Origin of the sequence: Paenibacillus timonensis, assembly GCF_022427145.1 — a bacterium.
GTDB lineage: Bacteria > Bacillota > Bacilli > Paenibacillales > Paenibacillaceae > Fontibacillus > Fontibacillus timonensis.
The window spans coordinates 1-57671 of the sequence record NZ_JAKSXN010000005.1; the positions used below are offsets into that span (position 1 = coordinate 1).

Sequence of the window (57671 nt, forward strand, 5' to 3'; positions counted from 1 at the left end):
CGTGACCGATACATTAACCTCAACTAGCGGCTCGAACAACGCATCAGACGCCACCAGCACTTCGTCATCGGGTGATAGTACCTCCACCAATGGAGATAATACCTCCACCACAAGTAGTGGTCCTGCGGCCAACTCATCGGATACGGACGCCACCAGCAGCTCAGGTGATAGCACATCAACGAATGGTGATAATACGTCAACCACAACAAGTGGTCCTGCAACAAACTCATCGGATACAGATGCTACATCGAGTGCAGGTGACAGTTCCTCAACCACTGGCGATAATTCATCCACAACCAGTGCCACTGCCACCACAGGTGATAACACCTCTACGCCTACAGCAACAGCGTCGACAGGCGATAATACTACCACCAATACCTCCAATGCTGACAACTCTTCAACGAACGACAACGCAAGCACCGCCAACAGCACGTTAAACTCCACCAGCTGCGCCACCAACGAATCCACGAATACCAGTGAATCCAACAACACCTTTGACTACAACAGCGCCTTAGTGAGCACGGCAAACGGGTTAGCGAGCTCGGCAAACAACTCGGCAAACACCGTCTCCAATGGCAACAACTTCACCGTTGGCAATCAAATTCAAATTAGCGACAATTCCGTGCTTTTAGCCTTATTGCTTTTGTTTTGCAAATGCCGTACCTGCTGTAACTGTCAGCCTTCTAGCGGATCAACAAGCGGCTGTACCTGCGGCACGTCGGGGACGACGAATTTGGAAGGGATTATTTCCAAACTGCTCGATGATGAAAAAAATAAACAACAGCGCATTTTTGATATGTTAAACCAAAATAATTCAATCGCTTAAGGAGGCGTTTACCCATGCTTGAAAACAGTTCAAAAACCACGTTCACGATGTCTCGCAAAAACGGAGAAACCACACTTTCGGTGGCGATCAACAATGGCAGCGACGAAGAAAAAAATATTAACATGGTCGTCAAAGACAGTGCAAACGGCAATGTATTGCCAAGTGTGATCGATGGCACAGCCATCGACAACGGGGTGACGCTGGAACCTAAAGCAATCAAAAACATGGTGATTGATACCACAAACGCCATCGGGCAAATTCTCGTGGAAATGGCAGGTGCAGGGAGGATGACAATGCGTCAAAAAAGTTCGTCATCCGGTGGCAAAACAAGCAACATCATCGAATTGATATTAAAATAAAAAATATGCTTCGTGAAGTATCGCGCAGAAACGATTCCTATAGCGCGATTCGTTGCCGATTCATTTGCTGCACGAGTGTTTCCTCGGTTGCGCAAATCGTCTCTACGAACCATCATGAAGGAATGATCTCCTAATATTAAATGACCGCTAATTAAGATTAGCGGTCATTTGGTGTTTTCAAAGCATACACTTGATGTCCGCTAATGTTTCGGTTAAAATAAGAATATCATGTCCGCTAATGTAAGACAAGATTTGGAGGCTTTGCTAATGAGAGAAACACCGGGGATTTCGGAACAGGGCGATCAGACGATTCAGGACTTCATTCACGCTCTCACCACCCACGAAGATTTGAATCCCAAAACACTAAAAGAGTATGCAAGCGACCTAAAACATTTCATCGGCTGGTTTGAGACCGCCTACCACCAAGAGGAAGAGATTATATTTCGAATTGAAGATGTGGCTACTCCAACATTAACGCGATATAGGGAAGCAGCACAAAAAATAATGGAATTGAAACCGGCGACCATTAACCGGCGGCTTATTACCCTGAAACGTTTTTTTGAATGGGCCGTGTCAGAATCCAGGATTCGCCGCGACCCTTCGAAGCCGGTTAAATTGGTTCCGGAAGAAAAGGTAAGCCCCAGACAGATGACAGACAAAGAAGAAGCTGCTTTGGTTGCTGCGGCCGAGCATGGCGGTTCTCTTCGGGATCAGACGATTCTAATCGTGATGTTTCACACGGGCTTACGAAGCATGGAAGTGTGTGACTTGGCTCCCGGAGATATTCAAATCGGTAAACGTAGTGGTCAGCTTACGGTCCGATCCGGAAAACGAAATAAACAGAGGGAAGTTCCTTTGAACGCCACGTGTAGAGTTGCTTTAGAAAAATATCTGGCAGAACTCCCTCCGCACAGTCCTTTTCTGTTTCCATCTGAAAAGACCGGCGATCGATTAACCGAACGTGCTTTACGTCATTTAATTCAAAAATATATGAAAGCAGCCCGGCTCGAAGGATTGAGCGCCCACGATCTACGGCACCGGTTCGGCTATGTGATGGCAGAAAACACGCCGTTGCACCGCTTGGCGCAAATTATGGGACACGATAGTCTGGACACAACGATGATTTACGTCAAGGCAACCCGTGCGGATCTGCAAGCGGAAGTCGAAAAAATAGCTTGGCAATAGGGGGATGAAGTACGATGTACGCGAGAGTAAGGGAACTGCTAACTCCGGAGGAACGGCTGCATTATTTGCAGATACCGCCTGATCTTGGCGAATGGGAATTGGGCACTTATTTCACATTTACACAGCATGACCTTGAAATCATACAGCAGCGGCGAAGAGATTATAATCGACTCGGCTTTGCCGTGCAGCTGTGCGTACTTCGTTATCTCGGCTGGACACTTTCTGATACAAAAGAAGTGCCGGTTCAAATTCTTCGTCATATTGCAAAGCAAATCAATGCCGATGTGGAGTCTTTTGCATCTTACGGCGACCGAGAAGCAACGAAGTACGAGCATCTGGATGAGATCCGGAAAGAATATGGCTACCAGACATTCACCTTGAGCGAATATCGTTCTTTGTGCAAGCATCTATTTAGCCATGCAATGGCAAACGGCAATCCCTTACACCTGATTCAACTCGCACTCGAAGATTTACGTAAGCGTAAAATCATTCTCCCTTCAATGGCTACAATTGAAAGAGCCGTTTGGGAAACGCGCAAACGAACAGAAGAAAAAATATTCAAGCTGCTCAGCAGTTCACTGACAGAATTACAAATTGCTAAGCTGGATCGCGTCTTAACCACCATGCCGGAAAGTAGCAAAACCTACTTAGCATGGTTAAGGGAAATTCCAGGTACTAGCTCTCCGGATTCTTTTTTGAAGGTGATTGAAAAACTCGAATACTTACGCGACTTGCAGCTGCAAGTCGATACGAAAGGCATCCATCCGAACCGTCTACGTCAACTTTCTAAAATCGGTTCGCGTTACGAACCTCATTCTTTCAGACGTTTTAATGATCCGAAAAAGTACGCGATTTTAGTAGCGTACCTATTGGAACTAATTCAGGATTTGACAGACCTGGCTTTCGAGATTCATGACCGGCAGATTATGATACTGCTTTCCAAAGGGAGAAAGGCCCAAGAGGAACTTCAAAAGCAAAACGGTAAATCGATCAACGAAAAGGTTGTTCACTTTGCCGATCTTGGAGCCGCTCTTATTAAGGCCCGAAGCGAAGGCATTGATCCGTTTGTTGCTCTTGATGCCGTCATGCCGTGGGATCAGGTCGTCGCATCCGTGGAGGAAGCTAAACGGCTGGCGCGACCAGTTGATTACGACTACTTGGACTTGTTAGAAAAGAAATTCTATGCGCTCCGAAAATACACGCCAACGCTGCTAAAATCGTTGGAATTTCGGTCAACTAAGTCCGCAGAGCCGCTAATGAAGGCGGTCGATATCATCCGGGATATGAATGAAACCGGGAAGCGGAAGGTTCCGGAAGGCGCGCCGCTGAACTTCGTTTCGAACCGCTGGCAAAAGCACGTTTACGACGATGACGGAACGATCAACCGGCATTACTACGAAATGGCTGTCCTGACAGAGTTGCGGAATTACGTTCGTTCCGGGGACGTGTCCATAGTCGGAAGCCGTCAGCATAAGGATTTCGAGGAATACCTTGTTCCGAAAGCCGATTGGAATGGCATTGATCCTAACGCTACAAAGCTTGCCGTCAGTTTGTCCGCAAAGGAATATCTTGAAGAACGGATTGAAGCACTTCTTCAAAGATTAAATTGGGTTTCGGATCACATCGATGAGCTGGACGGAGTAAATTTGGAGAACGGGAAATTGCACATTGAGCGATTGGAGAAAGATGTTCCCGATGAATCCCGAAATTTCAGTCTTTCCCTCTATGAGCTGCTACCACGAATTAAGCTTACGGATCTGCTCATGGAAGTAGCCAACTGGACGAATTTTCATGAGCAGTTTATTCACGCTTCCAGTAACCGCGCTCCGAACGAGGAAGAAACAACAATCCTTATGGCTACCCTTATGGCAATGGGAACGAACATCGGGCTTACGAAGATGGCTGAAGCCACGCCGAGCATTTCATATCGGCAAATGGCCAATACAGCTCAATGGCGGCTGTACGAAGACGCGATGAATAAAGCGCAAGCTGTTCTTGTCAATTTTCATCATAAGCTGGCGCTGCCTTCATATTGGGGGAATGGCACTACCTCCTCATCTGATGGAATGCGCGTCCAGATCGGTGTATCGTCTCTTCACGCAGATGCGAATCCTCACTACGGGACCGGAAAAGGAGCAACGATATATCGCTTCGTGAGCGACCAGTTTTCCACGTTCTATACGAAAGTCATCAATACGAACGCTCGGGATGCCGTACACGTCATCGACGGTTTGCTCCACCACGAAACGGACTTGTCCATTGAGGAGCATTATACGGATACGGCCGGTTACACCGATCAAGTCTTTGGTTTAACGCATTTGCTTGGATTTCGCTTTGCGCCGCGCTTACGCGACTTGGCTGATTCCAAGCTCTACGCTATCGGAAAACCGTCCATTTTCCCTAAATTGGAGAAGCTGCTTCGCGGACAGATTAATACAAAGATCATTCAAGAGAACTACGACGATGTACTCCGGCTGGCTCACTCCATCCGGGAAGGAACCGTTTCAGCATCACTCATTATGGGGAAAATCGGTTCCTATGCAAGACAAAACAGCTTGGCTACCGCGCTGAGAGAAATGGGGCGTATCGAGAAAACGATCTTCATTCTGGATTACCTTTCGAGCGAGGCGCTGCGGAGAAAAATCCATCGGGGGTTGAACAAAGGAGAAGCCATGAACGCATTGGCCAGAGCGATCTTCTTCGGCAAACATGGCGAACTGCGGGAACGTGCGCTACAAGATCAGCTCCAACGGGCAAGTGCGTTGAACATTATCATCAATGCAATTAGCGTTTGGAATACCGTCTATCTCCAGCAGGCAACTGAACACCGCAAAAAGCAAGGTAAGCTTCAGGAAGAACTGCTAAATCACATTTCCCCCCTTGGATGGGAGCACATCAATTTTCTAGGTGAATACAAATTCAACTTCAAGCAGAATACGTCTCTCAACTCATTACGACCGCTGAAACAACAGGAAGGTGAGTGATCGGTAGTCCGGGCGGTGTAGCCCGGACTATTGGGCTTAGAGTAAGAAAAAACGCTAAGCCAGGTACATCCGAAGGCTTAGCGTATATTATCGTTAAAATGTTGGCGGTACCCCTTTTTAAATAATCCGGCGCATTGATCGAAGCGTCTCCCGCAGGAAGGATCCCAACGACAGTTGCCCTCTTCACCGAAGAAACCACGGCGTTGCGCAGCGGCAGATTCGGCAAAGTAACGCCTTTTTCCCCGCGGTTGGCTTTCATCGCCCACCGTTCTTGCAGCACTTTGGAGAGGGGCCAGACGTGATGCTGAGCCATCACTAAGTTCTCTCCATCGCCGATCCGTACCAAGGAAAACGGCTTCCGGTTCTCGATAGCGTCTTCGATTCTCTTAAGCAAGTCTTGAGTTTCTAAATAGATTTGTTGCATCGAACGGTTCATTCCTTTCGCGTGCTTGATCATTCCAGTCTATGTTCGCGAAATCTATTTGAATTGTGTGCTTGTACCGCAGAACAAAAGAGGCGTGTTCACTTGACTATATCCCCCGAGGTATATGGAATGCGTCCTGTCCTTCTCCTGTCGTCTAGCATATAGTGAAAGATCGGTAGCTCCGTTTCCCGTGAAAATAGGCAAGCAGGGGGCTATTATGACTAGGAGGGATGTGCATGTCCAAAAAAGTGGTGATCGAGAGCAATTTCAATACGTTTGGTTTTGACCCAGAGCGGCTTACCCGGCCGTGGCTGGAGAAACGGATCGCTATCTTTCGCAACTTTACCTTGAAATCGTTGAAAGCCCAAACGAATCAGAACTTTCTGGCGGTGTTGAAGATCGCCGAAGGAACCGAAGCGATCGTAGCTGATCTTTTGTCAAAACAACCGCCGCTTCCAAGCAATATCTGGTTTGGGACGAACCGCGCCAGCATCGACCGGATCAAAGCTTTTGCCGGAAAAAGCGTTGATTTGTATGTCGCACGATTGGATTCCGACGACCTGTATCATAAAACCTATGTGCAGCAGCTATATGATTACCGCCCGAAGTCCGAAACGGTCGCCTTAATCAACCAAAACGGCTATTTGTGGGATAGCGTCCATGGAGAAATGGCGCCGACCTTCCATCGTTCTCCGCAATTTTACGTATACTTGTACAAGACGGCAGAGTATCTGTCAGGCTACCGAGTTAAGCTTCCAGGACGGGGCACGCACGGCAACGTCATTGATTTGCCGCATGAACTGCTCGCTCCCCGCAACTACGTCAACGTGATCCATCAAGATAATACCTCCGCCAAAAGAGTGCCGCCTCGCGACCGATTGAACCCTACAGAAATCCGCACCGTGTTGAAAAATTTTATGGGTTAGCCTCGGCTTCCCCCTCGATTGAAGGAGGTGAGTGTGCATGGTCAACCATGATCGTGTGAACGAACGTTACTACGGGATGGTGAACACGGTTAAATCTCAGGAAGCAACTCGTGCCAGAATTCATTGGATTTGCCGGCACGTGTCCGGCAATCGGATGCTTGACGCCGGTTGCAGCCAAGGGATCACTTCGATCCTTTTGGGCCGGGAAGGACGAAAGGTCGTTGGGGTAGATGTGGAAGAGGATGCCATCCGATATGCGCAAAAGGAGTTGTCCCGGGAGTCCGGACCCGTCCGGTCCAAGGTCCAGTTCAAAGTAGCCGACGTTACGGAACTCCAGGTTCATCAGTTGTTCGATACGGTCATTCTTGGACAAATTCTAGAGCACTTCGCCAATCCCGGGCTTTTGATAAGCCATGCCTATCGATTGCTGAGAGACGGAGGCTCGCTGATCGTGACGGTGCCTTACGGATACCATCCCTTCCACGATCATAAGCAAACCTTCTATGCGGGGAGCTTTGGCGTTTGCCTGGATCCCTGGTTCGAGATCAAGAAATTGGAAACGCAGCATAACTATTTATGCTGCGTTGCCGTGAAGCGAAAAGAGATTCGGAACCAAACGCTGCCGGACGCATCCATGATGAAAAGTTGGGTGGATTTTGACAGCGAGCGGTTTGTGGAGATCGAACGCCAGCATCTGCAAGCCATGGAACAGCGTAAAAAGGCGCTGGAGCAAGCCTACGAGCAACTGAAAGAGCTGCGCAAAACGAAACTGAAATAAGCACGACCCACGAACACACCCAACTACGGGTGTGTTTTATTGACCGTTTAAATTCAGTTTAACTAACTCGGTTAACCTCCTAACTGTAGAACCCATTGGATGAAAGATAGGAGGACGAAACCAATGAATACGATAACTTCCGCCCTGACGGGAGGCAGTTCTAAACCGGCGATTGAAGCTGAGGGACTCGTGAAAATATTCGGAACGAACCGCGCGGTGGACGGAGTGAACCTGCGGGTGGGGAGCGGCATGATTTACGGCGTCCTAGGACCGAACGGAGCCGGGAAAACGACGACGATCCGCATGCTGGCCACTTTGCTGCGTCCGGATGCGGGATCCGCCCGCATTTTCGGCCATGACGTCGTGAAGGAGCAGCATATCGTCCGCCAACTGATCGGCGTGACCGGGCAGTCGCGTCGGTGGATGAAACGCTGAGCGCTACGGAAAACCTCGTCATTTTCTCTAGGCTATTAGGCTTGGGACGCAGCGAGGCCCGCCGAAAAGCGGAGGAGCTGCTGGAGGAATTCGGCTTGTCCGATGCAGCCAAACGCCCGCTGAAGCATTTTTCCGGCGGGATGCGGCGTCGCCTGGACTTGGCGGCTAGCTTGATTGCCCAACCGCCGCTCATCTTCCTCGACGAACCGACGACGGGTCTGGATCCTCGGACGCGGACGCAGATGTGGGATACGATCCGCCGCCTGGTGGCTTCAGGCTCGACGGTGCTGTTAACGACGCAATACCTGGACGAAGCCGATCAACTGGCGGACCGGATCGCCGTGATCGATCGCGGACAGGTCATCGCCGAAGGAACCGTCGACGAATTGAAAGCTTCGGTCGGCGCCTCGTCGCTGCAGCTGAGATTAAACAATCCGATGGATTTGGCGGAGACTCGCCGAATTGTGGAGCAAGTGCTGAAGGTGCCTTCAAGCGTCTCGGCTGAAGTCGGCAAGATTACCGCCCCGATGGCGGAGGCCGATAAAGTCACGGACCTGTTGATTGCCTTGCGCGAATCCGGCGTTGCTTTGCTGGAGTTAAGCGTCCAGAAGCCAACGCTGGACGAAGTCTTTTTGACGTTGACCGGGCATGGCGTCGAAGCAGATACCGCAGGTACGGACGTGTACGTTCTCAAACAGAAAGGGGTCATTGCATGAACACCACGGCTGCCTCTTCCAAGGCTGCTCGGCCTTTAAAGAATCACACCAGTTTCCGTCAATCGCTACGCCATTCTTTGACCATGGCGTACCGGGGTTTGCTCAAAATCAAGCGAACACCGGAACAACTTTTCGACGTGACGATCCAGCCGATCATTTTCACGCTGATGTTCACCTATATTTTCGGCGGGGCGATCTCGGGGGATGTACTGAGTTACTTGCCGGTCATTATTCCGGGCATTCTGGTGCAAACCGTCATTTCGACGTCCATCGTTACCGGGGTCCAGCTGCGCGAGGATATGGAGAAGGGCGTCTTCGACCGCTTTAAATCGCTGCCGATCGCGCGAATCGCTCCGCTGGCCGGCGCTTTGCTTGCCGACACGGTCCGCTATACGATCGCTACGGTCTTGACGTTTGCGATGGGCTATCTCATGGGCTTCCGGCCTGAAGGAGGCCTCGGCTATGTTGCGCTTGCTTCGTTACTCGTCATCGTCTGCTCCTGGGCGATCAGCTGGATTTTCGCTTTCTTTGGCGTGATCGCCCGAACGGCTTCCAGCGTGCAGGGGATTTCAATGATCGTGTTGTTTCCGCTGACATTCCTGTCCAATGCGTTCGTTCCGGTCGATACCATGCCGAAATGGCTGGAATGGTTTGCGAACGTGAATCCGATTTCGCATTTGGTTACCGCGGTTCGGGAACTGGTCAATACGGGGACGGCTGGCGGAGATTTAGTGACCTCCCTCGTTGGAGCCGCCGTTATCGTGGCGGTTTTTGCACCGATAACGGTTCGCGCCTATATGCGACGCACCTAAACAAACAAAGCCGGAAGACGATTCGTCTATCCGGCTTTGCCATGTTGTTCGGGTAGGAATGATCTACGTAGTGCGTGCGGTGACCGCTGCGCAAAAGCGCTCCAGGGCCTCCTGCAATAACGAGCGCGGACACGCCAGGTTGATCCGCAGGAACCCTTCGCCGTTCTGGCCATAGATGGAGCCCTCCGTAAAGGCGATTTTGGCCTCCTTGTACATCGTTTGCTTCATCTGGGCTTTGCTCCATCCCAGCGCCCGGCAATCCACCCATAATAAGTAGGTGCCTTCAGAGAGGACAGGGGCCGCCGCAGGCAAGCGCTCCGCGAGAGTCGCCACCGCAAAGTCGCGGTTGTCGCGGATGTAGTCTAAGACGGCATCAAGCCAATCCTCGCTTTGGGTATAGGCGGCGATGGTGGCGGAAGGGCCGAAATAGTTCAGCGAACCGATGGCCAACGCTTTGATCCGTTCCGCGAACCGCTTGCGGATCGCTACGTTCGGAATGATCGTATAAGCCGTGGCGAGCCCGGGGATGTTGAACGTCTTGGAGGGTGCCGCGCAGGTGACCGTGATGCCGGCATGGGCCTCGGAGAGCGAGGCAAACGGCAAATGGCGATGTTCCTTGAATACGAGGTCGCCATGAATTTCGTCCGAGACGACCTTCACACCGTATTTCAAGCAAAGTTCGCCGAGCCGTTCCAACTCGTCCCGGGTCCAAACCCGCCCGCCGGGATTATGGGGGCTGCATAGCAGCAGCAGTTTGGCACCGTTCTGCATCAGCGACTCCAGTTGTCCGTAATCCATCCGGTAACGACCCTCGTCAAGAATCAGCGGATTTTCGGCGACCTCGCGTCCGTTGCTGCGGATCACGTCATAGAACGGATTATATACCGGGGATTGCAGGATCACTTGATCCCCCGGCTCGGTTAACACCTGAACGGCCACGCCGAGCGCAGGCACGACGCCTGGGGTGTCGGTCAACCAGGACGCGTCGACGCTCCAACCATGCCGGCGCTCCAGCCAGCCGGTGATGGCGTCCAGGTATTCTTTGGGCCGGGCGGTGTAGCCGTAAATTCCCAGCTTGGCCCGTTCCGTGACGGCTTCGACAATGGCCGGAGCGCAGCGGAAATCCATATCGGCGACCCACAAGGGCAGTACGTCCGGATCGCCGAACAGCTCCCGTCCAAGATCCCATTTCTCGGAGAAAGTCCCTCTCCGCGGCATACGTTCGTCGAAATGATACGTCATCTAGTTGCTCCATCCTTTCTCCATCTGGCGGGTTCGACCCATCCTAAGCGGGATTATTTCTGCAGTTGCTGATATCCGTCGATCACAAGCTCCAGCTCGCCCGTCGTGGAATCGATCAACATCCCGTGAACGGGAATGTCGGCAGGGAGAAGAGGATGCTTCTTGACGATATTTACCGTCTGGATGACGCCTTCCTTCTCGTTATCGAAGCCGCGCAGCCATTTATTCAGCTTGATGCCGGAGTTCTCCAGCGTGCTCAGCGTATCGTCGCTGATTCCCCGCTCCCGCATGGATCCGATCATCCGGTCCGAATTCAGCGCGGCCATCCCGCAGCCGGTGTGACCGACGATGAACACCTCTTGCGCATGCAGCTCGTAGATCGCCACCAGCAGACTGCGCATGACGCTCCCGAAGGGCTGGGAAATTACCGCGCCGGCGTTCTTGATGAGCTTCACATCGCCGTTGCGCAAATTCATCGCTTTAGGTAGAAGCTCCGTTAGCCGAGTATCCATGCAGGTAACAATCGCCATTTTCTTCTCGGGAAATTTATCCGTTACATATTTCTCGTATTCCTTATCTTCGACAAATTTACGGTTATACTCCAGAATCGTTTGCAGTTGAGTCATTTTACCTGCCTCCTTAGTTTTGGGGTAGCGGATCCCGGCGTTTTACCGGTGGTCAACCAAGCGGATATTGGATTTGTAAAATTGCGACGGCCCATCCAAACGGAAGGTGCCGGTGTTTTCTTCCCCCTTCAGGGTAAGCTCTTCTTCAAAAAATACCGCCTGCAGCTTATCGATCCAAAACGGATAAACCTCGTTCTCCACCGGAATGTCGTAAGCGCCGGGTTCGGACACGATGGTTAGTCCCGGAACGCCGCTCATTCCGCAGCCGCAGTTTTCCGTATCGTACACGAGGCGGAGGAGGCCTGGCTTAGCGCCCAGCTTGTCGGCGATCAGTTTTTCGGCCGTCGGGTTTAAAGATATTTTCATAAGATGAAGACAGCTCCTTTACATGAAAATGAAATATTTCAAAAAAAGGTGATTTCGCCCGCTTAAAATTTGATTATACGGTTTGTTAAAAGTATCATCAAGAGTAGCAGTAAATTTCACCAGTAAAGGCGGGAGTTGTCATGAAGCAGGAAACGGTTGAAAAATGGGAGCTCTTTCGAGAGCTTCTGCAAAAGATTCACGGCTACGGGGAAGCCGTCGCTCTGATGAATTGGGATTTGCGCACGGGCGCGCCGCGGAAAGGCGCAGAGACCCGGGCAGCCACCATCGGCTTATTGTCCACGGAGGCATTTAAGCTGCAAACGTCGGCGGAAATGGGCGAGTATCTTGCCTATTTGAATCAGCCTTCCGTACTGGATGAATTGGATGACGTCAAACGCCGGATGGTGCTTGACGTGCAGGAGGAGTACGACCGGAGCGTCAAGATTCCTCCGCAGAAATTCCGCGAATATACCGAACTCACGGCCCATTCCGAGACGATGTGGGAGGATTTTAAGGAAAACAGCGATTTCGCCGGCTTTGAACCTTATTTAACGCAAATCGTGGAAAAAACGCAGGAGTTTATCGATTATTGGGGTCCGAAAGCCACTCGTTATGATACGTTGTTACATATGTATGAACCGGATCTGACGGTCGAGAAGCTCGATCAGGTATTCGGGCAGTTGCGCGACCGCCTGGTACCGCTGGTCGAGGCAGTGGCTGCGGCGAAGAACAAGCCGGAGGCGCCTTTCCTGGATCAGCTGTTCGATGCGGGACAGCAGGCGAAGTTCAGCCGTTTCCTCCTTGAACAAATCGGTTACGACTTCGAGGCCGGGCGGATCGACGAAACGGTACACCCGTTCCAAACGACGCTAAATCATGGCGATGTGCGGATCACGACCAACTACAAGCAGGATGATGTCGCCAGCGCCATTTTCAGCTCCCTCCACGAAGGCGGGCATGCCCTTTATGAGCAGAACGTTTCTCCGGAGCTTGCCGGATCGCCGCTGGGCCAAGGCACGTCGATGGGGATCCACGAATCCCAATCCCGTTTCTGGGAGAACTTCGTCGGGCGCAGCCTGCCATTCTGGCAGCGGTATTTCGGGGAACTCCAACAGCACTTCCCGGATCAATTTAAGGATGTTACGCCGGAGGCGTTCTTCCTCGGCATCAACCGCGTGGAGAACTCGTTAATCCGAATCGAAGCGGATGAGCTGACTTATAATTTGCATATCATTATCCGTTACGAGATCGAGAAGATGCTGTTTAATGAAGCTTTGCCGGTAAGCGAGCTGCCTATAGTATGGAACGAGAAATACCGCGACTATCTCGGCTTGACGCCGCCGAACGACGGGCTCGGCGTGCTGCAGGACGTTCACTGGTCGGGCGGCCTGTTCGGCTACTTCCCATCCTATGCATTAGGCAACATGTATGCGGCCCAGATCGCAAACACGCTTCGCAAGGAGCTTCCGCAGTTCGAAGGCTTTATCGCGGACGGCAATTTCCAACCGATCAAGGAATGGCTGACCGAGAAAATCTACAAATACGGCAAGAGCCGCAAACCGTCCGAAATTATCTTCGCGGTCACCGGGGAAGAGCTGAATCCGGATTATCTCGCTGACTATCTCGAGGAGAAATTCAAGAGCATTTACGGCATTTAGTCGTCAATCCCAACAAAGGCTGTCCATGAGCGGAATGATCCGCCCAGGGGCGGCTTTTTTGCGTTCTCCAAACATGCCCGCCCTTCCCTTACAACCTGGGACGGGATCCTCTCACCGTCTACGCTTAACCTTTTGCTGGGCCATCGCATACTATTTAGTATGTTCTAGCCAACCGCTAGCAATCGATTGGCTATGAAACTCCATAAAGAAGGAGAGGTGAACGGCATGAACAACGTTAGAAAGGGGTTATGGCTCGCGCTCATCGTTCTCCTGACGGCAGCCCTTAGCGGTTGCGGAGGAAGCGGCCAAGCACAAAAGGTGAAAATCGGGGAAGTTACCCGTTCCGTTTTTTATGCCCCTCAATATGTCGCTTTGGAAAAAGGCTTTTTCAAAGAGGAAGGATTGGACGTAGAGCTGCAAACGACGGCAGGGGGCGATAAGACGATGACCGCGCTGTTGTCGGGGGCGATCGATGTGGCGCTGGTCGGCGCTGAAACGTCGATTTACGTGTATCAGCAAGGCTCGGAGGATCCCGTGATCAACTTTGCCCAGTTGACGCAAACGGACGGCACGTTCCTGGTCGCCCGGGAAGACCCCGGGGAGTTCGATTGGGAGAAGCTGAAGGGGAGCGTCTTTCTTGGCCAGCGGAAAGGGGGCATGCCGCAAATGGCCGGCGAGTTCACCCTGCGCAAGCACGGGATCGATCCGCAACAGGATCTGGAGCTGATCCAGAATGTGGACTTCGCCAACATCACGGCGGCGTTCGCGTCGGGAACGGGACAGTTCGTCCAGCTGTTTGAACCGCAAGCTTCCATTATTGAGAAGGAAGGGAAGGGCTTTGTCGTCGCTTCCTTTGGTACGGAGAGCGGAAAGCTGCCCTACACGGTGTTCATGACCAAGCAAAGCTACATGAAAGACCGCCCGGAAGTCGTTCAGAAGTTTACGAACGCGGTCTATAAGGCACAGCGCTGGGTCCAGTCGCACACGCCGGAGGAAATTGCCGAGACCGTTGCTCCTTACTTTAAGGACACGGACATGGATATTTTGGTCAGCTCGATCAAGCGTTATCAGGAGCAGGGGACGTATGCGGAGACACCGGCGTTGGCGGAAGACGCATGGAACAATCTGCTTGACGTGATGGAAAGCGCCGGGGAATTAAACGAACGGGTCGCCCCCGAGAAGCTGGTCGACAACAGCTTTGCCGATCAAGCGGTAAACTCGGTGAAATAAGCATAAAACAAACGGAAAAGGAGCGTGAGTGCTTTTGCCTTCTGTCGTGGAACTGAAAAACCTGGATCTGGTCTACGTGACGGACCGGGAGGCCGTCCTCGCTTTGCAAGGGATGAATTTGACGGTGGAGCCGGGCGAGTTCATCAGTTTGGTCGGTCCCAGCGGTTGCGGAAAGACCACGCTTCTCTCCGTCATGGCAGGTCTGCTCACTCCATCTCGGGGGGAGATGCTGCTGCACGGCAAACCGGTGACGGGGCCAACCCCGCAGGTCGGTTATATGCTACAGCAGGATTATTTGTTCCCGTGGCGGACGATTCTGAGCAATAGCGTGTTGGGTCTCGAGCTAACGGGGCGGTTGACGCCGGAAAGCACGGAAAATGCCCGTTCGCTGCTAGCTGAAATGGGCCTCGGCGATACGGAGAACCTGTATCCGCATCAACTGTCGGGCGGAATGCGCCAGCGGGTTGCCCTCGTTCGTACCCTGGCGACCGATCCGGAGCTGCTGCTTCTGGATGAGCCGTTCTCGGCGCTCGATTACCAAACGAAACTGCAGCTGGAGGATTTGGTGTGGGGAACCTTGAAGCAGCGAAAGAAAACCGGCGTGCTGGTGACCCACGATTTGTCCGAAGCGATCGCGGTCAGCGATAGGGTGATCGTGTTGGCCCCAAGACCCGGCCGGATTCGCAGCATGTACGAAATACCGGAGAAGATCCGCAATGCGCAGCCGTTTTACGCCCGGGAAGCCGAAGGCTTCAACGAGCTGTTCCATGAAATCTGGCGGGATTTGGAAACGTCGGAAAGGGAGGAGGGATAGCCCTTGGCACAGCCTGTAACCAAACCGGATGCCAATCAGGAAGCCTGGCTGCGGGAGAAATGGCTCCTATACCGCAGACGCAAACGCCGGATGAGCAATTATGTGGTGAGCGTGCAGGCACTGATTCTCGTGTTATTCATCGGATGTTGGGAGCTCGCGGGCCGGATGCGCTGGATCGATGTGCTGATCTTCAGTTACCCGTCCAAGGTAGGACGGCAAATTGTCAAAGATGCCGTCAGCGGCGAGTTGTGGCCGCACCTTGCCATGACGGTTGGCGAAACGGCGGTGGGTTTCCTGCTCGGTACGTTGATCGGGACCTTATTGGCCGTACTGATCTGGTGGTCGCCGTTCCTGTCCCGCGTTCTCGACCCCTACATGGTCGTGTTCAACAGCATGCCGAAGGTGGCGCTTGGCCCGATATTTATCGTGTTGTTCGGCGCCGGATTTACCGCCATCGTGGTCACAACGCTGTCGATTACGGTGATTGTCACCACGTTGGTCGTCTTCAACAGCTTTAATGAAGTGGATGCCAACCTGGTCAAGGTTATCCGCACGTTTGGCGGGTCGCGGCGCGACGTGTTTGTGAAGGCGATCCTGCCGGCCTCGTTCCCAACCATCGTATCCACGCTCAAGGTGAACGTGGGCATGGCCTGGGTCGGCGTCATCGTCGGCGAATTCCTCGTCGCCAAAATCGGGCTCGGGTACCTGATCGTCTACGGGTTTCAGGTGTTTAACTTCACCCTGGTGCTGTCGAGTCTGGTCATCATCGCGGTGGTGGCGACGGCGATGTACCAGCTGGTTGTATATATCGAACGGAAGCTGGTGCGGGAGCGGTAACGCTGCCGCACCAGGTTTACCCATTATGAGGAAATCAAAGAGTGAACCCAATTTTCAGGTTGAAACAAGATTTGAGATAGAAAACAAAATCATTACGAAACTCAAAAATGAAAAAAATGTAACCATCACGACTGGTTAATCTTGTATGCTATTTACACAAATTGTTTATAAAAATCAATTTATTTAGAAGGTATACAAGTCTATGAAGAAAATAAAGGTAACCGCTGTTTTGATCGTCTTGGTTATGTTATCTCTTGCCTTAGTGGCACCTGCGGCTGAAAATGTTGCTCCGGTATCCGCTCAATCTGTGGTGTCATTGTCAGCTACGGAAGAAGTATCAAGCAATAAAGTTACAACTATTGAAGACAACATGTTTTATCCAATGGATGTGCTTCTGATTAATCATGTCACTCATACAGGTTCCTCGGCATATACAGGAGAATTTACAACCGCTCCAGAAAATGGTTTCTATTTGAATGTTTGGGTTAAAAACAATGTATCTTCATCTGTCTTTATTAATATCAGCCGCAATGGTCTACACATTACAGATGGTTATGAATTAAAGGGGAAAAGTCAAAAAACAATAAGCTTTGAAGATAAGCAAGCTAATGGATTATCTGGAGATTGGGAAGTTTATATTTATAATAAGACTGGGGATAAATACAATCTTAATATCAATGCAAGACAGTTTTGATTATTTAAGAAAACAGGAAGATCGCCCTATCCGGCCAGCTTGGTCAGGTCGTTGGCGATCTTCTTTGCTGTCCTGCCAGACACGTGACATGCTTACGATTGTTGTCATCAGCCTTGAGGTGGGGGATCGGTGATCGGTGAACAACACGGCCTGCTGCGACTATTCGAATGGGGATATCACGGAACATCATTGCGTAAGGCCGCTTTGCAGCATGATCCCGTTCGATCAGATCAGGAGAAATGGGGGAACCCTTACCCAAAGGGATAATCGTACAAAGCTCCCTTTTCCCATGACAGCAAAGGTTGAAGGTGAAAGTGGGATTGTTTGGATTCCGAAAATCAAGTAGGATATTTCCATAGATCGTTTTCGACAAAAAAGGTGGGTATTTATGGGCTTTCGGGTGATCAAAACGGCCATCGCCACGTTAATGGCTATTTTTATTGCGGATTTTGCCGGGGTGGCAGGCGCCAATTCCGCGGGACTGCTCGCGATTCTCGGGGTAGATGTCACCCGCAAGCGCAGCCTGGCTTCGATATCAGCGCGGTTTTTCGCTTCAATTCTAGGTTTGTTGCTGGCATTCGGCGTTTTTTACTTTCTCGGTTTTCATATATGGGTCCTGGCGATTTACATCCTCATCGCTTTTCCTTTGATCGCCCGCGCGGGCTTCAAGGAAGGGATCGTGACCAGCTCCGTCGTCGTGTTCCGCGTATTCGGCGGCGCGGAGATCTCATGGCATGTCCTGTTCACCCAGGTGGAGCTGCTGATCATCGGGCTCGGCTCGGCTATGGTCGTTAATTTTCTGTACATGCCCAAAACGGAAGACAAGCTGCTGGACACTCGGCACGAGGTGGATGCTTTGTTTTCGCGCATTTTCCAGGAGATTGCCGCTTCGCTGCGTGATCCGTATCGCCTATGGGATGGCAAAGAGCTGACCGATGCGGCCCGGCTGGTCGAGGAGGGGCACTCGATTGCCAAACGGGCCGCTGAGAACCAAATGATCTCGCCCAACGAGGCCTGGACGGCGTATTTCATCATGCGCAAAGAGCAGTTAAGCCGCATCGAAGGCATGCTGGAGCTGATTTCGCAAGTGTACCAACGCATGCCGCAAGGGGAATTTGCCGCGGTGTTGTTTGACCGCCTTAGCGTGGATGTCAATCAGGAGGAATACACCGGCATTACCGAACAAATGCTGGCCGAACTGGAGGAGGATTTCAAAAAAATGGAGTTGCCCTCCACCCGCGAGGAGTTTGAAATCCGTTCGGCCATTCTTCAGCTGTGCCGGGAACTTTCCTTGTATTTAGCCGTTTCCAAAAAAAATAAAGCCCCCATACCTCGAATGGCGGCGAATCGGGCGCGGAAACGAAATCAGGCGCCGATAAAATAGTTGTCACCCTAGACGAATGTCCTGCATACACTTTTAGTGAATGATGTATGGAGGAGGTTCTAACATGTCATTGAAATATCAAAGTAGAGAGATCATCACGAAAGCGATCTGCGGCAAAGGTCGTAAGTTCTCTACCGTAACACATACCGTGACTCCCCCTCATAAACCGTCGAGCATCCTGGGGGCCTGGATCATCAACCACCAGTACGAAGCGGTCGCTGCGGGAGACGGAATTGAAGTTATTGGTACTTACGATATTAACATCTGGTATTCGTACGACAAGAACTCGCAGACCGAGGTCGCTAAGGAAACGGTATCTTACGTCGAGAATGTTCCGCTCAGCTATTTGGATTCCAGACACCGTTCGTCGACGGTGGAAGTATCCGCAGAAGCGACGCAGGAACCCAGCACCGTCGAAGCCACCGTCTCGGGAGACGGCCGCGTATCCATTCGGGTGGAACGCGAATTTGCGGTGGAACTGGTTGCCGAAACGAAGTTGAACGTCCTTGTGGTGCCGAGCAGCGGCATCGAAGACAAGGATTATGATTTCGGCTCCGAGCTCGGCGATTATGAAGATTTGGATCCGGATCTCCTCGACGACGAACTGTGATTCGTGTTGGAAGCAAACCGGCAGATCGGTAAGCACCGAATGTTTCAGGCTACAGTGTAGCATATGCGGCAGGGGCGTCGTCGAAGAGGGCGGCTGCCCTCTTTTTGTTTTTATTTTTCGCTGAACCTCTAAATTAGACAGGGGATGAACTCGGTGGTGAAGGATGAGCACCTCGTGTTGAAAATCCGCCCGGGCTCCGCTGCGTTCAAAGGACGCCTGTTGCAGGCGCTGGGACGCTTGGGCGGCCCATATCGGGTGTTGAAAGGACCAGACCTGACCGGTGAGGCGTCGGCGGACTCCAATTATGGAAGAAGGCTTGCCAAACCCGCTCCGGACGCTTCGGATTGGATTTATTATGGACCGGAAGAGGCCTATTGGGGGGGACGGGTGCAGGAGATTTTACTGGGCCGGCCCAACGCATCGCTGGAGGACTGGCGGCGGCGACTCGAAGCGGCCGGCCTATTGACAACGCCTTCGGAAAGGCCTATCCCGTCAGCCAGAAGCACTCCTGCCTCCTACAAGCGCCGTTTTGCCGTTACCGTATTCCACTTACGGGCACGGGAGATCCGGCCGCTGGGCAAAGCCGGGCAAGCGCTCCCGCTCCTGGGCGAAACGCCGACACTGGACACGCCGCTTTATAAACGCCTGACAAGCACGGCCGTTCGTGCGTTATATGCCGTCGGGCTCGATTTCGGCGAAGTGGTGATCTCGGCCGGGGAGGAAGGGCGGTTTACGGTGGATTCGGTAACCCCTGCCTCAGAATCCGGCAGCACCGTTGCCGCCGGATTTGCCCGTGCCATGCGAGAAACCTTGGCGGAACTGGAGAAGCTGCGGGAATCGCCGGCCGAGCGGCTGATCGGGATGGACCCGGAGTTCTTGCTGTTCGATCCGAACCACGGCAAAGTCGTTCCGGCCTCCCGGTACTTGCCATTCCACGGGGAAGCGGGATGCGACGTGCTGCGTTACCGCGGGCAGCGCTTGTTCCCGCTGGCCGAGCTGCGGCCTCGGCCCGGCAAGGAGCCTCGCGATGTCGTCGTCCATCTGCTGCACGCGTTCCGCGAAGCCCGCGGCTCCATCGAAGACCAGGGGCTGATTTGGCAGGCAGGAGCCATGCCGCAGCGCGGCTTTCCGCTGGGGGGGCACCTGCATTTCAGCGGGGTCGCGTTGACGCCCGAGCTGTTGCGGACGCTCGACAACTACTTGGCGCTGCCGCTAGCGGTGCTGGAGGATCCCCGAAGCGCGCCCCGCCGGCCGAAATACGGGTTCCTCGGCGACTTCCGGATTAAAGAATACGGCGGCTTTGAATATCGCACTTTACCCAGCTTCCTGATCTCTCCGCTCGTCACTAAAGGGGTTGTGGCGTTAGCGTGCTTAATCCTCGAAAACGCGGAACGGCTTAGCTCGAGGCCGCTGGAGAAGGACGCGGTGTGGGCGGCATTTTACGCCGGCCGAAAAAAAACGCTGCGCGAGGCGTTGCCCCGCTTGTTAGCCGATATCCAAGGCGTTCCCGACTATGCCCGCTACCAGGGTTATGTCGCTCCGCTGCTCGAAGCCGTTCAGTCCGGCCGCGCCTGGGACGAAACCGCGGATATCCGCCCCGCCTGGAAAATCCAAAATCCTTCATAACCGCGCTGCCCTTTTCTGGTATAATAGGATTCTATGAAAGACCTGATTGCGCAGGGTTAAATGGAGGGGAATCATGGCTACCTACACGCCGATGATTGAGCAATATTTACGAATTAAGGCGGAAGCGCAGGACGCGTTTCTGTTTTTCCGGCTGGGAGACTTCTATGAAATGTTCTTCGAGGATGCGATCCTGGCCGCGAAGGAGCTTGAAATAACGCTGACCGGACGGGACGGGGGCGCCGAGGAGAAAATTCCGATGTGCGGTGTTCCCTACCATTCAGCAGACAATTATATTCACCGGCTGATCGAAAAAGGATACAAAGTCGCGATCTGCGAGCAGATGGAAGACCCTTCGCAAACCAAAGGGATGGTCCGGCGCGAAATCGTCCGGGTCATTACCCCGGGGACGATCATGGAAGGAAAGACGATCGGCGAGCGGACGAATAACTATATCGTATCGGTCACCGAGCGGCAGGGCCTGATGGCCCTAACGGCCTGCGACCTGTCTACCGGGGAGCTGTACGCGACGTCAGCCCCGTCAAACAAAGAGTGGCTGCGCGACGAAATCGGCTTGTACGATCCGGCGGAGATCATCGGGGATCCGGAGTTATTGGAATGGATTGCCGGACAAGCTGCACCGCTCGGCAAGCCGGTGGTATATACGCCATGGGCCAAGGCGAAGGAAGAGACGGGGCGTTCGCTGTTCGGCGAAGCGGAATGGATCCGCCTGGAGCCGGAACGGCGCGACAATATCGCGCTGCTTGTCGGCTATTTGAGCGAAACGCAGAAACGTTCGCTTAGCCAGCTGACGAAAATATCGGCTTACGAGCCCGAGCATTTTATGATTTTGGACCCGTTTACGCGGCGTAATTTGGAATTGGTCGAAACGGTCCGGGAGCGTTCGAAGAAAGGTTCGCTCCTGTGGCTGCTTGACCGCACGGAAACCTCGATGGGTTCCAGACTGCTGCGGCGCTGGATCGACAAGCCGCTGCTGCAAAAATCGCGGATCGAGGAACGCCTGGAGGCGGTCGAGCATCTGCACGGCGCATTTATCCTGCGCGAGGACCTGCGCGGAGCGCTGCAAGATATTTACGACCTGGAGCGGCTGGTAGGCCGGGTCGCCTTCGGCAATGCGAACGGACGGGATTTGGTCGCCTTGAAGACATCGCTGCTCCAGGTGCCGGCCATCAAGGATTTATGCGGTGGCTCGGCATCGTCGACGCTGCGGCGGATCGCCTCGGCAATGGACGAGTGCGCCGATCTGGCTGGGATGATCGATGCGGCGATTGCCGACGACCCACCGGTTTCGGTACGGGATGGAGGCATCATCAAAACCGGGTTCCATGAACGGCTGGACGAGCTGCGCGAGGCCGGGGTGAACGGCAAACGCTGGATCGCCGAGCTGGAAGCGGCCGAACGCCAGGCGACAGGGATCAAATCGCTGAAGATCGGCTACAACAAGGTATTCGGATATTATATTGAAGTCACGCGGGCCAATCTAGGCGCACTGCCGGAAGGCCGGTATGAACGGAAGCAGACGCTGGCGAACGCCGAGCGTTTCGTTACGCCGGAGTTGAAAGAGAAAGAAGCGCTGATTCTCGAAGCCGAGGAGAAAATGGTCGACCTGGAGTACGCGTTGTTCAACGAACTGCGTGAACGGATCGCTGCCGATATTCCACGCTTGCAGAAGCTGGCCGAGCAAATCGCCGAAATCGACGTATTGCGCTCGCTGGCGGCGGTGGCGTCGGACAATGGCTTCGTGAAGCCGAAGCTCACCGACGGCTACGACCTTGTCGTGGAGCAAGGCCGGCATCCGGTGGTGGAATCCGTGATGAAGGATACGGCGTTTATCGCCAACGGCACGGCTTTACGCAAGGATGAGGCCAGCATCCTGCTGATCACGGGACCGAATATGGCCGGGAAAAGCACGTACATGCGGCAGGTCGCACTCATTTCGATCCTGGCGCAAATCGGCAGCTTCGTGCCGGCGGGCAAAGCGGAGATCCCGTTGGTTGACCGCATTTTCACGCGGATCGGGGCGGCGGATGATCTGATCGGCGGGCAAAGCACCTTTATGGTGGAGATGGCCGATATTCAGATCATGACGGAAAAAGCAACCCCCCGCAGCTTGATCATCATTGACGAGTTGGGCCGGGGCACGTCGACCAGCGAAGGGATGGCGATCGCGCAAGCCGTGATCGAATACGTCCACGACCGGATCGGCTGCAAGGCGCTGGTCTCGACCCATTTCCACGAGCTCGCCCATCTGGAGCATAGCCTGCGCGGGCTGAGCAATTACAGCATGGCGGTGCAGGAAAGCGGCGACAAGGTGCATTTCCTGCGCAAGCTGATCCCTGGCGCGGCCGACACCAGCTACGGTATCTACTGCGCGCGGCTGGCCGGCTTGCCGGAGGAGATCATCGGCCGGGCCTATGGGCTGCTGAAAGGACTGGAGGACAAAAACCCGTTGCCTACTGCTGGCGACGTTGTCGTGTCAGCGGGGGCTTCGCGGGCGGCTCAGCCGATGGTGAGCGAGGAAGTCGTTGCGACTGTGCGAGAAACGGCGGCGGCAACGACTGAGGCTGCGGCTACGATGGAAACTGCGGCGAAGCCGCTTGCCGGTGAAGGTGGGCCGGTGGTGCAGCTTTCGATATTTGGCGATGAGGAACCTCCGGTTCAAGCGAAACCGGTCGTCCAAGCGCCAGAAGATCCGGGAACGCGGACGATCATCAATCTGATCAAAAACGCCGATTTGATGAACATGACGCCGCTGCAGGCCATGCAATTGGTGAATGATCTGAAGATGAAGGCGAAGGATTTGTAGGGAAAGCGGGCAGGCTGGCCTAGCTCCAGCCATCGCCCAGGGGAGAGCGGCTAGGTTAGGGCCAAAGCCTTCCTCGACCTCTAACGCTTGGAAGAAGGCTTAAATCGGCCTAAATCGCCGTGTTGTCATTTTAACGCTGACCACGATGCTTATTAGCCCGTTTGATGAGCGAAATCCGGTGTTTTGATGAAAATAGCGTTGCTCAGCGTTGTTAGAAGTTATACGCGTCGGATTTTGTCTGAATAGCATTTCACATCAGCGTTAGAGCAACAGGCAGGCGCGTAGGGATTTTAAAGTAATCAAAGCGTAGGGTCTACAGCTACGGGAGTACGGGAGGGAAGAGCAATGGCAAAAATCGCAATATTGGACGAGCATATTGCCAACCAGATTGCTGCCGGGGAAGTGGTGGAGCGTCCGGCGTCGGTGGTCAAGGAGTTGGTGGAGAACGCGATTGACGCAGGATCAACCAAAATCGAAGTCGCCGTCGAAGAGGGGGGTCTGCAGCTAATCCGCGTCACCGATAACGGCTCCGGCATTGAACCGGAGGACTGCGAAACGGCCTTCTACCGTCATGCGACCAGCAAAATCACCTCCGGCCGCGACTTGTTCCAGATCCGCAGTCTCGGATTCCGGGGCGAAGCCTTACCCAGTATCGCAGCCGTCGCCAAAGTCCGGCTCGTGTCCTCAAGCGACGATACGGGGCTCGGGCGGGTGATCGAAATCGAAGGCGGTTCGCTCAAGCTGAACGAAGATATCGCCGCTCCGCAAGGGACGGATATTTCGGTGAAGGAATTATTTTACAATACGCCGGCAAGGCTGAAATATATGAAGACCATCCAGACCGAACTGGGCCATATCTCCGATGTGATGTACCGGCAGGCGCTGGCGCATCCCGAAATCGCCTTTACGCTTCGGCATAACGGGAATACGCTGCTGCAAAGTCCGGGAGGCGGCGATCTGTTACAGGTCATCGCGGCCATCTATGGCGTGAATGCCTCCAAAGGGATGGTGCCGATCGAAGCGGAGGACCTCGACTACCGGATCACCGGGTTTATCGGTCGTCCCGATTTAGCCCGGTCGAACCGCGGTGGCATGTCGACGATCGTCAACGGGCGTTACATCCGCAATCCTGGGCTGCATCAAGCCATTTTGCGCGCGTATCACACGCTGCTGCCGATCAATCGCTATCCCCTGGTGGTGTTAATGCTGGAGATGCATCCGTCCCTGGTCGACGTGAACGTGCACCCGGCCAAGCTGGAGGTGCGCTTCAGCAAGGAGCCGGAGCTGAACGGCTTCGTGGAGAACAGCGTACGCGCCGTGTTGTCCGGCCAGGTGCTGATCCCGCAAGTCGTGCGCCAGACGATCGGGAAGGGCCCGAACCGCTCCGTGATCCAGGAGCAGTTCCACTTCCCCGCGCCGCCTTTAGGCGCGGAGGAGGGCCCATCCGCCGCCGGCCAGACGGCTGCGGCGGCGGAAAGCACGCTCCGACCGTCGGGGAACGGCGGCGCGGAGCGCGACCCGGGCGCGCGGTCGGCTGTGCCCGACCGCGGCTGGGGCGGGGCGCCTGCTGGCGGCGCCCCGATGGGCGGCGCGCCGCAGCGCAGCGCCGCCGCCTTTGACGCTCCCGCAGCGGCCGAAGGCCTGACGCTGCGGGAGCGGGGCGCAGCCGGCGCCGGCACGTACGGTGCCGCGCCTAGTCCGGCCAAGCCGCAAGGCGGGCTTGGCCAAACCGGCGCCGCCGCCTACGGGGGCGGCGCTGCGGAGCGGCAGCCGCTGCCGGCCGCGCGGCTGCAGGAGATGCCGGAAGCGTTGTACGGCTCGCCAGAGGCGGCACCGGAGCTTCCGGCGTTTCCCGAGCTGTCCTTGATCGGACAGCATCACGGCACCTACCTGATCGCCCAGAACGATCAGGGGTTGTATCTGATTGACCAGCATGCCGCGCACGAGCGCGTGAATTACGAATATTATTATGAGAAGTTCGGCCGCCCGGCCGATGCATCGCAGGAGCTGTTGATTCCAATCACGTTGGAATTCACGCCTTCGGACAGCGCCAAGCTGCAAGAGCGGCTTCACTGGTTCGAACAGGTCGGGGTCGTGCTCGAACATTTCGGCGGCGGTACGTTCCGCGTGGTGGCGCATCCGTATTGGTTCCCGCAAGGGGAAGAAGCGGGCATCATCGGGGAAATGGCCGAATGGGTGCTTAGCGAGCGGGCCATCGACCTGGCCAAGCTGCGGGAGGCTTCGTCCACGATGGTGTCGTGCAAGGCGTCCATCAAGGCGAATCAAAAGCTGACGCCGGAAGAAGCGAACACGCTGATCCGCCGGCTGGCCGCCTGCAAACAGCCTTACACCTGCCCGCACGGGCGTCCGATCATCGTCTCATTTTCCACCTATGATCTGGAAAAGCTGTTCAAGCGGGTCATGTAACGTCAGCAAACGGAGGAATTCATCATGTTAATTACTACGGGAGACCATGAAACGTCTGCCGCCGTCCGTCGGGCGAAGGAACTGGCCGGCTTGGCCGGCGTTCCTTACGTCTCGCGCAGTCGGACATCCCTAGCGCGTTTAGCCGAGCGTCATGGCGACGGCGACATCCTGGTGGTTTTGGAGAAAGGGGCCCGGCTGCATCGGACCGGCCGCGAACCGATGACGTTTCACCCCAGCATGGCATTCGTCCGGGCGAAGCGGTTATTTAAGGGGGAGAACGACGCGATGCTGGACGCCGCGCGGGTCGTTCCCGGCGACGTCATCATCGACGGCACGGCGGGTCTAGGTTCCGACGCGATGGTCTTTTCGATTGCCGCGGGGGCTGAGGGGCAGGTGCTGGCGCTGGAGGACTCCCTGCCGCTTTGGGCTTTGCTTACCGAAGGGCTGAAGTTCTATGTCTCCGGCCTGCCGGCCTTTGACGAAGCGTTGCGGCGGATCGAACCAATACATACGAACCATTTGGACGCGTTGCGGGCGATGCCCGACAAGAGCGCGGATATCGTCTACTTCGACCCGATGTTCCGCGATCCCATCGCGGAATCGTCTTCCATTTCGCCGCTGCGGACATTCGCCAATCCGAACCGTCTGGATCCGGAGGCGGTGAAGGAGGCTTGCCGGGTCGCTCGCAAAACGGTCGTCCTGAAAGAGCAGCGCGGGAGCGGGGAATTCGATCGGCTGGGGTTCGCCGCGAGCAGCCGATCCCATACTAAAATTGCCTATGGAGTGATTTCGCTTGACCCGAAACGATAAACCGAAACTGCTCGTGCTGCTTGGCCCGACGGCGGTCGGCAAAACAAAGCTCAGCATTGAACTGGCCCGCGCGTTGTCCTGCGAAATCATTTCCGGCGATTCCATGCAGGTGTACCGGGGGATGGACGTCGGGACCGCCAAGATCACCGAGGAAGAGATGGGCGGCGTTCCGCACCATTTGATCGATGTGCTGGAACCCGATCAGCCTTTTTCCGTCGCCATGTTCCAGGAATGGTGCCGCAAGCTGATCCCGGAAATCACCGGCCGCGGTCGGTTGCCTTTTATCGTAGGCGGGACGGGGCTGTACATCGAATCCGTTTGCTATGAGTTCCAGTTTACGGAGGCGGGGGCTGATGAGGATTTCCGGGCTCGGGAGCAGGCGTTTGCCGAAACCCATGGCGCTGAAGCGCTTCACGCCAAATTGGCGGAGTTGGACCCCAATTCCGCGGCGCGTCTGCATCCCAACGATGTGCGTCGGGTGATACGGGCGCTGGAGATTGTCCACCTAACCGGGGAGACGTTATCTTCACAGCTTGAGAAGCAGCAGAAGCAATCGCCTTATGAGCTTTGCTTGATCGGTTTGACAATGGACCGTCAAATGCTTTATAACCGTATTGAACGGCGAATTGACGATATGCTGAGACTTGGCCTTGTCGATGAAGTCCGCGGACTGCTCCGCAAAGGCTACCGCCGCGATGCGGTCTCCATGCAAGGGCTGGGGTATAAAGAAATCGTCGAACATCTGGTTGACGGCATCCCGCTGGATGTTGCGGTGGAGAAGTTGAAAAGGGATACGCGCCGGTTTGCCAAGAGACAGCTTTCCTGGTTCCGCCATATGAAGGATATCGTCTGGATCGATGTGGGCGACGGTGAAAATTTTTCCGGGATTTTGGCGGCGGCCCATGCTATAATAGCAGGAAAGTTTCCCGCTGATCTTGAATATAATTCAAAACACTAATTGATTCCTATTGGGGGTACGGCTATGAATAAGACCATTAACATCCAGGATACATTTTTGAACCAATTACGGAAAGAGAGCATCCCGGTCACCGTATTTTTGACGAACGGCTTTCAGATCAGAGGGACGATTAAGGCATTCGACAATTTCACGATCGTCATTGACAGCGACGGCCGCCAGCAAATGGTGTACAAGCACGCGATCTCGACGTTCCAGCCGCAGCGGAATGTATCGCTCATGCAGGAATCGCAAAACGAGGATTAAATCAGGCTGAAACTTTTTGAATTTCAATACGTTAAGAGTATAGGATAAGGACGGAGCAACCTGAACCAGGTTGTTCTTTTCTTTCCGGGCACTTTTAAGCCAGGAGCTTAATCAAATGAATTCATTCAGGCAAGGAAATGTTCAAAAAATCACTCTCTCGTCATCGAATCCGTCATCGAACCCGCGCTCATGCGGTGATATGATATTATTAAGCGCATGAAATCATGATTCGACGCCGAATCAAGTCGGGATAAGAAAAACAGTCAATTTTTGAACGTCCTTGCAAAAGCAGACTGGCAGGAAGGGAGTCAGAACAAACCATGTCTAGCAAGAGCCCGTCAAGGCTGCAAAGAAGCGGCAAGCCGGACAAAAAAGAAAAAGCGCCGAAAGCGCACAAAAAGAGAAAGCTGACGGCCAAACGCGTGTTGTGGACTTCATTTTTTACGATTGCTTTTGCGGTATTTTGCGCGATAGCAGGCTATATGTACATTACGGTCAGCGGCGAGAAGATCCTCTTGCAGAACGAGGACAAGCTGACGGTGTATGAAACGACGAAGGTATATGACCGCACCGGGGTGTTGATGGGTGAACTGTCCATCGATAAAAGCGAACCGGTGGAATCGGATCAGATTCCGGAACTGCTCAAGAAAGCTTTCGTGGCGACGGAGGACAAACGGTTCCTCGAGCATAACGGGGTTGATTTGTGGTCGATCGGCCGGGCGGCCGTCAAGGATATCGTGGCCCGCTCCCTGGTTGAAGGCGGTAGTACGATTACGCAGCAGCTCGCCAAAAACATTTTTCTGAGCGCGGATAAAACGTTCTTCCGTAAAGCAACCGAAATGTCGATCGCCATGGCGCTCGAACGCCACAAGACGAAGGATGAAATCCTGACGTTGTACTTGAACCGGATTCCTTTCGGCGGTACGGTTTACGGCATCAAGGCGGCATCGATCCGCTATTTCGGGAAGAGCGATCTGAATAAACTCGACGTGTGGGAGATCGCGACGCTGGCGGCCATGCCGAAGGCGCCGTCCCGATACAATCCGTTGAAGAACCCTGAGCTGTCCAAAGAACGGCGCGCGGTGGTGCTCGACCTGATGTATCAGGAGGGTTATATCACGGCGGAGCAAAGGGACGAAGCGAAGGCGGTGGATTACGATTACGAGCCGCCGGTGAAAAACCAAAGCTATCTTGCCTTCAAGGACTATGTCGTGGAAGAAGCCGAGGAGAAATTCGGGTTAACCGAAGACGAATTGAACCGCGGGGGCTACAAAATTTACACGACGATGGATGCAAAAGCGCAGAAAGCGCTGGAGAAAGCGTTCGAAAACGATGATTTCTTCGAAAAGAGCAAGGACGACCAGCAGGTTCAGGCCTCCATGGTCATTATGAACCACGAAAACGGCAGCCTGATCGCTTTGCTCGGCGGCCGGGACTACGAGCGCAAAGGTTTCAGCCGGCTGGACAGCCGCCGTCAACCGGGCTCGGCGTTCAAACCGATCGTATCGTATGCACCTGCTCTAGAATCCGGCAAATTTTCGCCGAACTCGCAGATCAGCAACGAGAAGCAGTGTTTTGGCGACTACTGTCCGACGAATCTGCATGGGTACTCCAAAACGATCAACCTGACCGATGCCTTGACGAAATCGGAGAATATCCCGGCCGTCTGGCTGTTGAATGAGGTTGGGGTGAGTACCGGTGTTAAATATGCCGAAGCCATGGGCATTAAAATGGATAAAAATGACCGCAACCTGGCTATTGCGCTGGGCGGTCTGACTTACGGCACGAACACGCTGGAGATGGCCGGAGCGTTCAGCGTATTCGCCAATGGCGGTTCGTATAACCCGCCGTACTCGATCAAATCGATCGTTGACCACGATGGCGTGGAAAAATACAAATACAATGCACCGAAGCCAAAACGGGTCATCAGCGAACAAACGGCCTATTACATGACGACGATGATGCAAAACGTCGTCAATGACGGAACCGGGAAACGGGCGAAACTGGACCGTCCGGTTGCCGGCAAAACGGGGACGACGCAACACGGGATCCCCGGGCTGAGAAGCAGTAAAAACCGCGATGTCTGGTTTGTCGGTTATACGCCGGAATGGACCGGCGCCGTCTGGATGGGGTACGATAACCCCGACAAGAACCATTTGCTGAACGGCAGCAGCGGGCAAACGGCGGCTTTGTTCGCCGCCGTCATGAAGGAAGCTTTGAAAGGCGAGCCGGCAAAATCGTTCCCGGTTCCGGAGAACTTGCAGCAGGAAGAGCCCGAGGACCAAACGGAAACGGCCGCGCCGACGGGATTATCCGCCGCTTACAATCCGGACACCGGAGCGGTATCGCTCAGTTGGACCGGCGTTGAAACCGCCGATGCAGTGTACCATATCTACCGTCGCGAGGCGTCCGAATCGGCGTTCACGCACATCATGGATTCGGTATCGACGGAGGCGGAGGATATCAGCATTACCCCAGGAACCGGATACGTTTATTACGTAACGACCTACGATCCGGTTAATGCGGTGGAGAGCGAGCCGTCCAACAATGCCCAGGTGTTGATTGACAGTGTGGAGCCGCCTCCAGGCGATGAAACTCCGGGATCGGATACCGGTACGCCGGTCGATCCTAACCTTCCGGGCAATGGCGATGGCAACCAGGGCGTTCCGCCAGGCAATGGCCAAGGAAACGGTAACGGTAACGGTCAAAACAATGGCAACGGCAATGGTAATGGAAACGGCAACGGCAACGGTAACGGTCAAGGCAATGGGGGAAATGGCAGCGGAAATGACACGGAGCTCCCCCCCATGGATGATGACGGAGGCGTCATCGTTCCGCCGGACACCGGCGGGGACGGAACCGGCGCCGATGTCCCGGCGGGCACTACGGATGGATCCACGGGAGTCGGCAGATAGGCGAAACTTCCGAGGCCCGATACCTGAAAGTAACCCTCAGCCCAGCGCGAAAAGCGTGGCTGGGGGTTGTTTTTTTCGTGTGAAAATGGTTTTTGTGACTCTCTTTCAAATATGGTAAGCTGATAGTACATTGTGTTGAAAGGGAACTTATTTATGAAGCGAAAATTCGGAGACCGCGCGAATTGGCGCCGTGTAACCCATCGTCAATTCAAATCCAAGTTTGTGGAGAGCGATGAGTTTACGGGATATGTTACGCTGTACAGCATTTATGCCCTGCGTGATCCATTATGGAAAACCTACGGGGGTCACACCTTCCGGATCGCCGACAAGGGTTACACGTGGCTGCAGTACTATCCCAAAGGAGCTCATTTCGTCGTTACGGCCATGTTTGATGATCATGGCGAGATCGTGGAATGGTACATCGATATTTGCAAAACGCAAGGCGTCACCGACCAGGGCGTGCCTTGGTTTGATGATTTGTATCTGGATATCGTCGTGCTGAAAAATCGTGAAGTGTTTTTATTGGATGAAGACGAACTTGACGAAGCTTTAACGAAAGGCCTCATATCGGTAAAAGATTATGATCTGGCAACGGAGACGGCCCAGCAATTACTTCACGACATAAAGGAACGGCGTTTCCCCTATTTCCGCCTATCCCTGGACCATTACCAGAGCGGGTTTATGACTTCGGAGCCGAATCAACCAGGGGGATAAACCATGCGTTATGCCAAACCTAGCGAGAACGTCGGTTTAGGTAAAGCTCGGAATTCGGTCCGTGTGAGGAAGCGGATACTACGATGGGGACTTGCTTTCATTTTGCTCGGGATGGGATGGGTGTTGTTCGTGTTGGCCCAAATCGGCAGCGTGGAGCGAAATCCGGCAGCCAACGCGACTCTAAGCGAGCCGGCGGAGGTCGGAATCGTCCTCGGAGCGGCCATGTGGGGGGACGAGCCAAGTCCGGGACTCCGGGAGCGCCTAGAACAAAGTCTCAAGGACTACGAAGCGGGGAAATTTAAATGGTTTCTGTTGACCGGGGGGCTGGATACGCCAACTTCGAGATATACCGAAGCGGAGGGGATGGCGAATTATCTGGAGCAGCACGGAGTTCCGCGGGACAAAATGCTCCTGGAAAACAAGGCGACTAGCACCTACGAGAACCTGAAATTCAGTCAGGAGATGATGGAAGAGCGGGGACTTACTTCGGCGTTGATCATAACGCACACCTATCACGGGAACCGCGCGCTGGAAATCGCCAGAGCATTGGACTACAAGGAGCCTAAACTTTCGTTAACCGAAACGAAGGTGCTGAAACCGTTCCCGAACACGTTCCGGGAAATCTTGGCGTATTCGAAATGGAAGCTCGATCAATTGGGACTGGCCCTCGGCATGATAGGATGACAAAACTTCTAATAACGGACAGGGAGAGAGAATACATTTAGATGTGTGTTCAACAAGATGGCTTAGTGTATTTCCTCTCAGCCCTACCTTTATAAAGAGGTGATTTCCTATGTCTGGGCGTGTCATGGCCAGAAACGGCTCTTCCGATGAGAGACCGTCGCGTCAGATCAACGTGATCCTCCGCAGCACCGAACCGCCTGTCGTCTCGCAGGCGATAGCCGACAGCGAACCTCAGGCGTCGGCCAAGGGTTTGCCGCAGCAGGGGCTTTTTGCCGAAATCCAAAAAGAATTGGATCACCTGATCGGTTTGGATCATATTAAAGAGTTAATGTACGAGATATATGCGCTCTTGCAAATCGCCTCGATGCGCTCGGAAGCGGGACTGCTATCCGGGGCTCAGGTCTACCACATGGTGTTCAAAGGCAATCCGGGCACCGGAAAAACGACGGTAGCGCGAATCGTCGCCAAAATGTTTCAACGTATGGGGGTGCTCAACAAAGGGCACTTGATCGAAGTTGAGCGTGCCGATCTGGTCGGCGAATACATCGGCCATACGGCGCAGAAAACGCGCGACTTGGTCAAAAAAGCGCTCGGCGGCATTTTATTCATCGATGAGGCCTACAGTTTGGCGCGCGGCGGTGAGAAGGACTTCGGCAAGGAAGCGATCGATACGCTGGTCAAAGCGATGGAGGATCATAAAAATCAATTTATCCTCATTTTGGCCGGGTACTCGGATGAAATGGACTTTTTCCTATCGACCAACCCGGGGCTGCCCTCGCGCTTTCCGATTCAGATGGATTTTCCGGACTATTCGATCGACCAGCTGATTCAAATAGCTGAGGGGATGGCGAAAGAACGCGATTATATCTTGATGCCGCAGGCGATACTCAAGTTAAAGCAGCATTTGCTCCGGGAGAAATGCGAAAGCGAGCAGGTGTTCAGCAATGCCCGTTATGTCCGCAACGTGATCGAACGGTCGGTTCGGCAGCAGGCCGTGAGGTTGCTCAATCAATACGGCGGCGGCTCGCCGGGCAAGCTGGAGTTGATGACCATCCGAACCGAAGACCTGAAGCTTGACGCCAAAAAAACGTGATGGGCCGCAAAAAAGCGGGGGTTCAGCACCGAGAAGGTTGGATGAAGCGAGGGAACGAGTAGCGGAGCGTAGGGAAACCTACGTGAGCAATGGAGGTCCCGGCTGAATTCAAGATTCGACGCCGCATTGGCTTCCCGACCAGCATCGTGATGGGCCGCCGTTTTTTTGAACCCCTTTAAGGAGTAGTGATGATGTCGAGGTTGCATGAGACTACCACCCACCGTCCGGATGTGGCCGTATTGGTCAGCTTGGTTACGCCGGAGACGAAGCAAAGCGGAATCGACCCCGAATATTCCCTGGCCGAGCTGGTGCAGTTGGCCGAAACGGCCAGGGTCGAGGTTGCCGAATCCATAGTGCAAAATCGCGATAAACCCGATCCCCGCTGGTTTATCGGGAAAGGGAAAGTGCTGGAGCTCCGCGAGGTGATCGAGAGCCAAGGGGCGAATACCGCAATATTCGATCAGGAATTGTCCGGTGCCCAGGTGCGCAACTTGGAAGAGATGTTGGACGTCAAAATAATTGACCGCACCCAATTGATTCTCGATATCTTCGCGCAACGGGCGAAAACGCGGGAAGGCATCATTCAGGTGGAGCTGGCGCAGCTTACTTACCTGCTTCCGCGGTTGTCCGGGCATGGAAAGAACCTGTCGCGGCTTGGCGGCGGGATCGGGACGCGGGGACCGGGGGAAAGCCAACTGGAAACGGATCGCCGCCATATTCGCCGGAGGATCGGCGAGTTGAAACGTCAGTTGGAGGAGGTCACCCGGCACCGGCAGCTACACCGGGCACGACGGAAGGAAAACGGCGTGGTGCAAATTGCCCTGGTCGGTTATACCAATGCCGGCAAATCTACGTTGCTTAAGGCGTTGACTTCGGCCGACGTCTTTGTGGAGAACCAGCTGTTCGCTACGCTGGATCCGACGACCCGGCTTCTACCGCTCCCTGGCGGGAAGGAAGTGGTGTTGACCGACACGGTAGGGTTCATTCAAAATCTGCCGCATGATTTGGTCGCCGCCTTCCGTGCTACCCTGGAGGAGGTCAACGAAGCGAATCTGATTTTACATGTCGTAGACGCATCTTCGCCGATGCGCGAGGAGCAAGTAGAAGTGGTCGATCGGATCCTTGGTGATTTGGGAGCCGGGGGAAAGCCGCAAATCGTGCTGTTCAACAAGAAGGATATCTGTCCGCCAGAACGGCTTCATATGCTGCCGACAGGCGAGGGGTACTTGATGATTTCCGCATTTGACGAAAGGGATCTGTCGGCGATTCGTGTAGCCGTGCAGCGGAAGCTGTCCGGCGGGACGAAAACGTTTCGGATTCCTGCGGAACGAGGCGATCTCACCCCTGTGTTATATCGGGTTGGTGAAGTGGTGGACAAGCAAATGGACGAGGATTTCATGATCTACGAGATCGATGTGAACCAGGCTGATTTCAACAAGTATGGCTATCGACTGGCTCCTTTTGCGATTCCCAAGCAGGACTCCAAAGCCGAGAATACGACAAATGATGGAATGGATTAAGGGAGAGATAACGTAACGATGGCAGCATTTTCGGAAGAAATCGTACATTGGCTGGAAGCCGCCGAAGGGCAGGCCGAAAGCCGGTTTCGGGAGATTGACCGGATCGTCGATCAGAACCAATGGAAGGTAATTGAAGCATTTCAACGCCACCAAGTCAGCGATTATCATTTTGCAGGATCAACGGGGTATGCCTATAATGACCGGGGGCGCGAAGTATTGGATCTGGTGTATGCGGACGTATTCGGTGCGGAGGCCGCCCTGGTGCGGCCGCACTTCGCTTCCGGCACGCATACGATCGCCACGGCTCTGTTCGGGGTCTTGCGGCCGGGGGACGAACTGCTCTATATCACGGGCCGTCCATATGATACACTACATAAAGTAATAGGAACACCGGGAGACGGCAGCGGCTCGCTGCAGGATTTCGGAATTACGTATGACGAAGCGGCATTGCTAGCCGATGGAACGGTTGATTGGGAGGCGGTGAGAGCGAAAATTACCGATAGGACCAAAGTCATCGGGATCCAGCGCTCCCGCGGTTACGACTGGAGAGACTCCTTTACGGTTGCCCGGATCGGCGAGATGGTTCGTCGGGTAAAAGAAATCAAGCCGGATTTGATCGTCTTCGTGGACAACTGTTACGGCGAGTTTACCGAGTTACAGGAGCCCACGGAGGTTGGGGCCGACCTGATCGCCGGCTCGTTAATCAAGAATCCGGGCGGCGGTTTAGCGGAAACCGGAGGATATATCTGCGGACGGGAAGATCTGGTGAAACTAGCTTCCTATCGTTTGACCGCACCGGGCATCGGCGGTGAGGTCGGGGCGATGCTAGGGACGACCCGAGGGATCTATCAAGGTTTGTTTTTGGCGCCAACCCTAGTGGGACAGGCCGTGAAAGGCAGCATTCTTGCCGCGGCCCTGTTTGAACGGGCCGGATTTCAAAGCCGGCCGGGATGGCAGGATGCCCGTACCGATCTCATCCAGGCGATCGCTTTCAGCGGACCGGAGCAACTGATCGCCTTTGTGCAGGGCATCCAGCGGGCCGCAGCAGTGGACGGCCACGTCGTGCCGGAAGCTTGGGACATGCCCGGGTATGAACATCCGGTGATTATGGCCGCGGGGACGTTTATTCAAGGCGGGAGCCTGGAATTGTCCGCCGATGCTCCGATCCGAGCTCCATATATCGCGTATATGCAAGGCGGCTTAACGTATTCCCATGTTAAATTTGGCCTCCTCACCGCGCTCCAGACGATGAAGGACCGTAACTTGTTGTAAGTTATCCTAACATATCTATTGACATGTTAGGATAACTCACATATGATAAGGTCATGAGAATCTAACTGGAAGGTTGAGAGCGATGAGTGAGGAAATTCGCAGAAACATGGCCTTGTTTCCTATTGGTATCGTCATGAAACTTACGGATTTAACGGCAAGACAAATACGATATTACGAGCAACATGAATTGATAGTACCCGCGCGCACTTCGGGGAATCAGCGTATGTTTTCCCTCAATGATGTCGAGCGGTTGCTGGAAATCAAGGGTCTCATCGATAAAGGCGTGAATATCGCGGGGATCAAGCAAGTGATGAATCCGATGTCCCGGGAATCCCAGGAAGCAACCGTCATCACGAAGGACACGGAAGAGAAGCGGAAGGAAATGACGGATTCCCAAATCTACCGCATGTTGAAGCAGCAGTTGGTGCAAGGGAGCAAGCCGGGGCAAGTTTCTTTGATCCAAGGCGAACTGTCCCGATTTTTCAAAAAATAATCTAAATGTTGGGAGAGGTTAGGGTGAGTTACACGAATTACACCAAAGAAGACATTTTGCGCATCGCCAAGGAAGAGAATGTGCGTTTTATCCGTTTGCAGTTCACGGATTTGCTGGGAACGATCAAAAACGTGGAAATTCCGGTCAGCCAATTGGAGAAAGCGCTGGACAACAAGATGATGTTTGACGGTTCTTCCATCGAAGGATATGTTCGCATCGAGGAATCCGACATGTATCTCTTCCCGGATCTGGACACTTGGGTCATTTTCCCTTGGGTAACCGAGGATCGCGTGGCGCGTCTGATTTGTGATGTTTACATGCCTGACGGTACGCCGTTTGCCGGTGATCCGCGCGGGATTCTGAAACGTGCGCTCAAGGAAGCAGAAGAGATGGGCTACACCTCGATGAACGTCGGCCCGGAACCTGAGTTCTTCTTGTTCAAAACCGATGAGAAGGGCAACCCGACAACCGAACTGAACGACCAAGGCGGATACTTCGACTTGGCTCCGACGGACCTAGGCGAAAACTGCCGCCGCGAAATCGTATTGACGCTGGAAGAAATGGGCTTTGAAATCGAAGCTTCCCACCACGAAGTGGCTCCAGGTCAACATGAAATCGACTTTAAATATGCGAATGCGATTAAAGCCGCAGACCAAATCCAAACCTTTAAGCTGGTTGTCAAAACGATTGCTCGCCAGCATGGCTTGCATGCAACGTTTATGCCGAAGCCGCTGTTCGGCGTGAACGGTTCGGGGATGCACTGCCATCAATCGCTGTTCAAAGGCGACGTGAACGCATTTTATGACGAAAGCGATAATTTGGGGCTGAGCAAGGAAGCCCGCCATTATATGGCTGGTATTCTGAAACATGCCCGCGCATTTGCCGCAATCACGAACCCGACGGTAAACTCTTACAAACGTCTCGTACCGGGGTATGAAGCGCCTTGTTACGTCGCTTGGTCTTCAAGCAACCGCAGCCCGATGATTCGGATCCCGGCTTCCCGTGGCCTCAGCACGCGGGTCGAAGTGCGCAATCCGGACCCTGCAGCCAATCCGTACCTGGCATTGGCCGTAATGTTGAAAGCCGGCCTGGACGGGATCAAGAACGAACTGCCGCTCGTCGATCCGGTTGACCGCAACATTTATGTCATGTCCGAGGAAGAGCGGGTCGAAGAAGGCATTCCAAGCTTGCCTTCCGATCTGAAGGAAGCGTTGGGCGAGCTGCTGCGGAGCGAGATCATCTGCGATGCGCTCGGCGATCACGCGTTAACCCATTTCTTCGAACTCAAAGAGATCGAATGGGACATCTTCCGTACGCAAGTTCATCCATGGGAACGCGATCAATACATGACTTTGTATTAATAGGTAAAGAAGGGGCTCCTGAATGGTTCAGGGGCCCTTTTTTTATGCCTGCCTGGCGGGACTTTGGCTCAATTTATGAATTACAGCTTTTGGATTTCGAAAAAATGCCATGATTTAACCGGGATTGGGACACCTTATAGAGAAGAGAAGGAGGTTGATGCGAAGATGATCGTGACCGAATTGAAAAGATATCAACGCCGCCGCTACCGGCTGAAGCAATGGTGGATTTCGGAACGTGCCGGATTCGGTTGGGGGACACGCGGCCGTCGCGAAAAAAACGGGTACAATCCGATGAACTTCCCGGATCTCGAATGGGACTAAGCGGGAAGGGGCGGAGGGCAGCGAAAACAAATAGGACGAAGCCGATGTGAATCAATCGCTTCGTCCTATTTGGTGTTCATTGCTGCGCATGAAGGGAGATATTCGAAATTAGTGCAAGTCGCGGAACAGACCGATGACTTTGCCCAGAATGGTTACATGCTTCAATCGAAGCGGTTCCATTGTCGAATTCTCCGGCTGCAGGCGGATATGGTCTTTCTCCTTATAAAACGTCTTGACCGTCGCCTCATCATCCTCCGTCATGGCTACAACGATCTCTCCGTTGTTGGCCGTCTGCTGTTGGCGAACGATCACATAATCCCCACTATGTATTCCGGCTTCGATCATGCTGTCGCCAATCACGGAAAGCATGAATACTTCTCCGTCAGCGGCATAGTGCTCGGGCAACGGAAAATAATCTTCAATGTTCTCCGTAGCCGTGATCGGCATGCCTGCGGTTACCTTCCCGACAACGGGAACGCGGGCAATGCTATGTGCGAATAAATTGTAATTCTCCGACTCCTCTTGGCCCAACAACTCAATGGCACGCGGCTTCGTTGGGTCGCGGCGAATGAATCCCTTCTTCTCCAGGCGGTCCAGATGGCCGTGAACGGTAGAACTGGACGCCAATCCTACGGCTTCTCCGATCTCCCGCACAGAAGGCGGATAACCTTTGGCGCGTACTTCGTTGCGAATAAATTCAAGAATGGCCTGCTGCCGGCTCGATACCTTTGACATGTACGGATCAACCCCATTTAGTAACGTTTGGAAAAATTATAACACAGAACTGCCGTTCGTACAAACATTAGTTCTAAATAGACGAAAAACCTAACTTCGGAAATAAAAAAAATAAGAACAACCGTTCGAAAAAATATTGAAACAAACAAATGTTCGTGTTATATTGAATTACAGAAAACAGAACACTTGTTTGGAGTGATGATTAAATGTTGAAGTATAGTTCTTACCAAAGCATCTACGATCAACCTTCTTTTTGCCGTCCTGTGGAGAGAAGATTACATATGAGCGCATTCCTGAAGAGCAGATTGTCCAAAATTGCCGTGCTTCTGATCATTCTCAGCATTACGTGCACCGGCATGGTACGGGCTTTTGCGGCTTCCGGCGATAGTTCTGAAGCTGCCGCCCCGGCGGAATACGTCGTTGTTATGCCTGGGGATACGTTATGGGAAATCGCTGTGGCCCATAAGCCGCAAGGTCAAGATACGAGAGTTTATGTGCAGAAGCTGATGCGGACCAATGGGCTGGAAGCCAGCTCGATTCAAGCCGGGGATACATTGAGGTTGCCAAGCAGATAATCGATGTCGGCCGAGTTCGAAATATATAAGAAGAGCAGGAGCTTGATTCAAGGATACGGACGGGGTTGCCGTCGCCTTGACAAGCTCTTTTTCTCATGTCAAAGTAGGAATTAATGCCCTGTGTGACACCATGGGAAGCATAGTATATATAGAAGTGGGAGGAACTTATGGATATCGATGCGTTGGTTAAGCGGATTAACGAACTGGCTCGTAAAGCGAAGCAGGAAGGATTATCACAGGACGAGTTATTGGAAAGAGCGCAGCTTCGGGAAACGTATCTGCAAAACGTTCGCAGAAATTTTCGGCAACAGCTCGAGTCGATCGAGATTGTAGATAAATAGGGAGGAACAGGTATGGGGTCGTTTGATCGTAAAGTAGAACGCAATCAATTAAGAATGAATAAGAAAGGCAAAGGTCCGAACGTCGGGCAGGGGACCCGAAACCCGCGGTCATCGCTCGGGGCTAACGGAGAAGGCGATGTGTTCAAAGGGCGCAACTTCATTTTGCCTTCCGCATTGTTCGTGTTGGCTCTTCTGTATGCCAGCGTAGGAATCATCGGCAATTCCGCGGAAGTGAACTCGGTGCTGTATTGGGCGACGATCTTCTTGTACATGGTGCTGGCGCTGGCCATTTTCCTGCGCAAGCCTTATTTGCGCGTAAATAAAAGCTGGCTGTACACTTCGAAATTTAACCGCGACCGGATGTTGGATGCCGGCAATATTGGCAAAATCAAGGTGAGCCGGAACAAGATTGTGATCGAACCGAAAACCCGGGAACCCAAATGGGTGTTTTACCGGACTCGCAACCGCTTCGACACGGAAGCGATGGCTACGCGCCTGGAGCTGTACGCCAATACCCATCAAGTGAAATTCGAGAAGGAATAATCCTTTTGCAAGAATAACCAAAGAGAACGGAGAGGGCTGGGACGAATGACGATCAAAGCGGTATGTTTTGACCTTGACGACACGCTGCTCTGGGATGAGCGGAGCGTAAGGGAAGCTTTCGCGGCAACCTGTGAAAGCGCGGTGGCCAAGACGGAGGGACTGGATCCCGACAAGCTGGAGGAAGCGGTACGGCGGGAAGCCCGGGGGTTGTATGAATCCTACGAGACGTATCCGTTCACGACGATGATCGGAATCAATCCGTTCGAAGGGTTATGGGCGACGTTCTCCGCCGGGGAGCAACCGGAATTTCGCCAGTTGGAGCAGCTGGCTCCGATCTATCGCAAAGAATCCTGGCGGCGTGGCCTGCTTGCGCTTGGCGTGGAGGATGAAGAATTGGCCGGCGAGTTGGCGGAACAGTTCGGACGCGAACGGCGCTCCCGTCCTCATGTATATGAAGAAACGTTTCAAGTCCTGAAAGAATTGAAGGGCAAAGTGAAGCTGCTGCTGCTGACGAACGGTTGTCCGGCGCTGCAGCAGGAGAAGCTGGACGGGGTGCCGGAGCTGGCGCCTTATTTTGACGAGATCGTTATCTCCGGAAACTTCGGGAAAGGGAAACCGGACCCGTCGATTTTCCGGCATGCGCTGGAACGGTTGGCCATCGAACCAAGTGAGGGAATCATGGTCGGGGATAAGCTGACGACGGATATTAAAGGCGCGCTCAGTGTCGGCATGACGGCGGTTTGGGTGAATCGGGAAGGAAAAGCGCTTACTGGCGGGATTGTGCCGGATTATGAAATCAAACATTTGTCCGAATTGCACGGCCTGCTGGAGAAGTTGGCTTAAGGCTTCGCCCGGCTGAGGACGAAAAATAAGGTGAGGCGTTCATCCGCCGCGGAAGGAGGGAAATCTGCATGCGAATCAAAGGGAAGGCGGGGCTCATTGCCGCCATCGTGTTGGTGATGGTCGTCATGTCCGGATGCACCAGGGGCGAAACAAAGGCAGCCGAGGCCGATGCGGCACTGGAACCGATTCAGGTCGAACTCGAGGTGACGCCATCCGTCGTCAAAGCCGGGGACCCGGTAACGTTTACCGCGACAGTAACCCACAGCGGCGAGAATGTGGACGATGCGAAGGAAGTCATGTTCGAATTTTGGAATACGGCTGACGACAAGGCGAAACATGACCAGGTGAAAGTGAAGGGCGCCGGGAACGGGACCTATGTGTTGGAACATTCGTTTAAGGAACCGGGTACCTATGAAGTGATTTCCCATGTCACCGCGCGCGATCAGCACTCCATGCCATCGAAGCAATTTACGGTGGAGTAGTGCTCGCCGACAGGCCTGAAATGAAGCTGCTGTTCCCCCGGTTGGGGAGACGGCGGCTTTTTTGTTTAAGTAAATTCCGAATTTTCCGAAAGTCATTATCCGAGTTTGTTCGGTTTTTAATTCTGAGTTGATCGATGGGATAACATTACCTTGCCTAAGGGGAGAAGCGGTATCGAATTCGCCAAACTCTCTTTTCTTCAACGCTTCATTCTGTTAAACTAAAACATAACGTTTTACGGGAGGGACATGATCATGAGTAAACCAAGCCTGCTCGAAAGAATGAAAGAACGAATATTAATCCTCGATGGCGCCATGGGCACCATGATTCAGCAGGAAAACCTGTCTCCGGCCGACTTCGGCGGCGAAGAGCTGGACGGCTGCAACGAAATGCTCGTGCTCACCCGTCCGGATGTGATTCGCGGCATCCACGAGAAATATCTCGCGGCAGGTGCCGATTTGATCGAAACGAATACGTTTGGCGCGACTTCGGTCGTGCTGGCTGAATACGATATTCCGCAGAGAGCGCGTGAAATCAATTTGGCTGCGGCCAAGCTGGCGATCGAAGCAGCGGAAAAATACAGTACCCCGGAACAACCTCGCTACGTGGTAGGCATACTGGGACCAACGACCAAAACCTTATCCGTGACCGGCGGCGTGACGTTCGACGAATTGACGGCCAGCTATGCCGAGCAAGCCGCGGCATTGATCGAAGCCGGGGTCGATGCCCTGATGCTGGAGACCTCGCAGGATACGTTAAACGTAAAGGCAGGAAGTATCGGGATCAAACAGGCTTTCGCCGACACCGGAATCACCTTGCCGCTGATGATTTCCGGCACGATCGAGCCGATGGGTACGACGCTGGCGGGTCAAAACATCGAAGCTTTCTATATTTCGCTGGAGCATTTGAATCCGATCTCCATTGGCCTGAACTGCGCAACCGGGCCGGAGTTCATGCGCGATCATATTCGCACTTTGTCGGGTCTCGCGAAAGCGGCGGTCAGCTGTCACCCCAACGCAGGTCTGCCGGATGAAAACGGCATTTACCACGAGTCCCCGGATTCACTCGCCCAGAAAATGTCCGCCTTTGCCGAACAGGGTTGGCTGAACATCGCCGGCGGCTGCTGCGGAACGACGCCTGCCCATATCGCCGCGTTAGCGAACACGCTGAAGGATTATCGTCCTCGCGAGCTGACGGGCAGCCACCTGCCGGCGCTTTCCGGCATCGAGCCGGTCTATATCGAATCGGCCAACCGTCCTTATTTGGTCGGAGAGCGAACGAATGTTCTGGGGTCGCGCAAATTTAAGCGGCTGATCGTGGAAGGCAAATACGAAGAAGCTTCGGAAATTGCCCGGGCTCAAGTGAAGAACGGGGCGCAGGTCGTCGATGTCTGCGTGCAGGACCCGGACCGCGATGAAGCGGAGGATATCGAGAGGTTCCTTGAGCTGGTCGTCAAGAAAGTCAAGGTTCCGCTGATGATCGATACGACCGACCCGAAGGTGTTGGATTTAGCGCTTCAATATTGCCAAGGCAAATCGATTATTAACTCCATTAATTTAGAGGACGGCGAAGAGAAGTTCGAGCGCGTCACGCCGCTGATCCATAAGTACGGCGCTGCCGTGGTGGTCGGAACCATCGACGAACGCGGGCAAGCGATCACGCGCGAAGACAAGCTCGAGGTCGCCAAACGTTCGCATGACCTGCTCGTTCATAAATATGGTCTGAAATCGGAGGATTTGATTTTCGATCCCCTCGTGTTCCCTGTGGGTACTGGTGATGAGCAATACATCGGATCGGCCAAGGAAACCATCGAAGGCATCCGCCTGATCAAACAGGCGCTGCCGGAGGTTCATACCGTACTGGGAATCAGCAACGTGTCGTTTGGCCTGCCGGAAGCCGGCCGGGAAGTATTGAACTCCGTTTTTCTGTATGAGTGTACCAAAGCGGGGCTCGATTACGCGATCGTCAACACGGAGAAGCTGGAGCGTTACGCCAAAATTCCGGAAGAGGAGCGCCGTCTGGCCGAAGAATTGATCTATCAAACCAATGACCAGACGTTGGCTGCTTTCGTGGCCGCTTTCCGCAACAAGAAGGTGGAGAAGGTTGAGAAATCCTCCCAGCTCTCGCTGGAGGAGCGTTTGGCTTCGTATGTTGTGGAGGGCACGAAGGAAGGCTTGATTCCCGACCTGGAGGAGGCTCTAAAGAAATATACCGCGCTCGAAGTCATTAACGGTCCGCTCATGGCAGGAATGGAGGAAGTTGGCCGGTTGTTCAACAACAACGAGCTGATCGTTGCCGAGGTGCTGCAAAGCGCCGAGGTGATGAAGGCGTCGGTGGCTTACCTTGAACCGTTTATGGAGAAGAACGAAACCAGCGTGAAAGGTAAAATATTGCTGGCGACCGTAAAGGGCGACGTGCACGATATCGGCAAAAACCTGGTGGAGATCATTCTGTCCAATAACGGTTACCACATCGTCAATTTGGGCATAAAAGTACCACCGGAGCGCATTATCGAGGCGTATCGGGAGGAGAAGGCGGACGCGATCGGCCTTTCCGGCCTGCTGGTGAAATCGGCGCAGCAAATGGTGACGACGGCCCAAGACTTGCGGAATGCGGGGATCGACGTGCCGATCCTGGTAGGAGGGGCAGCCCTTACCCGGAAGTTTACCAAAACGCGGATCCGGCCGGAGTACGAAGGGATGGTCATTTACGCCAAAGATGCGATGGACGGCCTCGATTTGGCCAACAAGCTGATGGATCCGGCTGCCCGGGAGCAAATGCGCCTTGAAATGGAAGCGGAAAAGGAAACCGATCAAGCCGTGGCCGTTGCTGAACCGCTGCCGGAACTGACACGTGTGGAGCGGTCGAAGATTTCGGCGGATGCGCCGGTGTATCTTCCGCCCGATCTGGAGCGGCATGTGCTACGCGATTATCCGATCGGTCATATCACGCCATATATCAACATGCAAATGCTGCTCGGTCACCATCTCGGGTTGCGCGGATCGGTGGAGCAGCAGCTGGCGGCGGGCGAAGCGAAGGCGGTGCAGCTGAAGGATACGGTCGATCAAATCCTGCTAGAAGCGGTTACGGACGGCATCATCCGCACGCAGGCGATGTACCGGTTCTTCCCGGCACAATCGTCCGGCAACGATATTCTAGTCTACGATCCGGCCGAACCCGGCAAGGTATTGAAGCGGTTCAGTTTTCCTCGGCAAAAAGTCGAGCCATACCTGTGCTTGGCGGATTTTTTGAAATCCGTGGACAGCGGGCAAATGGATTACGTTGGCTTCTTGGTCGTTACGGCCGGCCAGGGTGTCCGGGATTTATCCGAGAAGTGGAAAGAACAAGGCGATTATCTGCGTTCCCATGTGCTGCAGGCGGTAGCGCTGGAGTTGGCGGAGGCGTTGGCGGAACGGGTACACCATATCATGCGGGATACTTGGGGCTTCCCGGATCCGGCGAACATGACGATGAAGCAGCGTCACGGAGCGCGTTACCAAGGGATTCGCGTGTCGTTCGGCTATCCGGCCTGCCCGGACCTCGAGGACCAGCAGCTGCTATTCGACCTGATGCAGCCGGAGGACATCGGCATCACCTTAACGGAAGGCTTTATGATGGAGCCGGAAGCTTCCGTCTCGGCAATGGTTTTTGCTCACCCTGAAGCGCAATATTTCAACGTGGACAAAGCCGGGAGTTGATCCCGCAAAGCAGATCCTTGGAAAACCCTCCGAACTTCGGAGGGTTTTGGCAATCTGTCCGTGAAGCGAACAATTTTAGGTAAAGGACGAAATGGGATGGAACTATATTTTTTAGGAACGAATGCGGGGGTCCCTTCCTTGGAACGGAACGTGACCTCGGTTGCTCTACGTCTCCTGGAGGAGCGCCGATCGCTCTGGCTGTTCGATTGCGGCGAGGGCACCCAGCATCAAATCCTGCGTTCGCCGCTGAAACTAAGCAAATTGGAATCCATATTTATTACCCATCTGCATGGGGATCATTTATTCGGCCTGCCCGGGCTGATTTCGAGCCGTGCCTATCAGGGCGGGGACACGCCCTTGGTCATTTACGGCCCAAAAGGCCTGAAGAAATTCATAGAGACGTCGCTATCGCTTAGCGAATCGCGGATTAACTATAAACTGGAGATCGTGGAGCATCAGGGCGGAGTCGTATTCGAGGACGATTCGTTTCGGGTCGAAGCGGCACTGCTGGAACACCGGATCGACAGTTATGGCTACCGGGTGATCGAAAAAGATCTGCCGGGCAAGCTGGACGCCGCCGTGCTGGAGCGGTACGGCATCCGTCCAGGCCCGTTGTACGGCAAACTCAAACGCGGAGAAAGCGTAGTAGCTCCGAACGGCGAGACGCTGCATGCAAAAGATGTGCTTGGAGAGCCTAAAGCCGGGAGGATCGTGACCATTCTCGGCGATACGCGCCCGTGTCCGACGGTCATCCCTTTGGCGCAGGACGCCGACATGCTAGTGCATGAGGCGACCTTTTTGCATGAGTTGGCGAAAACCGCACACGATTACCATCACAGCACGGCTAAGCAAGCAGCGGAAGCTGCCAAGGAAGCGGGCGCACAGCAGCTTATGCTGACTCATTTCAGCTCGCGGTATAAATCGGAAGAGCAGCTCTTGCGGTTGCAGGAAGAAGCCCAGGCGATATTCCCGAACGCGCATCTGGCCCGGGAGCATGTGCTCTATCCGGTGACGCGGCGTAGCAATCGGAAATAATTATTTTCCGGGAAAGCGCAGGAACTGACAGGGCGCATCAAAGTTTGGCAAGGGGAAAAGGTCCTGTTTTTTCACCGTTCGCGATGGTTCGACGCCAAGCAGCGGACGGGGGCTCTTTTTTGACACGGCTCCCAAGCAGGTACGGAAAAATTTGCCTGACCCCGGGTTTCCTAGGTACAATAAATAGGGGAACGGGTTGATGGAAAGGATGAGGATTTTGCCAAAGGGTTGGAAGGCCTATCTCATTGATTTGGACGGCACGTTATATCATGGGCCTCGAATGATTCCCGGCGCGGACGGTCTGATCACCGCCTTGCGAGCCAAGCGGATTCCCTTTCTGTTCGTCACCAACAATTCCTCGCGGACGCCCGAGGAGGTCGCCGCGCATTTGGAGGCGATGGGCATCTCGGCGCGGACGGAGGAGGTCTGTACGTCGGCGGTAGCAGCAGCCAGATATATCGCGCAGGCACAGCCGGGTTGCAAAGTCGCGGCCATTGGCGAAGCCGGGCTCACGATCGCGCTGAAAGAAGCCGGGTTACAGCTGACCCTGGAAGAACCGGACGTGGTGGTCCAAGGCATTGACCGCCAATTTACATACGATACGCTAACCCGGGCTGCCCGCTGGATTCGGGGCGGGGCACGTTATGTGTTGACCAATCCGGACTTGTTGTTGCCTTCCCAGGAGGGATTGATGCCGGGGGCGGGAACCCTTTCCGCGGCCATTCAGGCCGCATCGGGCGTGAAACCGACGGTGATCGGCAAACCGGCAGCCCCTTTGATGGATTTCGCCATCGCTCGGGTCGGTTTAGAGGCTTCGGAGGTCGCCGTCATTGGGGATAACCTCCATACGGACATCGCTGCAGGGGTGAATGCCGGCTGCGGTACGATCCTTACGCTAACCGGCGTCACGACGGCCGATAATCTGCCGGACTACGTGAAGTCCTCCGGCGTAGAGGCGGATCTAGTGTGCCGGGACCTGGATGAGGTCAGGGCGCGGATTTGCGGTTCAGGCGAATGACGATGGATGTTGGGTGTTTCATGGGATAATCGAACTTATAAGGATGAAGGGAAAGATGTACCATGCCGGAATTGCCGGAGATGGAAAATTATCGCATACAGCTGTCGCAGCACATTTTGGATCTCCCGATTACCGGGGTGACCGTAGGCCGGGAGAAATCGGTGAATTTGCCGGCGGAGGAGTTTGCCCGCGAACTGACGGGAAGACAGGTGATTTTCATAGAGCGCCGGGGCAAGCATCTGCTGTTCCATCTGGATAACGGTAAAAGATTGCTGCTTCACTTGATGCTTGGCGGATTGCTTTACCTGGGCTCCAAGGAGGACCGTCCGGACCGCAGCACCCAGGTTGAAATCACCTTCGGTGAGCATCTGGTGCTGTATTTCATCGGGCTGCGTCTCGGCCATTTGCATCTGCACAGCGCGAAGGAAGCGGAGGAGCTGCTCTCGCATCTGGGACCGGAGCTTCTGGATCGGCGGATGAACGAGAAGCGATTTACCGAGCTGCTGCGCAAGCGCCGGGGGAGTCTCAAGACGACGCTCGTCAATCAGGACGTCATTGCCGGCATCGGCAACTGTTATGCGGACGAAATTGCGTTCGCTGCCGAGCTCCTGCCGATGGCGAAGCTGCAAAATTTGAGCGACGAGGATTTTTCCCGTCTGTACCAAGCCGTGCGGGATGTGCTAATCGAGGCAACGGAGGCCGGCGGATATATGGAGATGCCGCTGACCCGGGAAGACAAGTTGACCGGGGGAGCGAACGAAACCTGCAGGGTGTATGACCGGGAGGGAGAGACCTGTCCGCGCTGCGGCGATCACATCGTGAAAGCGGAAATGAACGGGCGCAAAGTGTTTTACAGCCCCGGCTGCCAACATGACCGTTAAGGTGAAGGTTGGGGGACATTTGAGCATACGTGGCGGCTTCTATGGCGCTGCCAAGGCCGCGCTGCAACTGGGGGCCGGCGCTTTTCAGTATTTTCCGAAAAATCCGCGGAGCCTCACGGTGAAAAGCTTTGATCCGCGGGACGCGGAGCAATGCCGAACGCTGTGCCAAGAGCACGGCTTGGTCTCGATCGCGCATACGCCTTATCCTAGCAATCTCGCCACGGGCAAGGATGCGGACGCGGTTGCCTATCAACGAGTGGTGGAATCGCTGCGCAATGATCTTGAAATCGCCGAAGCGTGCGGCTCCGTTGGGATCGTTGTACATTTTGGCACATTTAAGTCAGGAAACCCCTTACAAGGATATCAAAATATTATACAATGTATTAATGATGTGCTCTCCGGCTGGCGAGGCTCGGCAAAACTGCTGATCGAGAACCAAGCCGGCGATCACGGCGACATGGGGATGACGATCGAGGAGCTGGTCCAGATTCGTAACCTTTGCCGGGATTCGGAGCACATCGGCTTTTGTCTCGATACCTGCCATGCTTTTGGGGCGGGAATGTGGCGAGGCGAAGGAGACGAGAGCTTTGCGGCCAAGGCCGAGGAGCTCAAATTCTGGGACGGATTATGCGCCGTCCATCTGAACGATTCAAAATACCCGGTATTATCGCGCAAAGACCGTCACGCCCGAGTTGGCCATGGCCATATCGGCGAAGCCGGTTTTCGCTGGCTGCTGCGGATCGACGCGATTCAGAGATCCCCGCTTATTTTTGAGAGCGAAACCGGGGAAGATGGGACCTACAGAGAGGATATGGAGCGAGTGAGACGGTGGGCGGAGACCTGAAGACTGAACAGGTATACAGGCTCCGTTTGGAGCGAAATACCGCGGGAAAGGAAGAACACAATTGATTCATGTATATATGGACGATTTTCGCCGATGTCCGCAGGGATTTACGTTAGCGCGCACCGTCGAGGAGTGTCTGGAGCTGCTTCGCTTGACGGAAGTAGACATTTTATCGCTGGATTACGATATGGGGCCGGATGAACCTACCGGTACGGAAATGGCGGCCGCCATGGTTCGGGAAGGGCTTTTTCCGCGGGAAATTTATCTTCATACCTCGAGCATCACCGGGAAAAAAAGCATGTACGAAATCCTCTATCAAGGCTTGCCGGAGCAGGTACAGCTGCATAATGGCCCGATTCCATTCGAAAGGCTGGAGGAGATTGCCCGGAACTGCAAGGTTCCGCCCCATTCGAAATGGATTTGCACGGCCAATCACGGCTTTGCGCCTTATGCCCAGGAGGAGCTGCGCCGCATGTTCGGCAGCGTAAAGAGCACGATGTTGGTTCCCGGCGAAGTCTTCGCGGCTTCGCTGCAGGCGATGCCCGAAGACGTGCAGCACCGGCTGCGTCAGGCTCCACCGGTTTTTCTGCGGCATACGTTCCTGGTCGATTGGGAATGGTGCCCGGGGGAAGCCGAAGAGTCGAAGCCGGAGCATTGGCTGGAACCGCTGCGGAAGTATTTGATGGCCGATTTCCGGCTCCCGGGAGCTAAAATTGCCGTACAGGCACGGAAATCGGATGACGGGTTATGGGCCGGGACGGCATCGGAGCTGAAGGATCGCCTGCAGGAAGAGCTGCAGGATGTCTCCGTCGGGGAATTCGTGGTGCGGGATGCCGATTGGGTCATCTCCGTGTTTGCGGGTCAGGACCGGATTTACGCCGGGGTGGCGCATCCGCAGGATAACCTCTCCGATTGGAACGGCGGCGCCATCCGCTTTCGCAAGGAAGAGGGTCAGATTTCCCGGGCGAAATTCAAGCTGCTGGAGGCCGAAGCGGCTTTCGGCATCCCGTTCGAATCGTTCCGCGAAGCGCTGGATATCGGCGCGGCTCCGGGAGGCTGGACTTCGTTCCTGTTGGAACGCGGTCTAAGCGTTACCGCGGTGGATACGGCGAAGCTGCATCCGTCGTTGCTGTCTTCGCCGAAGCTGACGTTTTTGCAGCGCAATGCGAACCGTGTGAAGTTCAAGGAGAATCAATTTGATCTGCTGGTTTGCGACATGAGCTGGAGCCCGAAATTGACGGCAAGGCTCGTAACGGATCTCCTGTACGCACTGGTCCCGGGAGGAACGGCGATCGTGACGGTGAAGCTGCTGACCAAGAAACCGATGGCGCTGATTCAAGAGGTCACCGAGGTGTTTCAGGAAGCCCGTCTTCAAGTACAGCGGGCGAAACAGCTGTTTCATAACCGCGATGAAATCACGCTCTATATGATTAAGTATTAACGGCGTGAATGAATTGCTTTGAAAAAAATGCTTTACATTTGGCGCCAGCCGTCCTATACTGATTCCAAAATTATACAATGACCGCAATAGGGAAAGCATCCCCAGTCATTTACGCTTGGCCGATCGGCCGAGGTAATGACGGGAAGCTTTCCCTTTTTTGCGTTCAGGAAAGGAGGAGTCATGGCGAGGTTCGTTCCCAAGCTTGCGCCGGGAGACTTGTTAGCCGGACGTTATCGGATCGAACGAATCATCGGGGAAGGCGGCATGAGCCGGGTCCATTTGGCCGAAGATCTCAAGCTGCCGGGGAAGGCTTGGGCCGTAAAGGAATGCCTGACCGTACCCGGAGAACCGGTATCCGTTGCCAAGGAGGTCAAGCTGCTGATTACGCTGAATCATTACCGGCTGCCGCGGATCGTCGACTTCATTGATCCCGACCGGGACGGTTATTCCTATATCGTTATGGACTACATCCAGGGCGTGCCTTTGGACCAATTCATTCGTGCAAGGGAGGGGCGGCTGCCGCTGGATCTGCTGGTCCGCTATGGCCTCCAAATCGCCGAAGGTTTGCGGTATCTGCATCGGCATGAGCCGCCGGTTATTCATCGGGACGTTAAGCCGGCCAATCTGCTGGTCGACGACAAAGGCGAGCTTCGATTCGTGGATTTCGGCATTGCGCGCACGTTTTCAGCCGGCAAAGCGGAAGATACGGTGCAGCTGGGGACGGTCGGCTTTGCTGCGCCGGAACAATATGGCGAGCGCCAAAGCGACGCGCGGACCGATCTCTATTCCTTGGGCGCGGTTCTTCTCTATATGGGCACGGGAGGCCGGTTTTCGGTCTGGACCTCCGAGGCGGCGGCGGCATTGCGGGAACGCGGATGCGAACGGCTACAGCCCATCGCGACCCGACTATTGAAGATCCGGCCCGAAGACCGATACGCATCGGCCGAGGAGGTGAGCGAAGCATTAGCTGCGCTGCTGCGGCCGCCCAGCGCGACTAGGTTAGCGAATCCAGGGTCCAATGACCGGATGCCGGACGGAATCGAGTACAACGGCCGCCCGGTTTTGGTCGGCGTCGTTGGTGCCTCCACCGGGGCAGGGGCGACCCACACGGCCATCGCCCTCGCTCATACGCTGGCCCGCAGTATCAAGAAGGTCGCGATTGTGGAGATGAATCCCAAGTCTGCGGATTTTTCCCGTTTGGCACGGCTCCTGGAAGAGGAAGTTTCCACAGCCTACGGGAGCCATCGGGGCCGCTTTCGCATCGGACAAGTGGTTTACGCCAAACCGGCGTCCCGTTCGGATTTTATCGCCTTGCTGTCGGAAGGGTTCGGATGCATCGTTTGCGACTTGGGGACCGGCCAAAGCAAAGAGCTGATGGAGGAGTTTCGCCGCGCGGACCTTTCCGTCATCGTAGGTTCCGGGGCGGCGTGGAAGGGCGAAGAATTGGAGCGATTCATATTTGCCTTGAGCGGCGGGGAGCAGATCCCACCCTCATGGAGGCTCTGCGTGCCGTTCGCTTCGAACGACGGCTTGCGGCGGATCCGCAAAACGCTACGCACCAAATGCGTGTACGGCCTTCCCGCTGATCCGAACCCGTTTGATCCTGCAGCCCCGATGTCTACCCTACTGCAGGAGGTTTGCGGGAACTTGCTGGCCAAGCCCAAACGACCGGGCCTCAGGTTCCTGGTCAACCCCAAATCATAGAAAGGAAGTGGATAGTCCAATGCCGAGATTTAGGCAGAAAACCAAACAACTGCTGTTATCCGGGCTCATCGGAGCGATGGCGTCGGGTGCGGCGTTAACGGGGGTTGTTATTGTACGGGAAAAACAATTCCTTGCCGCAAGGAGCGTTATGGTTCAGGAGTATGAAGAACAACTCGCCGGCTTTCGCCATCAGGCTCAGCAGCAGACGATTCAAGGATGGGTACTTACGCGGGATATTCCCGCCGGAAACCGGATCGGGGCAGGCGACCTGAAGCGGTTGAAGCTGCCTGCCGACAGCGTGCCTGCGGATCTCTTGAAATCTCAGGAAGACATCGCGGGGAAATACGCGAAAATCTCCCTAAGCTCGCGGACACCGTTGACGAAAACACTGCTTTATGAAGAGGAGCCGATCCCCGATGATTTGCGCTGGCGGGACATGGCTTTCGTCCAGCTTCCGCAGACGCTGAAAGAGCAGGACGTCATCGACATCCGCATCCAATTTCCGACCGGACAGGATTATATTTTGCTATCGAAAAAGAAGGTGGAAACCTTGAACTCCGGAACGTTGACGGTGACGCTCGGCGAAGCGGAAATTCTCTCGCTGTCGAGCGCGATCGTGGACGCATATTTACATAAAGCCTCGATTTATGCGCTCGCTTATGTCGAGCCGAATCTGCAAGGCAAGCCGTTTCCGACTTACCCGGTCAATGAAGGCGTCATGGAGCTGATTCGAGAAGACCCGAATATCGTACAGAAAGCGGAGCAATCCCTTCGTCTCAGCAACGCCGCACGGAACGGCCTGGAAAGTGACTTATTATCGATGTCGCCGCAGAGGGCTTCCGAATTCGCCAGCAGCCAGGCGCAGGCCCAGCGTTCGCTATCGGGCGCCCAGGACGGAAATATCCCGCCCGGAAGCCTCGTCTCGGACGGTATGCCGGCGGAATCCGACCGGTTTGTGCTCGATCCGGCGAAATGAGAGGAGAGAATGGCGTGAAGCGATGGTTGTTTGTAGGGAAAAGCGATAAACGTGACCTTGTACTGTATCTATCCAGTATCTTGGCTGCAGCCGGCTCCAGGGTGTTGCTAACGGACGGTACGGAGGGCGGCAAATACCGATATTCGATTAGCGGAGGTGATTCGCACCTTCCGTTAACGGAATTTTACGGCTTTGATGTTGCGACGAGCTTCGTACCCACAAAGCAGAGCAACGAAGGCACGTTCATTGCGAATGAATACGATTATGAATTGCAGGATGTAGACCTACTTCACGGTCTGACTCCAGAGCTGTTCGCCTCTTCGGATGAAATCGTCTGGGTCACGTCGTTCGACCGATACGAGGTGGAGGCTAGCGCGCAGTGGTTCCGCAGCCTGTTTCACCTCTGGCCCCAGCTGCGCGGGATGGCCGTTCGACCGGTCTTTATCCGAACCGTCGACAGCGGCGTGAATAGCCAATTCATCTTGGGATTGATAGACGATCTCCCCCTGAAGTGGCGCTCCCCAGAGCTGTGCATCCCCTGGAACGAGTCCAATCTGGCAGCCCAACTGGAGAACGAACATACCCAACGGCTGCGTCTCGGAAGCTTCTCTCGTTCCTATAAAAGAGCCCTGCGCCAACTGCTGCGCGAGCTGGCGGGCTGGGACCCAGCCAGCGCCAAGCGGGCCGTGCGCCAGACAGTTAGGAGACAGGCATGAGCCGCCTTGTATTCTGGGACGGCGGTCTTGGCGGAGCCGCGGAAGCTGCCGTGGCTACAGCGGTAATGTTAGGTTTGCGGTTTCCGCAGCGCCTGCTCCTGGTTAATGAAGGTCCTGCCGGCTTCGGCTTGGAGGAAGGGATACGACAAACCGTACGTCTGCACGGCGAAACCTACGGGGAAGAAGCGATCCCGGAGCATGGCCTTGACGCGCTGCTCCGTCTGCAGGCGAGCGGGCGCCTTGCGCGAAACAATTTTGCCGATTATACCGTCCCGTTGCTGCGCGGCCGGCTTGATCTTGTGTGCGGGACGCGGCTAGGCGATTCGGCTTGGAGTGCAGCCGAGAGGAGGGACGTCGCCGAGGTGCTGGCCATGGCGGATCAATCGTACGATGGGTTAGTTTTACTGGCCCATGGTCAGCGATTAAGCGAGGTGCTAAGGAATCAAAGGGAAGGCGACGTGCTCGTCGCGGTGCTGCCGCACCGGCTTAGAATCTTGGACGACCGATATGCGGAAATAGCCCCCTTTCTTAACGGTTCCAAAACCAAACTGATTATGGTCTTATCGCCCTTTGACCCCCGGTCCCGGTGGGGAATTAACAATGTGAAGCGTCGTTATCCCGTTTCCCTGCCGATGATCGGCATCCCGCATCATACCGGGTTCTCCGATGCCTGGAACGATCGGAACATCCTGGCCTATTTTCGTCAATCTTCGCTGTGGCCGAAGCGGGGCGGGGATCGGGAGCTTCTACTCAAAGGGTATCGAGCTTTAGGGGACAAGCTGATGGAATCTGCGGTGGACCATGGCGCATCCTCTACTCTGAAGGAGAAAGGGGCGTAAGGTGTGAACGGTTGGATGAACGGTTTGTTGATGATGCTCCTGGTCCTGGTGGCGCTGTTTTGGATATGGCGGAAAGCCCGAACGACAGGGGCGGCGGGGAAGGATTCTCTTACTGGTCCGAATCGGTACGAGCTTTCGGCGATCGTGTCCTACGTCAAGGAAAGGTTGCATGAACTTAGCCGCTCGAACGGACAGGAGTGGGGGATGAGCGAGGAGGCTTGGAATCGCAAGGCTAAAGCGCGTACAGAGCTTCGTCAGGCACTTCGAGGCTGCTCGTACGGGGATATTCAGGATAAGCAGTATATTAAGGCGTTTATCCGCGACATGTTGGCGGGGGATTACGGAATCGCCGAGCAGAATATCGACCGGATCTTGCCGTTTCAACAACGGGAATTGTTAACCGTTCAAGACCGCTTCGACATCGTGCTATACCTATATAAACAGCGGCATGGTGCCGACGCGTTAACGCAAATGGTGGAAGACTATTCGCTCGACGAACCGAAACCGCCGAAAAAGTCCGATGGCTCCCCGGTCTATGAAGTGACCGGCGATGACATTGACCGCGTATTTTTCTTGGAGTATCGCGCCCTTACATTCCAAGAGAAGTTGGACCTCGTGGTTCAGCGCGTCTATCAAATGTACAAAGGGTTTTCGGTTGTGGATGAGCTGCGGGAAATGCGGATCGACGGACTGAGTGGGGGAGTCAGCGGGATTCCGGGCAGTTATGCGGAGATCGTGGCCCTCGATAACACCGATTCGGGTAGCGGATGGAGCTACAGGGCCGCGCTTGGCGTTGACGAGGATGGTGAACCCATAACTCGCGCTTGGGACAGCGTCTGGATGTTCTACAAAGGAAAGAGCATTCGCCTTGCATTTCTATCGTTCGGGAGCGAAGCGGAGTTGAAGCGCGTTTGCCAAAACATTTACAAGTTTAACCTGCCCGGTCAATTGTCGGAGGTGAACGGGTATAAGGTAAACGAAATGAAGGACGGTTCGCGGATCGTGGTCGTTCGGCCGCCGTTTGCCGAGACGTGGGCATTTTTCGTGCGGAAGTTCGATCCCCTCGGCGCATCGCTGGAACAATTGATCCAAGGCGAACAGGCCGAACTTCCCTTGGGGTTGTTGAAATATTTCATGAAGGGCAGCCGGATCACCTCGATCACCGGATCGCAAGGTTCGGGCAAAACGACGCTGCTGATGGCGATGGTCAAGCATATTTACGCCTCTTATACGTTGCGGGTACAGGAAATGTCTTTCGAGCTTCATTTGCGGCGCTTATACAGCGGACGCAACATTCTAAGCTTCCGGGAGACCGATTACGTGAGCGGACAGGCGGCACTGGACTTGCAGAAAAAGACGGATGGCACCGTCCATATTCTTGGCGAAGTGGCGACGGATGAGGTGGCCTCCTGGATGGTGCAAATGGCGCAGGTTGCCAGCCTTTTCACTTTGTTTACGCATCACGCCAAAACGTTCCGCGACTTGATCGAGTCGCTGCGCAATTCGCTGCTAAAAACCGGCGTGTTTCGCGACGAACGAATCGCCGAGCAGCAGGTGGCATCGGTCATCGACTTTGATATCCACCTGCGGCGTGACATAACGGGCCGACGTTATATCGAACGGATAACGGAATGCTGCCGACGGGGATCGGAAGATGAACCGAGCGCGGCGTTTCACGATCTGGCGTCCGCTGCGATACGCAAGTCGAATCCGGTTCATCCGAGGGGGTATGAAGAGCGGGTGATCATGGAATATCGGAACGGGCGTTATGTTGCCGTTCAGCCGATGACGCTCGAATCCCGTGAGGCCATGGCCCGGGAGATGCTGCCGGAAGACGCCGCGGAATTCGAGCGTTTTGTCGGCTCGTATTGGGGGGAGACGGTTGGAGCTTAGGACGATCCTGTTGCTGGTGCTAGGAATATCTCTGTGCGGCTGCGCCGGATTATACGCTGCGGGTCAGTTGCTCGGAAAAAGGGAAAATCCGCTATGGGCGGATGCTTGGGGACCGGCCGGGACGTCTGCCCATCCTCCCCTGCGCTGGATGAAGCTGCGGGTTTCCGCGTTCTTGCTTTCGTCGCATGCCGTGTGGATGAAGATCCCCCCGCTAAGGCATTATGCCGGAAAAATCCGGGCGCGTTTAGCCGTCATTCACCCTTATGACGAGCTGGAGCTGAGGCGCCAAACGATGAAGTTCGCCTACGGGATGACGGGGACCATCGCGGCCTTAATAGCAGCCTTAACTGTATTGAATCCCGATTTGTTGTTTTTTCTGTCGCTGCTGATTGCGGCCGCCGTCCTCCAGGGCCTGTTGCTCGACGGCTACGTGAACCGATTGGAAACGAAGCTGCTGGAACGGTTGCTCGATTTCTATGCCGCCGTCCGGCATGCTTATCAACGGCACGGCATGGTGACGGACGCGATTGAGGAAGCCGGCGAGACGATGGGCCGCGAGATCGGGGTTCATGCCCATTTGATCAGTGAAGCGTTAGGGGATGCCAATCCCAACGAAGCTCTGGAGAACTATTATGAAATCGCGCCAAGCCGCTATTTGAAGGCTTTCGCCGGCATTTCTCGGCTGGTGTCGGAATACGGCGACCGGAAACGCGCGGAAGGCTCCATGTACCTGCGCGGTATCAGCCGATTGACCGGTGAGGTCCAGCTGGAGCTGATTCGAAAGAAACGGCTGGATTATCTGTTAAAAGGGCTTCATATCATCGCTCTGTTGCCGGTCTTTTTTACGAAGCCGGTTGAGGCGTGGGCCAGAGGTCATTTCCCCCTGATGGACTCGTTTTACTTAAGCAAGGCGGGAATGTT

Annotated in this window: 51 protein-coding genes and 2 pseudogenes (1 of these 53 running past the window's edge); 47 read left to right on the top strand and 6 right to left on the bottom strand. The window is 54.5% G+C overall.

Annotated elements, in window-relative coordinates:
- A partial coding sequence (locus MJ257_RS02805) for a hypothetical protein (RefSeq protein WP_240267807.1) occupies positions 1–468 on the bottom strand: 468 nt, incomplete at its 3' end.
- A 372-nt stretch (positions 469–840) separates the two neighbouring features.
- Here MJ257_RS02805 and MJ257_RS02810 point away from each other — a divergent pair.
- The 3 genes from MJ257_RS02810 to MJ257_RS02820 all read left to right on the top strand — a co-directional run bounded on the left by MJ257_RS02810 (position 841) and on the right by MJ257_RS02820 (position 5354).
- Positions 841–1185, top strand: coding sequence for a hypothetical protein (locus MJ257_RS02810; protein ID WP_006211803.1), 345 nt, complete (start codon positions 841–843; stop codon positions 1183–1185).
- Between the two features lie 267 nt (positions 1186–1452).
- Positions 1453–2370 (top strand): tyrosine-type recombinase/integrase, encoded by a 918-nt coding sequence (locus MJ257_RS02815; RefSeq protein WP_006211804.1) that lies wholly within the window; start codon positions 1453–1455, stop codon positions 2368–2370.
- Positions 2371–2384: 14 nt separating this feature from the next.
- Entirely contained in the window at positions 2385–5354 is a 2970-nt protein-coding gene (locus tag MJ257_RS02820) for a Tn3 family transposase (RefSeq protein ID WP_028598545.1), read from the top strand.
- Here the strand turns inward: MJ257_RS02820 and MJ257_RS02825 are convergent.
- The gene (locus tag MJ257_RS02825; RefSeq protein ID WP_240267808.1) at positions 5314–5790 is read right to left on the bottom strand and encodes a GT-D fold domain-containing glycosyltransferase; all 477 of its coding nucleotides are present in this window, start codon (positions 5788–5790) and stop codon (positions 5314–5316) included. The two genes, MJ257_RS02820 and MJ257_RS02825, sit on opposite strands and share 41 nt — an antisense overlap.
- A gap of 224 nt (positions 5791–6014) precedes the next feature.
- On the opposite strand from MJ257_RS02825, the gene MJ257_RS02830 reads away from it, so the two are divergent.
- The 4 genes and pseudogenes from MJ257_RS02830 to MJ257_RS02845 all read left to right on the top strand — a co-directional run bounded on the left by MJ257_RS02830 (position 6015) and on the right by MJ257_RS02845 (position 9445).
- Positions 6015–6704 carry a glycosyltransferase gene (locus MJ257_RS02830; RefSeq protein ID WP_240267809.1) on the top strand — a complete coding sequence of 230 codons (690 nt, stop codon included), beginning with the start codon at positions 6015–6017 and terminating at the stop codon, positions 6702–6704.
- Between the two features lie 37 nt (positions 6705–6741).
- Positions 6742–7482, top strand: coding sequence for a class I SAM-dependent methyltransferase (locus tag MJ257_RS02835; protein WP_240267810.1), 741 nt, complete (start codon positions 6742–6744; stop codon positions 7480–7482).
- 123 nt (positions 7483–7605) lie between these two features.
- Positions 7606–8633, top strand: a pseudogene (locus MJ257_RS02840) (ATP-binding cassette domain-containing protein).
- Positions 8630–9445, top strand: a complete 816-nt coding sequence (locus tag MJ257_RS02845) for an ABC transporter permease (RefSeq protein ID WP_240267811.1) — start codon at positions 8630–8632, stop codon at positions 9443–9445. The pseudogene MJ257_RS02840 and the gene MJ257_RS02845 overlap by 4 nt, the downstream one beginning before the upstream one ends.
- A 63-nt stretch (positions 9446–9508) precedes the next feature.
- On the opposite strand, the gene MJ257_RS02850 is transcribed toward MJ257_RS02845, so the two are convergent.
- From MJ257_RS02850 to MJ257_RS02860, 3 genes are read right to left on the bottom strand one after another with little or no spacing between them, the layout of a single operon-like run.
- Positions 9509–10687, bottom strand: coding sequence for a MalY/PatB family protein (locus MJ257_RS02850; protein WP_240267812.1), 1179 nt, complete (start codon positions 10685–10687; stop codon positions 9509–9511).
- Between the two features lie 53 nt (positions 10688–10740).
- Positions 10741–11313, bottom strand: a complete 573-nt coding sequence (locus MJ257_RS02855) for a beta-class carbonic anhydrase (protein ID WP_240267813.1) — start codon at positions 11311–11313, stop codon at positions 10741–10743.
- A 42-nt stretch (positions 11314–11355) separates the two neighbouring features.
- Entirely contained in the window at positions 11356–11679 is a 324-nt protein-coding gene (locus tag MJ257_RS02860) for an iron-sulfur cluster biosynthesis family protein (protein WP_240267814.1), read from the bottom strand.
- A gap of 140 nt (positions 11680–11819) precedes the next feature.
- Here MJ257_RS02860 and MJ257_RS02865 point away from each other — a divergent pair, with 140 nt between their 5' ends.
- The 22 genes from MJ257_RS02865 to MJ257_RS02970 all read left to right on the top strand — a co-directional run bounded on the left by MJ257_RS02865 (position 11820) and on the right by MJ257_RS02970 (position 38188).
- The gene (locus tag MJ257_RS02865) at positions 11820–13337 is read left to right on the top strand and encodes a carboxypeptidase M32 (protein ID WP_240267815.1); all 1518 of its coding nucleotides are present in this window, start codon (positions 11820–11822) and stop codon (positions 13335–13337) included.
- Between the two features lie 225 nt (positions 13338–13562).
- Entirely contained in the window at positions 13563–14567 is a 1005-nt protein-coding gene (locus MJ257_RS02870) for an ABC transporter substrate-binding protein (RefSeq protein ID WP_240267816.1), read from the top strand.
- Positions 14568–14601: 34 nt separating this feature from the next.
- Complete coding sequence (locus MJ257_RS02875) at positions 14602–15381, top strand: ABC transporter ATP-binding protein (protein WP_240267817.1); 780 nt, start codon at positions 14602–14604, stop codon at positions 15379–15381.
- A 90-nt stretch (positions 15382–15471) separates the two neighbouring features.
- Positions 15472–16218 (top strand): ABC transporter permease, encoded by a 747-nt coding sequence (locus MJ257_RS02880; protein WP_240267902.1) that lies wholly within the window; start codon positions 15472–15474, stop codon positions 16216–16218.
- Between the two features lie 202 nt (positions 16219–16420).
- Entirely contained in the window at positions 16421–16912 is a 492-nt protein-coding gene (locus MJ257_RS02885) for a hypothetical protein (RefSeq protein ID WP_240267818.1), read from the top strand.
- Between the two features lie 388 nt (positions 16913–17300).
- On the top strand, positions 17301–18296 hold the full coding sequence (locus MJ257_RS02890; RefSeq protein WP_240267819.1) for an aromatic acid exporter family protein: 996 nt from the start codon (positions 17301–17303) through the stop codon (positions 18294–18296).
- Between the two features lie 64 nt (positions 18297–18360).
- Complete coding sequence (gene cotE / locus MJ257_RS02895; RefSeq protein ID WP_178019436.1) at positions 18361–18906, top strand: outer spore coat protein CotE; 546 nt, start codon at positions 18361–18363, stop codon at positions 18904–18906.
- A 144-nt stretch (positions 18907–19050) separates the two neighbouring features.
- The gene (locus MJ257_RS02900) at positions 19051–20532 is read left to right on the top strand and encodes a putative amidoligase domain-containing protein (RefSeq protein WP_240267820.1); all 1482 of its coding nucleotides are present in this window, start codon (positions 19051–19053) and stop codon (positions 20530–20532) included.
- A 73-nt stretch (positions 20533–20605) separates the two neighbouring features.
- Complete coding sequence (gene mutS, locus MJ257_RS02905) at positions 20606–23356, top strand: DNA mismatch repair protein MutS (RefSeq protein ID WP_240267821.1); 2751 nt, start codon at positions 20606–20608, stop codon at positions 23354–23356.
- 345 nt (positions 23357–23701) lie between these two features.
- On the top strand, positions 23702–25783 hold the full coding sequence (gene mutL, locus MJ257_RS02910) for a DNA mismatch repair endonuclease MutL (RefSeq protein ID WP_240267822.1): 2082 nt from the start codon (positions 23702–23704) through the stop codon (positions 25781–25783).
- Between the two features lie 24 nt (positions 25784–25807).
- On the top strand, positions 25808–26593 hold the full coding sequence (locus MJ257_RS02915; RefSeq protein ID WP_240267823.1) for a class I SAM-dependent methyltransferase: 786 nt from the start codon (positions 25808–25810) through the stop codon (positions 26591–26593).
- Positions 26577–27551 carry a tRNA (adenosine(37)-N6)-dimethylallyltransferase MiaA gene (miaA, locus tag MJ257_RS02920; RefSeq protein ID WP_240267824.1) on the top strand — a complete coding sequence of 325 codons (975 nt, stop codon included), beginning with the start codon at positions 26577–26579 and terminating at the stop codon, positions 27549–27551. The genes MJ257_RS02915 and miaA overlap by 17 nt, the downstream gene beginning before the upstream one ends.
- A gap of 24 nt (positions 27552–27575) precedes the next feature.
- Positions 27576–27815, top strand: coding sequence for an RNA chaperone Hfq (gene hfq / locus MJ257_RS02925; protein WP_016312028.1), 240 nt, complete (start codon positions 27576–27578; stop codon positions 27813–27815).
- Positions 27816–28135: 320 nt separating this feature from the next.
- Positions 28136–30730, top strand: a complete 2595-nt coding sequence (locus MJ257_RS02930; RefSeq protein WP_240267825.1) for a transglycosylase domain-containing protein — start codon at positions 28136–28138, stop codon at positions 30728–30730.
- A 153-nt stretch (positions 30731–30883) separates the two neighbouring features.
- Entirely contained in the window at positions 30884–31444 is a 561-nt protein-coding gene (locus MJ257_RS02935; protein WP_240267826.1) for a ribonuclease FAU-1 family protein, read from the top strand.
- A 111-nt stretch (positions 31445–31555) separates the two neighbouring features.
- Entirely contained in the window at positions 31556–32128 is a 573-nt protein-coding gene (locus tag MJ257_RS02940; RefSeq protein ID WP_240267903.1) for a YdcF family protein, read from the top strand.
- A gap of 109 nt (positions 32129–32237) precedes the next feature.
- On the top strand, positions 32238–33221 hold the full coding sequence (locus tag MJ257_RS02945; protein ID WP_240267827.1) for an AAA family ATPase: 984 nt from the start codon (positions 32238–32240) through the stop codon (positions 33219–33221).
- A 188-nt stretch (positions 33222–33409) separates the two neighbouring features.
- Positions 33410–34741 (top strand): GTPase HflX, encoded by a 1332-nt coding sequence (gene hflX, locus MJ257_RS02950; protein ID WP_240267828.1) that lies wholly within the window; start codon positions 33410–33412, stop codon positions 34739–34741.
- A gap of 18 nt (positions 34742–34759) precedes the next feature.
- On the top strand, positions 34760–36013 hold the full coding sequence (locus MJ257_RS02955) for a methionine gamma-lyase family protein (RefSeq protein ID WP_240267829.1): 1254 nt from the start codon (positions 34760–34762) through the stop codon (positions 36011–36013).
- Between the two features lie 82 nt (positions 36014–36095).
- On the top strand, positions 36096–36506 hold the full coding sequence (locus MJ257_RS02960) for a MerR family transcriptional regulator (RefSeq protein ID WP_059042966.1): 411 nt from the start codon (positions 36096–36098) through the stop codon (positions 36504–36506).
- A gap of 5 nt (positions 36507–36511) precedes the next feature.
- On the top strand, positions 36512–37867 hold the full coding sequence (gene glnA, locus MJ257_RS02965) for a type I glutamate--ammonia ligase (protein ID WP_240267830.1): 1356 nt from the start codon (positions 36512–36514) through the stop codon (positions 37865–37867).
- Positions 37868–38032: 165 nt separating this feature from the next.
- A complete protein-coding gene (locus tag MJ257_RS02970) occupies positions 38033–38188 on the top strand; it encodes a hypothetical protein (RefSeq protein ID WP_240267831.1) in 156 nt (51 codons plus the stop codon).
- A gap of 108 nt (positions 38189–38296) precedes the next feature.
- On the opposite strand, the gene lexA is transcribed toward MJ257_RS02970, so the two are convergent.
- Positions 38297–38923: a transcriptional repressor LexA gene (gene lexA / locus MJ257_RS02975; protein WP_240267832.1), complete on the bottom strand. Its 627-nt coding sequence runs from the start codon at positions 38921–38923 to the stop codon at positions 38297–38299.
- Positions 38924–39228: 305 nt separating this feature from the next.
- Here lexA and MJ257_RS02980 point away from each other — a divergent pair, with 305 nt between their 5' ends.
- From MJ257_RS02980 to MJ257_RS03065, 18 genes and pseudogenes are all read left to right on the top strand, one after another.
- On the top strand, positions 39229–39498 hold the full coding sequence (locus MJ257_RS02980; RefSeq protein WP_240267833.1) for a LysM peptidoglycan-binding domain-containing protein: 270 nt from the start codon (positions 39229–39231) through the stop codon (positions 39496–39498).
- A gap of 167 nt (positions 39499–39665) precedes the next feature.
- Positions 39666–39839, top strand: coding sequence for a DUF896 domain-containing protein (locus MJ257_RS02985; protein ID WP_178019407.1), 174 nt, complete (start codon positions 39666–39668; stop codon positions 39837–39839).
- 12 nt (positions 39840–39851) lie between these two features.
- The gene (locus tag MJ257_RS02990) at positions 39852–40382 is read left to right on the top strand and encodes a hypothetical protein (protein ID WP_240267834.1); all 531 of its coding nucleotides are present in this window, start codon (positions 39852–39854) and stop codon (positions 40380–40382) included.
- Positions 40383–40427: 45 nt separating this feature from the next.
- Positions 40428–41225 carry an HAD family hydrolase gene (locus tag MJ257_RS02995; RefSeq protein ID WP_240267835.1) on the top strand — a complete coding sequence of 266 codons (798 nt, stop codon included), beginning with the start codon at positions 40428–40430 and terminating at the stop codon, positions 41223–41225.
- Positions 41226–41293: 68 nt separating this feature from the next.
- Positions 41294–41707: a FixH family protein gene (locus MJ257_RS03000; protein WP_240267836.1), complete on the top strand. Its 414-nt coding sequence runs from the start codon at positions 41294–41296 to the stop codon at positions 41705–41707.
- A gap of 252 nt (positions 41708–41959) precedes the next feature.
- A complete protein-coding gene (gene metH / locus MJ257_RS03005) occupies positions 41960–45403 on the top strand; it encodes a methionine synthase (RefSeq protein ID WP_240267837.1) in 3444 nt (1147 codons plus the stop codon).
- 96 nt (positions 45404–45499) lie between these two features.
- Positions 45500–46438 (top strand): ribonuclease Z, encoded by a 939-nt coding sequence (gene rnz, locus MJ257_RS03010; protein WP_240267838.1) that lies wholly within the window; start codon positions 45500–45502, stop codon positions 46436–46438.
- Positions 46439–46637: 199 nt separating this feature from the next.
- The gene (locus tag MJ257_RS03015; protein ID WP_240267839.1) at positions 46638–47456 is read left to right on the top strand and encodes a TIGR01457 family HAD-type hydrolase; all 819 of its coding nucleotides are present in this window, start codon (positions 46638–46640) and stop codon (positions 47454–47456) included.
- Positions 47457–47518: 62 nt separating this feature from the next.
- Positions 47519–48337 (top strand): Fpg/Nei family DNA glycosylase, encoded by an 819-nt coding sequence (locus MJ257_RS03020; RefSeq protein ID WP_240267840.1) that lies wholly within the window; start codon positions 47519–47521, stop codon positions 48335–48337.
- Positions 48327–49181 (top strand): deoxyribonuclease IV, encoded by an 855-nt coding sequence (locus MJ257_RS03025; RefSeq protein WP_240267841.1) that lies wholly within the window; start codon positions 48327–48329, stop codon positions 49179–49181. Before MJ257_RS03020 ends, MJ257_RS03025 begins: the two co-directional genes overlap by 11 nt.
- 76 nt (positions 49182–49257) lie before the next feature.
- Positions 49258–49485, top strand: a pseudogene (locus tag MJ257_RS03030) (cyclic-phosphate processing receiver domain-containing protein); the annotation flags it as partial.
- Positions 49486–49551: 66 nt separating this feature from the next.
- Positions 49552–50622, top strand: a complete 1071-nt coding sequence (locus MJ257_RS03035) for an SAM-dependent methyltransferase (RefSeq protein WP_240267904.1) — start codon at positions 49552–49554, stop codon at positions 50620–50622.
- A gap of 180 nt (positions 50623–50802) precedes the next feature.
- Positions 50803–52326, top strand: a complete 1524-nt coding sequence (locus MJ257_RS03040; protein ID WP_240267842.1) for a serine/threonine-protein kinase — start codon at positions 50803–50805, stop codon at positions 52324–52326.
- Between the two features lie 19 nt (positions 52327–52345).
- Positions 52346–53302 carry an SAF domain-containing protein gene (locus MJ257_RS03045; RefSeq protein WP_240267843.1) on the top strand — a complete coding sequence of 319 codons (957 nt, stop codon included), beginning with the start codon at positions 52346–52348 and terminating at the stop codon, positions 53300–53302.
- A gap of 14 nt (positions 53303–53316) precedes the next feature.
- Positions 53317–54018, top strand: a complete 702-nt coding sequence (locus MJ257_RS03050) for a hypothetical protein (protein WP_240267844.1) — start codon at positions 53317–53319, stop codon at positions 54016–54018.
- Positions 54015–54857 carry a hypothetical protein gene (locus MJ257_RS03055; RefSeq protein WP_240267845.1) on the top strand — a complete coding sequence of 281 codons (843 nt, stop codon included), beginning with the start codon at positions 54015–54017 and terminating at the stop codon, positions 54855–54857. The genes MJ257_RS03050 and MJ257_RS03055 overlap by 4 nt, the downstream gene beginning before the upstream one ends.
- Positions 54858–54872: 15 nt before the next feature.
- Entirely contained in the window at positions 54873–56750 is a 1878-nt protein-coding gene (locus MJ257_RS03060; RefSeq protein WP_240267846.1) for a P-loop NTPase family protein, read from the top strand.
- A 16-nt stretch (positions 56751–56766) separates the two neighbouring features.
- On the top strand, positions 56767–57671 hold the 5' portion of the coding sequence (locus MJ257_RS03065; protein WP_240267847.1) for a hypothetical protein. 1159 nt of this gene lie beyond the right edge of the window; 905 of the gene's 2064 nt are visible here — the first part of the coding sequence; it begins with the start codon at positions 56767–56769; its stop codon lies off the right edge, out of view.

Bases quoted from the DNA above. Each gene is read 5' to 3' on its own strand.
- MJ257_RS02830 (WP_240267809.1), top strand. From the start codon at position 6,015: ATGTCCAAAAAAGTGGTGATCGAGAGCAATTTCAATACGTTTGGTTTT.
- mutL (WP_240267822.1), top strand. From the start codon at position 23,702: ATGGCAAAAATCGCAATATTGGACGAGCATATTGCCAACCAGATTGCT.
- MJ257_RS02810 (WP_006211803.1), top strand. From the start codon at position 841: ATGCTTGAAAACAGTTCAAAAACCACGTTCACGATGTCTCGCAAAAAC.
- MJ257_RS02880 (WP_240267902.1), top strand. From the start codon at position 15,472: ATGAGCAATTATGTGGTGAGCGTGCAGGCACTGATTCTCGTGTTATTC.
- MJ257_RS02870 (WP_240267816.1), top strand. From the start codon at position 13,563: ATGAACAACGTTAGAAAGGGGTTATGGCTCGCGCTCATCGTTCTCCTG.
- rnz (WP_240267838.1), top strand. From the start codon at position 45,500: ATGGAACTATATTTTTTAGGAACGAATGCGGGGGTCCCTTCCTTGGAA.
- MJ257_RS02845 (WP_240267811.1), top strand. From the start codon at position 8,630: ATGAACACCACGGCTGCCTCTTCCAAGGCTGCTCGGCCTTTAAAGAAT.
- MJ257_RS02945 (WP_240267827.1), top strand. From the start codon at position 32,238: ATGTCTGGGCGTGTCATGGCCAGAAACGGCTCTTCCGATGAGAGACCG.
- MJ257_RS03000 (WP_240267836.1), top strand. From the start codon at position 41,294: ATGCGAATCAAAGGGAAGGCGGGGCTCATTGCCGCCATCGTGTTGGTG.
- MJ257_RS02940 (WP_240267903.1), top strand. From the start codon at position 31,556: ATGGGATGGGTGTTGTTCGTGTTGGCCCAAATCGGCAGCGTGGAGCGA.
- MJ257_RS02915 (WP_240267823.1), top strand. From the start codon at position 25,808: ATGTTAATTACTACGGGAGACCATGAAACGTCTGCCGCCGTCCGTCGG.
- MJ257_RS02960 (WP_059042966.1), top strand. From the start codon at position 36,096: ATGAGTGAGGAAATTCGCAGAAACATGGCCTTGTTTCCTATTGGTATC.
- MJ257_RS02815 (WP_006211804.1), top strand. From the start codon at position 1,453: ATGAGAGAAACACCGGGGATTTCGGAACAGGGCGATCAGACGATTCAG.
- mutS (WP_240267821.1), top strand. From the start codon at position 20,606: ATGGCTACCTACACGCCGATGATTGAGCAATATTTACGAATTAAGGCG.
- MJ257_RS02990 (WP_240267834.1), top strand. From the start codon at position 39,852: ATGGGGTCGTTTGATCGTAAAGTAGAACGCAATCAATTAAGAATGAAT.
- MJ257_RS02855 (WP_240267813.1), bottom strand. From the start codon at position 11,313: ATGACTCAACTGCAAACGATTCTGGAGTATAACCGTAAATTTGTCGAA.
- MJ257_RS02850 (WP_240267812.1), bottom strand. From the start codon at position 10,687: ATGACGTATCATTTCGACGAACGTATGCCGCGGAGAGGGACTTTCTCC.
- MJ257_RS03015 (WP_240267839.1), top strand. From the start codon at position 46,638: ATGGAAAGGATGAGGATTTTGCCAAAGGGTTGGAAGGCCTATCTCATT.
- MJ257_RS03040 (WP_240267842.1), top strand. From the start codon at position 50,803: ATGGCGAGGTTCGTTCCCAAGCTTGCGCCGGGAGACTTGTTAGCCGGA.
- MJ257_RS02820 (WP_028598545.1), top strand. From the start codon at position 2,385: ATGTACGCGAGAGTAAGGGAACTGCTAACTCCGGAGGAACGGCTGCAT.
- hfq (WP_016312028.1), top strand. From the start codon at position 27,576: ATGAATAAGACCATTAACATCCAGGATACATTTTTGAACCAATTACGG.
- MJ257_RS02995 (WP_240267835.1), top strand. From the start codon at position 40,428: ATGACGATCAAAGCGGTATGTTTTGACCTTGACGACACGCTGCTCTGG.
- MJ257_RS02825 (WP_240267808.1), bottom strand. From the start codon at position 5,790: ATGAACCGTTCGATGCAACAAATCTATTTAGAAACTCAAGACTTGCTT.
- MJ257_RS02885 (WP_240267818.1), top strand. From the start codon at position 16,421: ATGAAGAAAATAAAGGTAACCGCTGTTTTGATCGTCTTGGTTATGTTA.
- hflX (WP_240267828.1), top strand. From the start codon at position 33,410: ATGATGTCGAGGTTGCATGAGACTACCACCCACCGTCCGGATGTGGCC.
- MJ257_RS02900 (WP_240267820.1), top strand. From the start codon at position 19,051: ATGAACTCGGTGGTGAAGGATGAGCACCTCGTGTTGAAAATCCGCCCG.
- MJ257_RS02985 (WP_178019407.1), top strand. From the start codon at position 39,666: ATGGATATCGATGCGTTGGTTAAGCGGATTAACGAACTGGCTCGTAAA.
- MJ257_RS02890 (WP_240267819.1), top strand. From the start codon at position 17,301: ATGGGCTTTCGGGTGATCAAAACGGCCATCGCCACGTTAATGGCTATT.
- MJ257_RS02935 (WP_240267826.1), top strand. From the start codon at position 30,884: ATGAAGCGAAAATTCGGAGACCGCGCGAATTGGCGCCGTGTAACCCAT.
- MJ257_RS03060 (WP_240267846.1), top strand. From the start codon at position 54,873: ATGAACGGTTTGTTGATGATGCTCCTGGTCCTGGTGGCGCTGTTTTGG.
- MJ257_RS02955 (WP_240267829.1), top strand. From the start codon at position 34,760: ATGGCAGCATTTTCGGAAGAAATCGTACATTGGCTGGAAGCCGCCGAA.
- MJ257_RS03045 (WP_240267843.1), top strand. From the start codon at position 52,346: ATGCCGAGATTTAGGCAGAAAACCAAACAACTGCTGTTATCCGGGCTC.
- glnA (WP_240267830.1), top strand. From the start codon at position 36,512: ATGTTGGGAGAGGTTAGGGTGAGTTACACGAATTACACCAAAGAAGAC.
- MJ257_RS02865 (WP_240267815.1), top strand. From the start codon at position 11,820: ATGAAGCAGGAAACGGTTGAAAAATGGGAGCTCTTTCGAGAGCTTCTG.
- MJ257_RS03055 (WP_240267845.1), top strand. From the start codon at position 54,015: ATGAGCCGCCTTGTATTCTGGGACGGCGGTCTTGGCGGAGCCGCGGAA.
- MJ257_RS02970 (WP_240267831.1), top strand. From the start codon at position 38,033: ATGATCGTGACCGAATTGAAAAGATATCAACGCCGCCGCTACCGGCTG.
- MJ257_RS02835 (WP_240267810.1), top strand. From the start codon at position 6,742: ATGGTCAACCATGATCGTGTGAACGAACGTTACTACGGGATGGTGAAC.
- MJ257_RS02930 (WP_240267825.1), top strand. From the start codon at position 28,136: ATGTCTAGCAAGAGCCCGTCAAGGCTGCAAAGAAGCGGCAAGCCGGAC.
- MJ257_RS03020 (WP_240267840.1), top strand. From the start codon at position 47,519: ATGCCGGAATTGCCGGAGATGGAAAATTATCGCATACAGCTGTCGCAG.
- lexA (WP_240267832.1), bottom strand. From the start codon at position 38,923: ATGTCAAAGGTATCGAGCCGGCAGCAGGCCATTCTTGAATTTATTCGC.
- metH (WP_240267837.1), top strand. From the start codon at position 41,960: ATGAGTAAACCAAGCCTGCTCGAAAGAATGAAAGAACGAATATTAATC.
- MJ257_RS03025 (WP_240267841.1), top strand. From the start codon at position 48,327: ATGACCGTTAAGGTGAAGGTTGGGGGACATTTGAGCATACGTGGCGGC.
- cotE (WP_178019436.1), top strand. From the start codon at position 18,361: ATGTCATTGAAATATCAAAGTAGAGAGATCATCACGAAAGCGATCTGC.
- MJ257_RS02860 (WP_240267814.1), bottom strand. From the start codon at position 11,679: ATGAAAATATCTTTAAACCCGACGGCCGAAAAACTGATCGCCGACAAG.